Source organism: Dactylosporangium sp. NPDC000244, assembly GCF_040300725.1.
Lineage (GTDB): Bacteria > Actinomycetota > Actinomycetes > Mycobacteriales > Micromonosporaceae > Dactylosporangium.
Genome location: NZ_JBEPEH010000041.1, coordinates 57,672 through 115,342, shown reverse-complemented (window position 1 = coordinate 115,342; position 57,671 = coordinate 57,672). Strand labels below are relative to the sequence as shown.

General features: G+C 73.4%; 45 protein-coding genes and 2 pseudogenes (2 of these 47 cut by a window edge). 17 read left to right on the top strand and 30 right to left on the bottom strand.

Features of this window, described 5'->3' with window-relative positions:
• Positions 1–271, top strand: the 3' portion of a protein-coding gene (locus ABT369_RS44650) for a protein-tyrosine phosphatase family protein (protein WP_350622346.1). Its footprint begins 161 nt before the window's first position; the window shows 271 of its 432 coding nt (coding positions 162–432); its start codon lies off the left edge, out of view; its stop codon occupies positions 269–271.
• On the opposite strand, the gene ABT369_RS44645 is transcribed toward ABT369_RS44650, so the two are convergent.
• The 3 genes from ABT369_RS44645 to ABT369_RS44635 form a co-directional block, all read right to left on the bottom strand.
• Positions 255–707 carry a fibronectin type III-like domain-contianing protein gene (locus tag ABT369_RS44645; protein ID WP_350622344.1) on the bottom strand — a complete coding sequence of 151 codons (453 nt, stop codon included), beginning with the start codon at positions 705–707 and terminating at the stop codon, positions 255–257. The two genes, ABT369_RS44650 and ABT369_RS44645, sit on opposite strands and share 17 nt — an antisense overlap.
• A gap of 138 nt (positions 708–845) precedes the next feature.
• The gene (locus ABT369_RS44640) at positions 846–2,048 is read right to left on the bottom strand and encodes an MFS transporter (RefSeq protein ID WP_350622342.1); all 1,203 of its coding nucleotides are present in this window, start codon (positions 2,046–2,048) and stop codon (positions 846–848) included.
• A complete protein-coding gene (locus tag ABT369_RS44635; RefSeq protein WP_350622340.1) occupies positions 2,045–3,490 on the bottom strand; it encodes a bis-aminopropyl spermidine synthase family protein in 1,446 nt (481 codons plus the stop codon). The genes ABT369_RS44640 and ABT369_RS44635 overlap by 4 nt, the downstream gene beginning before the upstream one ends.
• A 345-nt stretch (positions 3,491–3,835) precedes the next feature.
• Between ABT369_RS44635 and ABT369_RS44630 the strand changes: the two genes are divergently transcribed.
• Positions 3,836–5,908, top strand: a complete 2,073-nt coding sequence (locus ABT369_RS44630) for a M4 family metallopeptidase (protein ID WP_350622338.1) — start codon at positions 3,836–3,838, stop codon at positions 5,906–5,908.
• A gap of 52 nt (positions 5,909–5,960) precedes the next feature.
• Here ABT369_RS44630 and ABT369_RS44625 read toward each other — a convergent pair whose 3' ends face one another.
• Entirely contained in the window at positions 5,961–6,347 is a 387-nt protein-coding gene (locus tag ABT369_RS44625; RefSeq protein WP_350622336.1) for a PPOX class F420-dependent oxidoreductase, read from the bottom strand.
• 94 nt (positions 6,348–6,441) lie between these two features.
• Here ABT369_RS44625 and ABT369_RS44620 point away from each other — a divergent pair, with 94 nt between their 5' ends.
• The gene (locus ABT369_RS44620) at positions 6,442–9,603 is read left to right on the top strand and encodes an ATP-binding protein (RefSeq protein ID WP_350622334.1); all 3,162 of its coding nucleotides are present in this window, start codon (positions 6,442–6,444) and stop codon (positions 9,601–9,603) included.
• Here the strand turns inward: ABT369_RS44620 and ABT369_RS44615 are convergent.
• Positions 9,582–10,031 (bottom strand): GNAT family N-acetyltransferase, encoded by a 450-nt coding sequence (locus ABT369_RS44615; protein ID WP_350622332.1) that lies wholly within the window; start codon positions 10,029–10,031, stop codon positions 9,582–9,584. The two genes, ABT369_RS44620 and ABT369_RS44615, sit on opposite strands and share 22 nt — an antisense overlap.
• A 78-nt stretch (positions 10,032–10,109) precedes the next feature.
• Between ABT369_RS44615 and ABT369_RS44610 the strand changes: the two genes are divergently transcribed.
• The 3 genes from ABT369_RS44610 to ABT369_RS44600 are packed head-to-tail and all read left to right on the top strand — an operon-like array spanning position 10,110 to position 12,402.
• Positions 10,110–10,640 (top strand): hypothetical protein, encoded by a 531-nt coding sequence (locus tag ABT369_RS44610; RefSeq protein WP_350622330.1) that lies wholly within the window; start codon positions 10,110–10,112, stop codon positions 10,638–10,640.
• Between the two features lie 11 nt (positions 10,641–10,651).
• Entirely contained in the window at positions 10,652–11,764 is a 1,113-nt protein-coding gene (locus ABT369_RS44605) for a sensor histidine kinase (protein WP_350622328.1), read from the top strand.
• On the top strand, positions 11,761–12,402 hold the full coding sequence (locus ABT369_RS44600; RefSeq protein WP_350622326.1) for a response regulator: 642 nt from the start codon (positions 11,761–11,763) through the stop codon (positions 12,400–12,402). The genes ABT369_RS44605 and ABT369_RS44600 overlap by 4 nt, the downstream gene beginning before the upstream one ends.
• Before the next feature lie 911 nt (positions 12,403–13,313).
• On the opposite strand, the gene ABT369_RS44595 is transcribed toward ABT369_RS44600, so the two are convergent.
• The 3 genes from ABT369_RS44595 to ABT369_RS44585 are packed head-to-tail and all read right to left on the bottom strand — an operon-like array spanning position 13,314 to position 16,106.
• Positions 13,314–14,423, bottom strand: coding sequence for a nitronate monooxygenase (locus ABT369_RS44595; protein ID WP_350622324.1), 1,110 nt, complete (start codon positions 14,421–14,423; stop codon positions 13,314–13,316).
• Between the two features lie 27 nt (positions 14,424–14,450).
• Complete coding sequence (locus ABT369_RS44590) at positions 14,451–15,128, bottom strand: SanA/YdcF family protein (protein ID WP_350622322.1); 678 nt, start codon at positions 15,126–15,128, stop codon at positions 14,451–14,453.
• 24 nt (positions 15,129–15,152) lie between these two features.
• Positions 15,153–16,106, bottom strand: coding sequence for a carbohydrate kinase family protein (locus tag ABT369_RS44585; protein WP_350622320.1), 954 nt, complete (start codon positions 16,104–16,106; stop codon positions 15,153–15,155).
• Positions 16,107–16,125: 19 nt separating this feature from the next.
• Here ABT369_RS44585 and ABT369_RS44580 point away from each other — a divergent pair, with 19 nt between their 5' ends.
• Together ABT369_RS44580 and ABT369_RS44575 are read left to right on the top strand one after the other, a co-directional pair.
• Positions 16,126–18,108 (top strand): vWA domain-containing protein, encoded by a 1,983-nt coding sequence (locus ABT369_RS44580; protein ID WP_350622318.1) that lies wholly within the window; start codon positions 16,126–16,128, stop codon positions 18,106–18,108.
• 10 nt (positions 18,109–18,118) lie between these two features.
• Positions 18,119–19,522 carry an extracellular solute-binding protein gene (locus ABT369_RS44575; protein ID WP_350622316.1) on the top strand — a complete coding sequence of 468 codons (1,404 nt, stop codon included), beginning with the start codon at positions 18,119–18,121 and terminating at the stop codon, positions 19,520–19,522.
• On the opposite strand, the gene ABT369_RS44570 is transcribed toward ABT369_RS44575, so the two are convergent.
• From ABT369_RS44570 to ABT369_RS44490, 18 genes and pseudogenes are all read right to left on the bottom strand, one after another.
• Complete coding sequence (locus tag ABT369_RS44570; protein ID WP_350622314.1) at positions 19,510–20,301, bottom strand: alpha/beta hydrolase; 792 nt, start codon at positions 20,299–20,301, stop codon at positions 19,510–19,512. The genes ABT369_RS44575 and ABT369_RS44570 overlap by 13 nt on opposite strands.
• 36 nt (positions 20,302–20,337) lie before the next feature.
• Entirely contained in the window at positions 20,338–21,066 is a 729-nt protein-coding gene (locus ABT369_RS44565; protein ID WP_350622312.1) for a class I SAM-dependent methyltransferase, read from the bottom strand.
• Between the two features lie 73 nt (positions 21,067–21,139).
• A complete protein-coding gene (locus ABT369_RS44560) occupies positions 21,140–21,805 on the bottom strand; it encodes a response regulator (protein ID WP_350622310.1) in 666 nt (221 codons plus the stop codon).
• Positions 21,802–23,001: a sensor histidine kinase gene (locus tag ABT369_RS44555; RefSeq protein WP_350622308.1), complete on the bottom strand. Its 1,200-nt coding sequence runs from the start codon at positions 22,999–23,001 to the stop codon at positions 21,802–21,804. Before ABT369_RS44555 ends, ABT369_RS44560 begins: the two co-directional genes overlap by 4 nt.
• A gap of 10 nt (positions 23,002–23,011) precedes the next feature.
• Positions 23,012–24,997: a polysaccharide deacetylase family protein gene (locus ABT369_RS44550; protein WP_350622306.1), complete on the bottom strand. Its 1,986-nt coding sequence runs from the start codon at positions 24,995–24,997 to the stop codon at positions 23,012–23,014.
• Between the two features lie 273 nt (positions 24,998–25,270).
• Entirely contained in the window at positions 25,271–27,925 is a 2,655-nt protein-coding gene (locus ABT369_RS44545; protein ID WP_350622304.1) for an FtsX-like permease family protein, read from the bottom strand.
• 5 nt (positions 27,926–27,930) lie between these two features.
• Entirely contained in the window at positions 27,931–28,650 is a 720-nt protein-coding gene (locus ABT369_RS44540) for an ABC transporter ATP-binding protein (protein ID WP_350622302.1), read from the bottom strand.
• On the bottom strand, positions 28,637–29,206 hold the full coding sequence (locus tag ABT369_RS44535; RefSeq protein WP_350622300.1) for a PadR family transcriptional regulator: 570 nt from the start codon (positions 29,204–29,206) through the stop codon (positions 28,637–28,639). Before ABT369_RS44535 ends, ABT369_RS44540 begins: the two co-directional genes overlap by 14 nt.
• Positions 29,207–30,093: 887 nt before the next feature.
• A pseudogene (locus ABT369_RS58065) lies at positions 30,094–30,285 on the bottom strand (IS30 family transposase); the annotation flags it as partial.
• 126 nt (positions 30,286–30,411) lie between these two features.
• Positions 30,412–30,705, bottom strand: a pseudogene (locus ABT369_RS58060) (helix-turn-helix domain-containing protein); the annotation flags it as partial.
• A gap of 132 nt (positions 30,706–30,837) precedes the next feature.
• Positions 30,838–33,339, bottom strand: a complete 2,502-nt coding sequence (locus ABT369_RS44525; protein WP_350622296.1) for an RNA repair domain-containing protein — start codon at positions 33,337–33,339, stop codon at positions 30,838–30,840.
• A gap of 62 nt (positions 33,340–33,401) precedes the next feature.
• Positions 33,402–34,784, bottom strand: a complete 1,383-nt coding sequence (locus ABT369_RS44520; RefSeq protein ID WP_350622294.1) for a pectate lyase — start codon at positions 34,782–34,784, stop codon at positions 33,402–33,404.
• A gap of 104 nt (positions 34,785–34,888) precedes the next feature.
• Complete coding sequence (locus ABT369_RS44515) at positions 34,889–35,245, bottom strand: cupin domain-containing protein (protein ID WP_350622292.1); 357 nt, start codon at positions 35,243–35,245, stop codon at positions 34,889–34,891.
• The gene (locus ABT369_RS44510; RefSeq protein WP_350622290.1) at positions 35,242–36,243 is read right to left on the bottom strand and encodes a Gfo/Idh/MocA family protein; all 1,002 of its coding nucleotides are present in this window, start codon (positions 36,241–36,243) and stop codon (positions 35,242–35,244) included. The genes ABT369_RS44515 and ABT369_RS44510 overlap by 4 nt, the downstream gene beginning before the upstream one ends.
• The gene (locus ABT369_RS44505; protein WP_350622288.1) at positions 36,240–37,547 is read right to left on the bottom strand and encodes a mannitol dehydrogenase family protein; all 1,308 of its coding nucleotides are present in this window, start codon (positions 37,545–37,547) and stop codon (positions 36,240–36,242) included. Before ABT369_RS44505 ends, ABT369_RS44510 begins: the two co-directional genes overlap by 4 nt.
• Complete coding sequence (locus tag ABT369_RS44500; protein WP_350622286.1) at positions 37,535–38,821, bottom strand: enolase C-terminal domain-like protein; 1,287 nt, start codon at positions 38,819–38,821, stop codon at positions 37,535–37,537. The genes ABT369_RS44505 and ABT369_RS44500 overlap by 13 nt, the downstream gene beginning before the upstream one ends.
• Positions 38,818–40,230, bottom strand: coding sequence for a glucuronate isomerase (uxaC, locus tag ABT369_RS44495; RefSeq protein ID WP_350622284.1), 1,413 nt, complete (start codon positions 40,228–40,230; stop codon positions 38,818–38,820). The genes ABT369_RS44500 and uxaC overlap by 4 nt, the downstream gene beginning before the upstream one ends.
• A complete protein-coding gene (locus ABT369_RS44490; RefSeq protein ID WP_350622282.1) occupies positions 40,223–41,467 on the bottom strand; it encodes a Gfo/Idh/MocA family protein in 1,245 nt (414 codons plus the stop codon). Before ABT369_RS44490 ends, uxaC begins: the two co-directional genes overlap by 8 nt.
• 228 nt (positions 41,468–41,695) lie before the next feature.
• Here ABT369_RS44490 and ABT369_RS44485 point away from each other — a divergent pair, with 228 nt between their 5' ends.
• Genes ABT369_RS44485 through ABT369_RS44465 form a run of 5 tightly spaced genes read left to right on the top strand, consistent with a single transcriptional unit; the run spans position 41,696 to position 46,439 of the window.
• The gene (locus ABT369_RS44485; RefSeq protein ID WP_350622280.1) at positions 41,696–42,676 is read left to right on the top strand and encodes a LacI family DNA-binding transcriptional regulator; all 981 of its coding nucleotides are present in this window, start codon (positions 41,696–41,698) and stop codon (positions 42,674–42,676) included.
• Between the two features lie 37 nt (positions 42,677–42,713).
• A complete protein-coding gene (locus tag ABT369_RS44480; RefSeq protein WP_350622278.1) occupies positions 42,714–44,009 on the top strand; it encodes an ABC transporter substrate-binding protein in 1,296 nt (431 codons plus the stop codon).
• Positions 44,010–44,022: 13 nt separating this feature from the next.
• Complete coding sequence (locus tag ABT369_RS44475; protein WP_502891905.1) at positions 44,023–44,988, top strand: carbohydrate ABC transporter permease; 966 nt, start codon at positions 44,023–44,025, stop codon at positions 44,986–44,988.
• Between the two features lie 8 nt (positions 44,989–44,996).
• Entirely contained in the window at positions 44,997–45,848 is an 852-nt protein-coding gene (locus ABT369_RS44470; RefSeq protein WP_350622274.1) for a carbohydrate ABC transporter permease, read from the top strand.
• Between the two features lie 3 nt (positions 45,849–45,851).
• Positions 45,852–46,439: a hypothetical protein gene (locus ABT369_RS44465; protein ID WP_350622272.1), complete on the top strand. Its 588-nt coding sequence runs from the start codon at positions 45,852–45,854 to the stop codon at positions 46,437–46,439.
• A gap of 31 nt (positions 46,440–46,470) precedes the next feature.
• Here ABT369_RS44465 and ABT369_RS44460 read toward each other — a convergent pair whose 3' ends face one another.
• Entirely contained in the window at positions 46,471–46,947 is a 477-nt protein-coding gene (locus ABT369_RS44460) for a hypothetical protein (protein ID WP_350622270.1), read from the bottom strand.
• Positions 46,948–46,960: 13 nt separating this feature from the next.
• On the bottom strand, positions 46,961–48,592 hold the full coding sequence (locus ABT369_RS44455; protein ID WP_350622268.1) for an NAD-binding protein: 1,632 nt from the start codon (positions 48,590–48,592) through the stop codon (positions 46,961–46,963).
• A gap of 235 nt (positions 48,593–48,827) precedes the next feature.
• Between ABT369_RS44455 and fxsT (ABT369_RS44450) the strand changes: the two genes are divergently transcribed.
• Positions 48,828–52,493, top strand: a complete 3,666-nt coding sequence (gene fxsT / locus ABT369_RS44450; protein WP_350622266.1) for an FxSxx-COOH system tetratricopeptide repeat protein — start codon at positions 48,828–48,830, stop codon at positions 52,491–52,493.
• Positions 52,494–52,499: 6 nt separating this feature from the next.
• Here fxsT (ABT369_RS44450) and ABT369_RS44445 read toward each other — a convergent pair whose 3' ends face one another.
• Positions 52,500–53,390, bottom strand: coding sequence for an alpha/beta fold hydrolase (locus tag ABT369_RS44445; RefSeq protein ID WP_350622264.1), 891 nt, complete (start codon positions 53,388–53,390; stop codon positions 52,500–52,502).
• A 189-nt stretch (positions 53,391–53,579) separates the two neighbouring features.
• On the opposite strand from ABT369_RS44445, the gene ABT369_RS44440 reads away from it, so the two are divergent.
• The 3 genes from ABT369_RS44440 (at position 53,580) to ABT369_RS44430 (ending at position 56,906) form a co-directional block, all read left to right on the top strand.
• Positions 53,580–54,722, top strand: a complete 1,143-nt coding sequence (locus tag ABT369_RS44440; protein WP_350622354.1) for an FxsB family cyclophane-forming radical SAM/SPASM peptide maturase — start codon at positions 53,580–53,582, stop codon at positions 54,720–54,722.
• Positions 54,719–56,524, top strand: a complete 1,806-nt coding sequence (locus tag ABT369_RS44435; RefSeq protein ID WP_350622262.1) for an HEXXH motif domain-containing protein — start codon at positions 54,719–54,721, stop codon at positions 56,522–56,524. The genes ABT369_RS44440 and ABT369_RS44435 overlap by 4 nt, the downstream gene beginning before the upstream one ends.
• A 184-nt stretch (positions 56,525–56,708) precedes the next feature.
• Positions 56,709–56,906, top strand: coding sequence for a hypothetical protein (locus ABT369_RS44430; RefSeq protein WP_350622260.1), 198 nt, complete (start codon positions 56,709–56,711; stop codon positions 56,904–56,906).
• 140 nt (positions 56,907–57,046) lie between these two features.
• Here ABT369_RS44430 and fxsT (ABT369_RS44425) read toward each other — a convergent pair whose 3' ends face one another.
• Positions 57,047–57,671 carry the final stretch of an FxSxx-COOH system tetratricopeptide repeat protein gene (gene fxsT / locus ABT369_RS44425; RefSeq protein ID WP_350622258.1) on the bottom strand. 3,308 nt of this gene lie beyond the right edge of the window, so the window shows 625 of its 3,933 coding nt (coding positions 3,309–3,933); its start codon lies beyond the right edge, outside the window; the stop codon is at positions 57,047–57,049.

Sequence of the window (57,671 nt, the reverse complement as noted above, 5' to 3'; positions counted from 1 at the left end):
GGTGCGCTGGCCCGACTTCCGGCTGCCGTCGGACCGGGCGGCGGCCGCGTCGGCGTTCGCCGAGGCGCTGCGCCGGGCGGAGCACGAGCGGGTCGAGGTGGCCTGCGGCGGCGGGCGGGGGCGCACGGGCACGGCCCTGGCCTGCATCGCGATCCTCGACGGGGTGCCGGCGGACGAGGCCGTGGCCTACGTCCGCCGGCACTACCACCCCCGCGCGGTGGAGACGCCGTGGCAGAAGCGCTACGTGCGGGCGTTCAGTTCGCGGCCTTGAGCAGGGCCGCCATGGTGTCGGGGCCGAACGCGTCCCCGGCGAAGGCGACCACCCGGTCCAGCGGCATGCTGGCCATGAGCGTGAACATCGCCGGGTCCGTCACGGTCTGCGCCATCGCGCCGCCGCCCGCCGCGGCCACCGCCGCGAACGTCTCGGTCAGGGCCGCGGCCCCGCGCGGGTCGGCGAACCACTCGCCGATCGTCGAGGAGGCCGTGAGCGTGCGCCGCTCGTCGTCGCCGGCCACGGCGACGACGGCCGAGGCCCGCAGGTCGCGCGACGAGGCGCCGACGGCGACCGTGTACTCCCCCGCCTCCACGACCCACCGCCCCAGCTCGACGTCCCAGTAGGCCAGGTCGGCGAGCTCGACGTGCTCTTCGGCGTGGTCAACCCGTCGGGGCGCCTCGCCGAGACCATCCCGCTGCGGCTCGCCGACCACCCGGCCTACCTGGACTTCTCACCGCCCTGGCCGAGCCGGTCGCCGAGCACCCGGCGGCGCTCGCGCACCAGATCATGGCGACGATGGACGGGCTGCAGCTGCAGTGGCTGCGCGACCCGGGCGGCACCGACCTGGTCGCTATGTGGACGGCGGCGGCGCGGGTGCTGTTCGCCGGGCTATCGGCGTGAACAGGGCCGCGAGGGCGGTCAGCGTGACGGCGGCGCCGGCGATGCCGAGCGTCGGCGGCACCCCGAAGTGCTTCGCGGCGAACGTGAGCGCCGCGTCGCCGGCCGGGGCGAGCACGAGCTGCAGCGTCCAGAACGCCGCCGTGACCCGGCCGAGCAGATGGCCCGGGGTCACCTCCTGGCGCAGCGAGACCGAGGAGATGCCGGCGATCCCGGTGCACAGCGTCACCGCGGCCGCGAGCACGGCGATGACGGGCACGTCCGCGGCCAGGCCGATCCCGGCCACGACCAGCCCGCACAGGCAGAACGCGCCGATCCAGGTGGCGCCGAAGCCGGCCCGGCGGCGCAGCGGGGCGACCACGGCGGAGGCGAGCGTGCTGCCGAGCACCCCGGCGGTCAGCACCAGGCCGATCACCGCGTCCGGCTGCCCGAGCCCGCTCATGAGGTGGTAGACGATCACGTCGTTGAGGCTCGACGTGAAGAAGATCAGCACCGCGAGGAGCACGGTCAGCGGCAGCATCACCGGGTGGCGGCGGATGAACCGCACGCCGGCGCCGAGGCCGCGCTCGGTGCCCTCGGCGCCGGGGCCGCGCAGGGTGACCAGGAACAGCCCGGCCGCGGAGAGCGCGAAGGAGATCGCGTCGAGGCCGATCGCGTAGATCGGGCCCGCGCCCTGCGAGACGAGGCCGGCGACGGCGGGCCCGGCGAGGTACGCGACCGAGTACGCCCCGTAGAGCAGCCCGTTGGCCTCGGCGATGCGGTCCGCGGGCACCAGCGAGGGCACCACGGCGACGTAGGTGACCTGGAAGATCATCGAGAACACGGCGGCGGACGGCAGCACGACGTACAACACCCACGGCTGCGGCCCGGCCAGCCAGGCGAGCGGGATGGCGCCGAGGAGCACGAACCGGGCCAGGTCACACAGGCGCAGCACGCGCCGCCGGTCGAAGCGGTCGGCGATGACGCCGGCGAAGACGCCCGTGAGCAGGGTGGCCACGGCCGACAACGCGCGGATCCAGCCGAGGTCGGTGATCGAGACCGAACCCGTGCGCATGAGCAGCGGGACGGCGGCGAACGTGCACGCGTCGCCGAACGCGGACAGCGTCTGCACCCCGAGGAAGACCGCGAAGTCGCGGCTGCGCCAGAGCGCGCTCACGCCTGCAGGAGCCGGACGATCACGTGGCGCGGGAGGTCGATCAGCCGGGCGTCGAGATACTCCGGGCGGCCCACCAGCTCCGCCGCGCGATCCTGGGCGGCAGCCCTGGTCAGACCGGGGTCGGCCCGCATCAGCGCGTCGCGCAGCACGTTGCCGACCTTGCCGTGGACGTGCGTGAGCAGCCGGCCGGCGACGCCCTCGGCCGGGCGCAGCACCGCCTCCACGGTCGCCTGCCTCGGGCCGGGCGTGCTGCGGCGCAGGCGCAGGTCCCACTTGGCCCCGACCAGCTCGCGCAGGGCGGTCTGGGCAGCCTCGTCGCGCAGGTCGGGGTGGTTGTTCGCGGCGAGCAGCGTGACCCGCGGGACGTTGAGCGCGAGCAGCACCCGGGCCAGCCACGGGCCGGGGTCGCCGGCGAGGTCGACGGTGAGGTCGTCGGTCTTGAGCGGGCCGCCGCCGAGGATGCGGGCCGGGCCCCGGGCGGCCGCGCCCTCGAGGGACTGCTCGCCGTGGGTGTAGATGTTGGCCGAGCCGGCGAGCTTGTCGAGGCGGCGGTCGAGGACCTGCCAGGTGTGCGGGGTCGGGCGGCAGACGTAGAGATCGCTGGCGCTGCCGACGGCCTGGGCGCCGTGGTACCGGTTGAACCCGGGCAGCATCGCCTCGATCGCGAGGTCGAGGTCGAGCACGGCCCGCTGGACCTTGAGGCCGAGGGCGGGGGTGAGGGGGCTGAAGCCGTACGCCATCACGAGGCGCCCGTTCGTGCGGTCCCGCAGCGCCTGCGCGCCGCGGCCGAGGAACAGCTGCACGCCCTCGGGCGTGTAGGGCGGGTCGGTGAAGATGACGTCCGCGGTGCCCACGAGCGCCGGCGGGAGCCCGAAGCGCAGGTCGGCCTGGTAGCAGGCGATCCCCGCGCCCTGCCCGTCGATGTAGGCCAGCAGCCGCTCGTCGACGTCGACGACGACGATCTCGGTGTCGGGCAGGGCCTGGCGGGCCGCGAGCGAGGTGAGGTCGTGGTCGCCGACGCACACCAGGCGGGCGCCGGCCAGGTCGTAGGTCTCGGCGAGCCAGCGCGCGCGGCGGCGGGCCGTCTCCTCGGTGGCGGAGACGTGGTCGAGGGCCTGGTCGGCCCGGGGCGCGCCGGCGATCAGGGCGCCCATGCCCGCGACCTCGGGCACGTCGCGCAGGCCGGCGAGGTCGAAGCGCTCGGCGTACGACTCCCGGATCGACGGCTCCAGGATCACCCGTTCGTGATCCTCGCGCAGGTCCGGGCCGGCCGCGCGCAGGAGCGCCTCGACGGTGCGGCGCGGGACGGCGTGGTCGCGGACGAGGTCCTCGAGGGTCGCCGGCGCGACCGTGAGCGCCTGGATCAGCTCCCGCAGACGGCGCCCCGCGATCCCGGATGCCGAGACGAGGGCGGCCACCGCGTCGATCGGCTCGGGCTCCACCGGGGCACCCTACCATCGCGAATTTCTGGGGTTGACAGTTAAAAGTTAACCGGGAGTAGCGGTTAGGGCCGCCGGAGATCTACAGAGCGCAAGATTTCTTGGATGTTTCAAGGCCCCAAGTACAGGGTGGGGGCGAGGGTGCCGGTAGGGCATCGACCCTTGTCCAACTCTTCGCATGTGTGTGATCGTCCTCGCATCGCTGCAAGTCGATGTCGACGGCGGGCCTCCGTACGGCGCGCACACCGGCCCTCAGACGCTTCGACGTGCGCGTGACCTCCATTGGTTCCGGCCCCTCCCGTCACACATTCCCCGGTGGGTTCGGGTCGTTGCTGAAAGAAGGCACCCTTGAAACTCTCCCCACGGTTCGCTACAGCGGCCGGAGTGTTCGCGGTCGGGCTGGTCACAGCCGGCACGGCCGCGGCCGTGCAAGCCACGAACGCCTCTGCCTCCACGGACGCCGTCGAGGTGTCCAACGCCGTCGCCGCCCAGTCGGTCGACTCGTTCGTCAAGAGCAAGCCGAGCGTGATCCAGCCGAGTTCCGACGACGCCTACGTGCAGAAGTCGGTCACGGCCTCGGGCAACGCCAAGTACATCGCGTACGAACGGACCTACAAGGGCCTGAAGGTGACGGGCGGTGACTTCGTCGTCGTCACGGACAAGTCCGGCGCGACGCAGTACACCTCGGTCTCCCAGACCAAGGCGATCGGCAACCTCTCGACGACCCCGTCGATCACCTCGGCGGCCGCCGAGTCCGTCGCCAAGGCCCAGCTCAAGACGGTCAACAACGTCGAGGGCACCAACCTCGTCGTGTACACGCTCGACGGGGCGGCCAAGCTCGCGTACGAGACCACGGTGGCCGGCACCGGCGCCGAGGGTGCCAGCCGCCTCACCGTCGACGTCGACGCGGCGACCGGCGCGGTGCTGAACACCACCGAGCACGTCATGGCGGGCACCGGCACCGGCTGGATCAACGGCTCGGTGACGATCAACACCACGCAGTCGGGCAGCACGTACAGCATGAAGGACCCGACCTACACCAACGTCTCCTGCCAGGACGCGGCGAACAACACCACGTTCTCCGGCAGCGACGACGTCTGGGGCAACGGGACCGGCACCAACCGCGAGACCGGCTGCGTCGACGCCCTGTACGTCGCGCAGAAGGAACTGTCGATGCTGTCCACGTGGCTGGGCCGTAACGGCTTCAACGGCTCGGGCGGCGGCTGGCCGATCCGCGTCGGCCTGAACGACCAGAACGCGTACTACGACGGCACCCAGATCCAGATCGGCAAGAACACCGCCGGCCAGTGGATCGCCTCCGCCGACGTCGTGGGTCACGAGGCCGGGCACGGCATCGACGACACCACCCCGGGTGGCATCTCCAAGAGCGGCACCCAGGAGTTCGTCGCGGACACGTTCGGCGCGGCCACCGAGTGGTTCGCGAACAACCCGAACGACCCGCCGGACTACCTGGTCGGCGAGGAGGTCAACCTGGTCGGCAGCGGCCCGATCCGCAACATGTACAACCCGTCGGCCGTCGGCGACTCGAACTGCTACTCCAGCAGCACGCCCGGCTCGGAGGTCCACGCGGCCGCCGGCCCCGGCAACCACTGGTTCTACCTGATGGCCCAGGGCTCCGCCGGTAACGGCCAGCCCGCCAGCCCGACCTGCAACGGCTCGACCGTCAGCAACCCGCTGGGCATCCAGAACGCCATCAAGGTCATGTACAACGCGATGCTGATGAAGACCTCGACGTCTTCGTACCTGAAGTACCGCACCTGGACGCTGACCGCGGCCAAGAACCTGTTCCCGGGCAGCTGCACCCAGTTCAACACGGTCAAGGCCGCGTGGGACGCGGTGTCCGTGCCGGCGCAGTCGGGCGACCCGACCTGCACCGGTGGCACCACCCCGCCGCCCACCACGAGCAGCCCGACCGGCGGCCCGACCACCACGCCGCCGACCGGCACCTGCTCCGGCCAGAAGCTGCTCAACCCCGGCTTCGAGTCCGGCGCGACGTCGTGGACCGGCACCACCGGCAGCATCGGCCAGTGGGCCAGCTCGGGCCAGGCCGCCCACGGCGGCACGTACAGCTCCTGGCTGGACGGTTACGGCTCGACCCACACCGAGGCGATCCAGCAGTCGGTGACCGTCCCGTCCGGATGTACGGCGACCCTGTCGTTCTACGTCCACATCGACTCGGCCGAGACGACCACCACGACCCAGTACGACAAGCTGACCATCTCGGCCGGCTCGACGACCCTGGGCACGCTGTCGAACCTCAACAAGGCCTCCGGGTACCAGCTGAAGAGCTACACCTTCACCGGTACCGGCGCGGCGGTCGCCATCAAGTTCAGCGGCACCGAGGACTCCTCGCTGCAGACCTCGTTCGTCATCGACGACACGGCCGTCACGCTGAGCTAGTACCTGCTCGTCGGAGGGCCCGGGCCGCGCGTCGCCCGGGCCCTTCCGCCGTCTACAACGTGATGGCGATGCCGATCACCGGCGGCCGCTTGAGGCGCAGCACCCCGGTGAGGAAGTTGCCGGCCCGGGACAGGAAGTACTTGCGCGCGATGTACCGCCGCGCCTGCGCCGTGCCCGCCTCGTCGAGCAGCCGCGCGGTCCCGGCCGCGGTCGGCGCGCCCTCCTTGACCGTCCCGCGGACGTTGCACGGGGTGAGCTCGACCCGCCCGTCGTTGCGGATGCGCTTGACCTTCCACGCGTCGAGGTTGGAGATGACGAACACCTCGCCGTCGTGCACCGCGTGCCACACCGGCGTCGCGACGGGGGTGCCGTTCTTGCGGTACGTGGTCAGGCGGACGTACCCGGCCCGCTCGATCGCCTGCGCTGCGTCGGCATTCATGGTGTAAGTGTGCCGTCCGTTCGGCCGGAGTTGGCGCGCCGGGCTCGCTGCCGCGGTGTCCGGCCCCGTACGCTCGTCGCGTCCCAGGCAGGCGATGACGGAGGGGGTCCGGGCCATCCTCCAGTTCCGCATTCTCGGGCCGCTCGAGGTCGACAGCGCCGCCGGGCCGGTCGACACCGGCACCCCGAAGCAGCGCGCCGTGCTGGCCATGCTCGCCACCCAGCCCGGCCGGATCGTCTCCGTGCAGCGGCTCATCGACGAGCTGTGGGCCGACGAGCCGCCGGAGCGGGCGATCGCGTCGCTGCAGGCCTACGTCTCCCGCCTGCGCCGAGCGCTGGAGCCCGGCCGCACCGCCCGGGACCGCTCGGCGGTGCTGGTCAGCCGGGCGCCCGGCTACGTGCTGCAGGTCCCGCCCGAGTCCGTCGACGCCGCCCGGTTCGCCGCCGCCGTCGAGCAGGGCGGTGACCCCGCCGTCGTGGTGAAGACGCTGACCGGGGCGCTGGAGCTGTGGCGGGGCGACCCGCTGCCGGAGCTCGGCGAGTCGTCGCTGGCCCGGGCCGAGCGGGGCCGGCTGCAGGAGCTGCGGCTGACCGCGATCGAACGGCACTCGGAGGCCCTGCTCGCGCTCGGCCGCGCGCCCGAGGTGGTGTACCGCACCGAGACCGCCCTCGCCGAGGCCCCCTACCGCGAACGGCTCTGGGGCCAGCTCATGCTCGCGCTGTACCGCAGCGGGCGGCAGGCCGACGCGATGGCCGCCTTCACCCGGGCGCGCCATGGGCTGGCCGAGGAGCTGGGCATCGAGCCGGGCCCGGCCCTGCAGCAGCTCGCGCAGGAGATCCTGCGCCAGGCCCCGAACCTGGACTCCCCGGCTCCGGCGCCGATCGCGCCCACCGAGGCTGTTCCGGCTCCCGTTCCCGACATTCCCGACCCGCGCGGCGGGCCGCAGAGCAGCTCCGACGAGCTCGTCGGGCGCGACGCCGAGCTGCGCACCGTCGACCGGCTCCTCGCCGAGGCCGCCGCGGGTCACGGCCGGCTCCTGCTCGTCTCCGGCAGCCCCGGCATCGGCAAGTCGGCCCTGCTGCGCGAGCTCGCCGCCCGCGCACCGGGACTCGTCGGCTCCGGCACCGGCGTCGACGGCGAGGCGCCGCCGGTGTTCGTGCCCTGGGCCCAGATCCTGCGCGGCATCGCGTCCGGCCGGCGCGCGGCGACGGCCCTGGCCGAGGCCTTCGCGCCCTACGGCAACCTCCCCGCCGTCCTCGACCCGACCCTCGGCGACGTGCTGCCCATGCCCGCCGCCGAGCGGATCGCCGACCCGGAGATGGCGCGCTCCCGGCTGCTGCAGGGCATCGTCGACGGCCTCGGCCGGCTCGCCGGGTCCGGGCCGCTCGTCATCGTGCTCGACGACGCGCACTGGCTCGACGCGCCCTCGACCGTGCTGCTCACCATGTTCGCCAAGGCGCTGCGCGGGGCCAAGGTGCTGCTCGCCGTCGGGTACCGCGAGGCCGAGCTCGCCCCCGGCGCGCCCCTCGCCGGCGTGCTCGCCGAGCTCGTCGCCGACCCGGCCGCGGTCCGGATGCCGCTGGACGGCCTCGGCCCGGACGGCATCGCCGCGCTCGCGCGCTCGGTCACCGGCGGCGAGGTGCCCGCCGAGACGGTGGCGATGCTGGCCGACCGCACCGGCGGCAACCCGTTCTTCGTCGTCGAGCTGCTGCGCGTGCTCGTCGCCGAGCACACCCTGTCGCCCGAGCACGTGCCGGTCCGGGTCCAGGAGGTGGTCCGCCGCCGCCTCGCCAAGCTCCCCGGGCAGGTCAACGCGGTGCTCGCGGTCGCCGCCGTGCTCGGGCGCGAGGTGGCCGTGCCGGTGCTGCGCGACGTCGTGCAGATCGACGAGCTGGCGCTGTTCGACACCCTCGACACGGCCGTGGTCGCCGGGCTGCTGACCGCCACCGACGACCCCGGCCTGCTGCGCTTCTCCCACGATCTCGTGCGCCAGACCGCGTACCAGGACCAGGGCCCGCTGCGCCGCGCCCGGCTGCACGCGCGGGCCGCCCAGGCGCTGCGCGACACCGGGCTCGGCACCGCCGCCCAGCTCGCCGGGCACCTGCGGGCCGCGCTGCCGGTGCTCTCGCCCTTCGACGTGGTGCCGGCCCTGGCCTCCGCCGCCCGCGAGGCCTACGAGCGCACCGCCCACGAGCAGGCCGACGAGCTGCTCGCCGAGGGCCTGGAGCTGCTGCACCGGGTCCCCGCGGGCGAGCGCCGCGACGTCGCCGAGCTCGACCTGCGCATCCGGCTCGCGTACATGCGCCAGGCCAGCGACGGCTACCTGGCGCCGCTCGCCGCCGAGCAGTACGCCGCGATGGAGCCGCTGCTGCTGCGCCTGCGCGGCCGGCCGGTGCTCGACGTGCTGCCGGCGCTGTGGGGGTACGCCTCCTTCCACACCGCCGCCGGGGACGTGGGGCGGGCCGTGTCGGTCGCCCGCGCCCCCGCGCACGGCCCCGGCGACCCGTGGGCCGCGGTCGTCGCCGAGGTCCACGAGGGCCACGCCGCGCTCACCGTGCCGGACCTGCCGAAGGCGCACGGGCACTTCGAGACCGCGCTCGCCGCGCTGCCCGGCGGGGAGCTGCCGGTGTTCCCGATCGTGAACTGGGACCCGGTGATCGGCGCCCTCGCCCCGGCCGCGATCGCGTGCGGGCTGCTCGGCGACGACGCCTCGGCCCAGGCCCACCTGCGGGCCGCCCGGGCGCGGGCGGGGCGGGTCGGCGAGCTGTTCCTGGACATGTACGTCGCGCACTTCACCGCGGTCGTGGCCGCCGACCGCGACGATCCCGGGGCCGCCGCGGCCGCCGCCCGCGACACCCTCGGGCTGGCGGAGCGGGGCGGGCACCGGGAGTACCGAAGCCTCGCCGCGCTCGTGCTGGGCTGGGCGGAGGTGCGCACCGGCGACCCGGCCGGGCTCGCGCGCATGGCCGCCGCACGCGCGGACCTCGGCGACGCGATGCGCCGCTTCGGGCGCCTCGAGGGCCTCTACGCCGACGCGCTGCTCGCCCTCGACCGGCGCGACGAGGCCGCCGCGGTCGCGTCCGCCGCGCTGGAGGCCGGCCTGCCGGGCCAGAGCGCCTTCGCCGAGCCGGACCTGCTGCGCCTGCGCTCCCTGGCGACCGGCGACCCGTCATGGGCCGCCGAGGCGGTGCGGCGGGCCGGGGAGCTGCACCACGCGCACGCGCTGGCCCGCGCTCAGCTCAGCGTGCGCTCGTAGCAGACGGAGAGCTCGGAGCCCTCGTACGCGCCGAAGAGCGGGATCTGGCGGTACCCCTCCCGCTCGTAGAACCGCCGCGCGTCGGGCTGCTCGGTGCCGGTCTCCAGGCGCAGCAGCGGCCAGCCCCGGGCGGCCGCGCGCTCCTCCAGCGCGCGCAGCAGCGCCGTGGCGACGCCGGTGCCGCGCGCGTGCGGGGTGACGTACATCCGCTTGATCTCGGCGCTGTGCTCGTCGAGCCGCCGCAGCGCGCCGCAGCCCACGGGCTCCCGGTCGTCCAGCGCGACGAGGAAGACGTCGACGTCGCCCGCGCTCGGGGCCTCGCCGGGTTCGTGGTCCTCGCCGCCGTAGCGCTCGTCGAGCTCCGCCACCTGCGCGGCACGGAGCCGGACGCCGGCCGGGTCATCCCACGGTCGCTCCTCGATGATCACGGGTGGAGCATAATCTCCACCCCCGGCTCCACCCGTGGGTGGCGGCTTTCGGGGACGGCGATCAATACCGTTCTCGCCATGAACACGACCACGCTGCTCATCGCCGCCGCCGTCATCGTCCTGCTCCTGGTCCGCCGCTTCATCGGGGAGCCGCTCGAGGCCCGCCGGCTGATCCTCCCGCCGGTGCTGCTGATCATCCTCGGCGGGTACAGCCTCGCGCAGATCGACTTCGCGACCGCGGCCCAGCACCCGGTCCTCGACGGCGCGGTGCTCGGCCTCGGCGCGCTGGTCGCGGTCGCGGGCGGGATCGTGCGCGGCCTCACCGTGAAGGTCTTCGTGCAGCAGGGACACGTGTGGTACCGCTACACGCTCGTCACCATCGCGGTGTGGCTCGGCCTCGTGGTGCTGCGGCTCGGGCAGACGTTCGCCGGCCGCGCGCTCGGCGCCGACCAGGCGGTGCTGAGCGCCGGGCTGCTGCTCGTGCTCGGCCTGAGCTTCCTCGGCGAGGCCGCGATCGTCGGCCGGCGCGCGATCGCCACCGGCGCCCCGTTCGCCCCGAAGGGCTCCCGGCGCGTCGCCCGCAACGGCGGCATCATCGGCGGGAACTGAGCGTGACGGCGATGGCGCAGACTGGTGCGGTGCTCGAGTTCGTGACCGAACGCCGCATCGCGCGGTACCGCCAACTGCGCTCGCTGATCATCCTGCTCATCGTGACCGTCGCCATGATGCAGGACGACCCCCGGCCCGGGCTCTCCGGCCGGGGCCTCGCCCTGTCGGCCGGCATCGCGATCGGGGCGGCGGCGTGGATCGCGATGACACTGCGCCTCGGGGGCCCGCGCCTGCAGCCGTACGCCATCGTCGTGTGCATGGCCGCGGGCGTCGAGCTGACCCTGACCCGTCCCGGCGGCTACGGCGCCGTGTTCTCCCTGGCCGCCGTGACGATCGCGTGCGCGTCGCTGCCGCTGGCCCGCGCCGCCGTGCTGACCGGCATCGGCGCCGTGCTGCTGGCCGCCGCCCACGCGATCGCCGGCTCCCCGCTCGAGTCGATCGTCATCTGGGCCGGCGCGATGCTGCTGCTGCTCCTGCTGGGCACGATCCGCCGCGAGCGCGAGGCCCGCGCGGCGCAGAACGAGCTGCTGGCCGACGAGCAGGCGAAGGCGGTCGCCCTGGCCGAGCGCGCCCGGCTGGCCCGCGAGATCCACGACGTGCTGGCGCACTCGCTCTCGGCCCTGTCCCTGCAGCTGGAGACGGCGGCCGCCCTGCTGGAGCGGGACCGCGCGGCGGAGGCCGCGGTGATCGTCGACCGCGCGGGCCGCCTGGCGCGCGACGGCCTGACGGAGACCCGGCGCGCGGTGAGCGCGCTGCGCGGCGACCCGGTCCCGCTGCCGGAGCTGCTGCGGGAACTCACCGCCGAGTCCGGCTTCGCGCTGGTCGGCGAGGCCCGGGAGCTGAGCGCGGAGACGGGGCTGGCGTTGTACCGCAGCGCCCAGGAGGCCCTCACGAACGTCCGCAAACACGCGCCGGGCAGCTCCGTGCAGGTGCGGCTGGAGTACCGCCCGTCCGACGTCCGGCTCACCGTGCGCAACCACGGCCCCGCGGGCCCACCGGCGACGGGCCTGTCGCCGGGCTACGGCCTGACGGGCCTGCGCGAGCGCGCCGAGCTGGCGGGCGGCACCTTCGAGGCCGGGCCGTCCGGCGACGGCTGGCTGGTGGATGTGAGGATGCCCGGATGAGCATCCGCGTTGTCGTGGCCGACGATCAGACGGCCGTCCGGGAGGGCCTGGCCCTGATGCTGAGCCTCCTGGACGACGTGGAGGTCGTCGGCGAGGCCGCGGACGGCGAGGCGGCCCTGGACCTGGTGGCCGAGCACGGCCCCGACGTCGTACTGATGGATCTGCGCATGCCCCGGATGGACGGCGTGTCGGCGACGGGCCAGATCCGTGCCCGGTTCCCGCAGACGCGCGTGGTGGTCCTGACGACGTTCGCCGACGACGACCACATCCTGTCGGCCCTGCAGGCGGGCGCCCTGGGCTACCTGACGAAGGACGCCGGCCGGGTCCAGATCGCGCAGGCGGTCCGCGCGGCGGCTGCGGGCCAGTCGGTGCTGGATCCCCAGGTCCAGCAGCGCCTTCTGGCCGCGGCCGTGCAGGGCTCGCCGGCCCCCGCTCCCGCCGACGACGGTCTGACGGCCCGCGAGCGCGAGGTCCTGAGCCTGATCGCGACCGGCCTGTCGAACCGGGAGATCGCCGAACGCCTGTACGTGACGGAGGTGACCGTGAAGTCGCACATCAACCGCCTGTTCGCCAAGATCGGCGTCCGCGACCGGGCCCAGGCGGTCCGCTACGCTTACGAGCGCGGCTTGGCCTCGTAGCGTCACAGCGCGTGACTGCCTCATGATCCAATTTTTTCGGGTCGGGTAAAATAGGGTTTGAAAGAGGAGCCGCGCCCGCCCGCCTCTCCTGTGTTTCTCCTGTCTTTCTCCTGTCCGCGTTTCCGGCGAGGTGGAGTTGCGACGCTTGCTCATCCAGCGTGTCGTGATCGAGGGCCGTCCCGTTGCGCTGGTTGGCGCGGTGGCGTGCCAAGGGCGACGCCAGGCTCGCTGACCGGCCGAGCGTCGCGCGCCGACTGGGTTGCCCGGCACGACCGGCTCGGAGCTGGACGCACGCGTGTGCGCGTTGCGCACCCGGCTCAAACGTGGCCCGCGGCTGCTAGGCATGCCCGCCTCGACGGTCCACGCCGTGCCGGCCCGCCGCGGCCTGCACCGCCCGGCCAGGCTGACCCGGCCCAACGCCAGCCCGTCCGCCGCCGCGAGCGCGACCGGCCCGGCGAACTCCTCCACGTCGATGTCAAGACAGCCTACGATGCGTCGTGCACATCCCGGGATATCTGGAGGGAGTCCAGCCGCCGCTGAGGACCTCGCCGCTGGTCGACGCCACGAGTTTGATCGACGGCGAGCTATTCCGGCCGGCGTTTCTCCTGTGGGTGGGCATGGCCCGCTCGGCACCCGAAGCGCCCGGACGAGTGGCCGGTGTTCACCGTGCCGATCGGCGGCGGGACCATGCACCTGGTCGTGTGCAACCTGCCGGACGACGCCGAGGTGCATGCCACGGTAGAAGGTGGCCATTGCTGCCGCAGGAGCCGACGTACCTGCTGACGGCGCTGCCGGCCGTCGCGGATGGCACAGGCACTGCGCGCGGTCGGCGCCACGGGCCTGATTGAGGAGCTGGCCGAAGATCTCCTGCGACACCGCGCGTGCGTAAACCCGTCACCGCCGGCGGCAGATCAGGCCTTCGCGACCAGCCGCTCGAGCGCGGCGCCGGCCGGTCCGCCCCCGGCGAACCGGAAGCCCGTCCCCGCCCACAGGTTGACCCGCTCGGCGTCCCCGGCCTGCGCGGCGGCCCGCCGCAGCGGGGTCGTGAGGTAATGGACAGCGGGATACCCCGACGGCGCCGACTCGTGGTGCCGCTCGACGAACCCGTTGCGCAACGCCCTCGCCGGCCGCCCACTGAACGCCCGCGTGAGCACAGTGTCCACAGTGGACCACATCCCGATCCCGACGAGCCCGCCGTCCTCCGGCTCGGGGGCGGCGGTCAGCACGGACTCGTCGCCCGCCGCGGCCAGCCCGGCGCGCTCCGCCGCCTCGGCCAGGGCCGCCTTGTGCACCGCCGAGGCGCCGCTCTCGTCCGTGCGCAGCAGCGCGGTGCCCACCATCACGGCCTCCGCGCCCGCCTCCAGCGCCGCCGTCACGTCGTCCGCCGTGCCCACCCCGCCCGCCGCGATCACCGGCAGGCCGGCCACGCCGAGCACCGCGCGGACCAGGTCCGGCAGCGGCACGTCGCGCGGGAGCACCGCCGGCGTGAAGGTGCCCGAGTGCGCGCCGGCGTCCGAGGACTGCACGATCAGGCCGTCGACGCCCAACTCGGCGGCGGCGCGGGCCTCCATCGTGGACGTCACGGTCTGCAGGACCACGGTGCCGGCCCGGCGCAGGGCGACCACCGTCGCGGGCTCGGGCAGCGCGAACGTGAAGGAGACCACGGGCACCGGGCGGGCCAGCAGCAGGTCGATCTTGGCCGACCAGTCGTCGTCGTGCTCGACGATCGCCGCGTCGGCCAGGTTCAGGCCGTAGGCGTCCGCCTCCGGCTGCAGGCTCCTGGCATATGCCCGGAATTCGGACGGATCCACCGGAACCGGGTTGGGGGCGAAGACGTTCACGCCGAAGCGGCCCTCCACCCGGTCCAGCTGGGCGGCCAGGTCGGCCGCCGTCCGGTAGCCCGCGGCCAGGAAGCCCAGGGAGCCGGCACGGGCGGCCGCCGTCACCAGATCCGGGGTCGTCGGGCCACCGGCCATGGGAGCGGCCAGCACGGGAAGGGACACACCGAGCAGGGACGTCATGTACCGATCATCCCTCACGGCGCGCGATCAGCCCTGGTTCAGCGCGTCCTGGACCGATGTCTCGCGCCTGCCCAGGAAGACCGGGTCGCGGCCGGACAGGACGTCCCACGCGGCCTTGTCCGCCGCGCCGTACTCGCGCACCGAAGCCTGCGTCCACGGCACCCGGAACCGCCGCATCGTCGTGTCGCCCACGCCCGAGGCGTCGACGCCCAGGTGGCGGCACAGGGCGATCGCGCGCTCCAGGTGGAACGCCTGCGTGACGATGATCATCTTGTCGACGCCGAAGACTCGCCTGGCCCGTGCGCAGGAGTCGTACGTGTCGAAGCCCGCGTGATCCTCGATGATCCGCCCCGCGGGGACGCCGTGGGCGTTGAGCCACAGCCACATGTTGCCCGGCTCGTCGTAGCCCCAGTCCATGTGGTCGCCGGAGACCAGGATCGCCTGGACCTTGCCGGCCGCGTACAGCTGCCGGGCCAGCTCCAGCCGCGCCTCCAGGAACGGCGACGGCGACCCGTCGTCGTACACCTGCGCCCCCAGCACCATGACCACGGGCGCCGGCGGCACCGAGGCGACGTCGAAGACGTGCCCCCACGCCTGGAGCCGCAGCCACATGCCGCTCTCGGCCGTGATGAGGCCACCGGCGATCGCCGCCGCGGCCCCCAGCCGCACCGCCCGGTGAAGCCAGGCCCGCCACTTCACGCGCATCGGCAGATTCTCGGTCCCGACGCGTCAAGCCGACATGAAGTGGGCATCCGCCCGCTCCATCGCGGCGGCCAGCTCGGCCTCGGTGATGAGCTCCTCGTGCGTGCCGGGGGCGCCGCATGCGAAGGCGCCCGAGACCGCGCCGGCCAGCGCGCACTCCGGCAGGGGCCGGCCGTGCAGCCAGCGGCTCATGAAGGCGGTGCTGTAGGCGTCGCCGGCGCCGTTGGAGTCGACGACCGGGCGCTCCGGGCGGGCCACCGGGAAGCGCAGGACGGACGGCCCCGACCACTCGGCGAGCACCCGGGAGCCCGACTCACCCTCGGTGGCGACCACGACCGAGGCCCGGCCCTCCGCGAGGATGCGGCGCATGACGTCGTCGATCCGGTCCGGTACCGCGGCCGAGGAGAGGAACACCAGATCCGCCTCGCTCGCCATCGGCCACGCCCAGTCCGCCTCGCCGTCCCAGGCGTGGATGTCCGTCGAGGTCGAGATGCCGAGCTCGCGGGCGGCGGCCCAGACGGCGGGCGTGCGCTGGGTGGCCACGTGCACGTGCGCGGCGCGCTCGACGAGCGGCAGGTAGAAATCCTCCGGGAAGAGGTACCCGTCCGGGTGACGCCCGTCGAAGAACGAGAACCGGCGACCGGCCGCGTCGACGAGGTTCACGCTGCGCGGGGTGCCGTTCGGGGCCGTGACCGACACGAAGTCGAGGCCCGCGGCGGCGTAGCGGGCCCGGATGAGGGCACCCTGCTCGTCGTCGCCGAGCAGGTCGGCGAAGCGCGTGCGCAGCCCCAGCGCGTGGAATCCGAGCGCGACGCCGTTGCCCGAATGGGCGACATAGTCGCGGATCGGCGGCACCGGCAGGTTGTCGCTGGCGGGGAGGGCGAGCTCGGGCACGCGGACGATCGTGTCCACCCCGGCTCCCCCGAGCACCAGCACGTCGAAGTCCACCACCGGGGCAGCATAGACGGCGGGAATGGACATCGAGGGGCATGATAGGGGCATGGCCGGCGCGGGGGACGACGGGAACGGCCGGGAGTCGGCGCGGCCGCTGGTGTCGATCCTCGTCGCGCTGTTCACCGGCGCGGGCATCGCGCTGCAGCAGCTGTCGACGGGGCAGCCGGCGTCGTTCGCGCGCTGGGCGATGCTCATCGGCGGCTCGATCATCGGCGGCCTCGGCGGCCTGTTCGCCGCGGGCCTGTTCGAGTCGTTGCTGCACTGGTCCGGCGACGTCCTGCAGAAGCTGCGCACGCTGCTGCGGCCGCGGGTGCTCGCCTTCGTCGGCGGGCTGTGCCTCACCGCGCTGGCGGCCGGCTACGTCGTGCCGCCCGCGATCGACTTCACGCAGCGCTGGTGGCGCGGGTGCGAGCGGCCCGCCGCGGTGCGGGTGCTGACCTCGCCGGAGCAGCTGGATGCCGTACGCGGGCTCGCCGACGCCTACGAGTCGGCCACGGCCGCGGCGAACCACGGGTGCCCGACCGCCGAGCTGTACGTGTACGCGGCCCGCCCCGACGACGCCCGCGAGGCCGTCGGCAGCGGCTGGAGCAACGACGCGCTGCGGCAGATCGGCCCGCGGCCCGACGTGTGGCTGCCCGACTCCACCGCCGACGTCGACGCGGCCCGGGACGCGGCCGCGCGCTTCGCGGTGCCGGTGCCGATCGCCGAGCAGCGGGTCATCGCCGCCTCCCCGGTGGTGCTCGGCGTGCCCGTGGCCGCGCTGCCCGACGACCTCGCCCAGCGGCGCGAGGAGCTGAGCTGGAAGCAGCTGTGGGCCGAGGTCGAGCGGCGCGGCTGGGACGTGCTGCGGCCCGACCCGGGGGTCTCGGGCGCGGGGGCGCTGGCCACGACGGTGCTGTACGACAGGACGCACGCCGACGCCCCGGCCGCCCGCGCGATCGAGCAGCGCATCGAGCGCTCCCTGGACGCGGGCGGCTTCCCGCTCGGCGACAGCACCGAGCTGCTGTGCCGCAAGCGCGCCGGCGACCCGCACAAGGCCGCGGTCCTCACCACCGAGCAGGCGCTGGTCCGGTTCAACCAGGGCCTCGGCTGCGGCCTCGACGAGGGGCCGCCCGACGCCGAGCAGACCCTCGTGGCCTTCTACCCCGGCGACACGGTCGGCGCCGACCACCCGATCGTGCGCCTCGGCTGGGACACCACCGCGGCCCCGGCCACGGCCGCGGTCAAGGACCTCGAGGGCTGGCTGGGCCGCGACGAGGGCAAGCGGGCCCTGGTCCGCGCGGCGCTGCGGCCGCCGCCCCTGTTCGACGTCGCCGATCCGCTCACGGAACGCTTCGGCGCGCACGCCGGGGTCGTCTTCGAGCGCCGCCCGCCGTCACCCGACACCGTCCGGACGACGCGGCAACGGTACTCCCAGGCAAGGCGCCCCGGCCGCATCCTGCTCGCCCTGGACGTCTCGGGTTCGATGCAGACCCTGGCCGACGGCCGCCGGACGCGCTTCCAGGTGGCCTCGGCCGGCGTCGGGCGCGCCCTGGAGCTGATGAGCGGCCGCGACGAGTTCGGGCTGCGGGTGTTCCCGGCCGACGGGCGGGGCAGCGGCGCCCGCGACATCGTGCCGCTGGGCCGGGCCGACGTCGCGGTCTCGGGTGTACCGCGGGCCAAGGCCGCCGTCGACGGCCTTGGCCAGGTCCGGCCGGCGGGCGGCACCCCGCTGCTGCAGACGATCGGGGACGGCGTGGACACCGCGGCGAAGGGCCTCGACGAGCAGATCGCGGGCCTGGTCGTGCTGACCGACGGCAACGACACCAGCGGCCTGGACCCGGGCAGCGTGGACGCCGTCGTGCGCGGCAAGGGCGTGCGTGTGTTCGTGATCGCGATCGGCGAGGCGAGCTGCGGCGCGTTCGGCCTGAAGGACATCACCGCACACTCCGGCGGCGCCTGCTACGACGCCGCGACCGGCTCGATCGGCGACATCCTGCGGGACCTGTTCGGCCTGCTCTGGGGAGGCGAGCCTGCCAATGGCGGCTGAAGAATCCACAGTGGACACCAAGCGGAAGCCCTTCAAGAAGCCGGAGTGGCTCACGTGGCCGAAGCGGCGGCCCCGGGCCGAGCTCGTCGCGCTCGGCGTGGCCGCGGGGGTCGTGGTCACGCTGCTCGTGAACGCGTTCGTCGTGCCGTGGTTCGGCGACGACGGCGCGGCCGAGGACGGGGAGCTCGTCCTCCTCAGCGGGCGCGACGACGGGTACGGCAACCAGCGCCAGGCCCTCGTCGACCAGTGGAACGCGCTGCACCCGCGCAACCCGGCCCGCATCGAGGAGCTCGCCGCGGTCGCCGACGCCCAGCGCAGCGAGATGGTCGCCCGGGCGCAGGGCGGCGGCCGGGGCGACGCCGACATCTACGACCTCGACGTGACCTGGACGGCGGAGTTCGCCTCGCAGGGGTACATCCGCGAGCTCGGCGCGGACACGACCGGCTTCCTGCCGGCCCCGCTGGCGACGTGCCGCTACGACGGGAAGCTGTGGGCGCTGCCGTTCAACACCGACGCCGGGCTGCTGTACTACCGCGACGACTACGTGGGCACCCCGCCGACGAGCTGGCCCCAGCTGGTCGCCGCGGCCCAGTCGGTGCTCACCGGCTTCGGCGCGCTGTCCGCCGACGCCTCGCGCCCGGGCGCCGGCTACGCCGGCCAGCTCGCCGACTACGAGGGGCTGACGGTCAACGCGCTGGAGGCGATCTGGGGCGCGGGCGGCGACGTGGTGGACGGCGACGGCACCGTCGTCATCGACTCCAAGGAGGCGCAGGACGGGCTGACCCGGCTCGCGTCCGGGCTGAGCAGGTCCTCGCCGCAGGTGATCCTGCCCGAGTCGGCGACCTTCGACGAGCAGGCCGCGACCCAGGCCTTCGCCGAGGGCAAGGTGCTGTTCATGCGCAACTGGCCGGTCGCGCACCGGACCCTGGACCCGCCGGCGGACCTGGCCGCCGCGCCCGGCCCGTCCTCGTCGCCGGGGGCGGCCCCGCCGGCCCCGCCCGCGCCCGACACCCGCCCGGCCCTGGCGTTCGGGGTGACCCGGCTGCCCGGGCCGAGCGCGCTGGGCGGGCAGAACCTCGCGGTCTCGGCCCACAGCCGCCGCCCGAACGCGGCCCGGCAGCTCATCGAGTTCCTCACCAGCGAGCGCAGCCAGCAGATCCTGTTCGAGCGGGGCGGGTTCGCGGCCACCCGCGAGATCGTGTACCGCGACGCACAGGTGGTGCGGCGCTACCGGTACGCCCCGACGCTGCTCGAGGCGATCCGCTCGGCCCGCACCCGCCCGGTGACCCCGCACTACGCGCAGTTCTCGGAGACGTTCCGGGCGATCGTCCGCGAGGCGCTCGCCGACGGCGGCCGGCTCCCCGCCGACGCGAAGCCGAGGCTGGAGGCGGCGCTGAAGGGCTACAAGCGCTGAGTGTCGGCGTCGGTACCGGCGACGACCCCGGCGATCGCCCACAGGCTCTCGGTGCCGGGCACGAAGTAGCCGTCGTGCCCGTCCACGCCGCCGACCGGGATCGCGGTGGCGCCGAAGCCGGCCTCGTAGGGGTGCGCGCCGTGCCCGGCCCCGGCGATCCGCACGCCCGGGATGCGGCGGGTCCAGTCGTTCGCGGCGGTCCCGGCCCACACGTGCGCGGCGGTGTGCAGGTCCGCGGCCCGGGTGACGCCCAGGCCGGGGCTGCCCAGCGCGACGATGTCGGTGACCCGGTGGTCGAGCCCGTGCGCGGCCAGCCCGGCGACGGTCGAGCCGTAGCTGTGCCCGACGACGACGATGCGCTCCCCCGGCAGCCGGCTCACGAACTCGCGCAGCGCCGCGGCGCCGGCCGAGGCCAGGTCCTCGCGGGCCGCGTCGAGGCCGACGCCGTGCGGCGGGTGGTAGCCGAGCCAGGCCACGACGGCGACCCGGGATTCGCCGCGGGCCGCGATCGCGTCGAGGAGCTGCCGCGCCTGCCAGGCGGGGGCCCGGCGCTGGACGCCGCCGAGCCCGCGGTCGAAGTTCGCCGCGGTCGTGTCCACGCCGGGGACGAGGACCACGACGGTGCGGGCCGTGCTCAGCTCGCCCACGATCTCCAGGGCGCGCCCGTCGGCGAGCCGGACGCTGGACAGCGGCAGCGGCGCCGGGGTGGCGGGGGCGTGGGTGGGGCCGAGGACGGTGAGGGCGGCGGCGAGGACGGGGAGCAGCAGCAGCGTTCTCATGCCGCAGAAGCTAGGAATCAGGCGTACCCCGGATCGTCATACCGGGGAGCGGTCATGCGGCTCCCTCCGGAGTACTGCCGAAACCTCAGGGGTACTGAAGAACGCCATCGGGTCGTGGGTGCCGTTGTGCACGGGCGCCGCGAGCCGCAGGCGCCGCTTCACGCCGGCGAGGTGGTCGTGCAGGTCGGGGTCGCCGTGCCGGGACGCGGTGAGGTGCCCGATCCCCCGCTCCCGCAGCCAGCGCAGCAGCACGGCGCCCTCGCTGTTCGGCCACGGGCGGCGGCCGTGGTAGACGTCGTGCACGGCCACGGCGACGCCGGGCTTGAGGCGCTCGAAGATCCCGGCGGTGTACCAGCGGGCGAACCCGGCCGTGTGCAGGGCGTCGACGAACACGAAGCCGGGATCGCCGGGCAGCTCGGCGGCGCGGACGTCGCCGCGCACGAACCGCCAGCGGGTGCGGGTCAGCTCGTCGGGCAGGCTGCGGCGGGCGTGGTCGACCCGGTCGTAGGTGTGCAGCACGCCGCCGCCGTTGTCGCGCAGGGCGCGCAGCAGCCAGGAGGTCGACCAGCCGTGGTACGAGCCGATCTCGACCACGGTGTGCGGGCGCAGCGCGCGGACGGTGAGGTAGCTGATCTCGGCCTCGATGTCGTCCAGCTTCGGGCGCATCGGGCCCTGCGCCAGCAGTTCCCGCTGCTCCTCGCGCGCGGCGCGCAGGGCGTCGGCGTGCTCGCGGTACCAGGCGATGATGGTCTCGACGGAGTACATGCCGCGCAAGGTAGGGCCGCGGGACCGGCCCGGTCGTCCCTCCGCGGAGCCACGCGGAGGGGCTACCGGGGTACTACTCCCCCGCGGTGACGACCCCGGACTCGTAGGCGAAGACGACCGCCTGGGCCCGGTCGCGCAGGTCGAGCTTCTGCAGCACGCGGCTCACGTGGGTCTTCACGGTCTGCTCGGCGACGACGAGGGTCTCGGCGATCTCGGCGTTGGACTGGCCGCGGGCGATCAGGCGCAGCACCTCGACCTCGCGCGGGGTGAGCTCGCGCAGCCTGGCCGGGGTGTGGCTGACGGCCCTCGGGCGGGCCGCGAACTCCTCGATGAGCTTGCGGGTCACCGAGGGCGCGAGCAGGCCGTCGCCGGCCGCGACGACCCGGACCGCGTTGACGAGCTCGGCGGCGGGGGCGTCCTTGAGCAGGAAGCCGGACGCGCCGGCGCGCAGCGCCTCGAACACGTAGTCGTCGAGGTCGAACGTGGTGAGCATGAGCACCCGGGGCCGGTGCAGGCCGGGGCCGACGTCGAGGATGCGGCGGGTGGCCTGCAGGCCGTCGAGGACCGGCATGCGGATGTCCATGAGCACCACGTCGGGCGCCCGCTCGCGGGCCAGGGTCACGCCCTGCTCGCCGTCGGGGGCGTCGCCGACGACGGTGAAGTCGGGCTGGGCGGCCAGCAGCGCGGCGAAGCCCTGGCGGACCATCGCCTGGTCGTCGACGATGAGGATCTTGATCATGCGTCTCCCAGGGGCAGCGTGGCGACGACCTCGTAGCCTCCGTCGGCGGCCGGGCCGGCGCGCAGGGTCCCGCCGATGGCGGCGGCGCGTTCCTGCATGCCGATCAGCCCGTGGCCGCCCTTGCCCTCCGGGGCCGGCGGGGCGCCGGTGGGCTCGTTGCGCACGAAGACCCGCAGCTCGGCCTTGTCGCGGAAGATGACGATGGCGACGGGGGCGCCGGCCGCGTGGCGGCGGGCGTTGGACAGCGCCTCCTGCACGATGCGGTAGGCGGCCAGCCCGACGCCGGGCGGGACCTCGATGCCGGGGGCGGGCGAGTACTCGACCTGGACCCCGGCCGCGCGGGCCTCCCGGACCAGGCCGCCGAGCTCGTCCAGGGTCGGCTGGGGCTCGGTGAGCGGGACGGAGTCGTCGCGCAGCACGCCGAGCAGGCGCCGCATCTCGGTGAGGGCCTCTCGCGAGGTACCGGCGATGGCTTGCAGCTCCTCGGCCACGGCCGGGGGCACGCCCTCGATGCGGTAGACCGCGGTCTCGGCCCGCACCGCGATGAGCGACATGTGGTGCGCGACGATGTCGTGCATCTCGCGGGCGATCCGGTTGCGCTCCTCGGCGACGGTCGAGCGGGTCTGGGCGATCTCCGTGCGCTCGGCCTCGGCGGCGAGCTCGCGCTGGACCTCGCGGCGGCGGCGGATCTGGTCGCCGACGACGAGCAGGGCGAGCACGAGCAGCAGCAGGCCGGCGACGTTGGCGGGCTGGACGTAGCCGAGCACGAGCAGCCAGGCGCTGACGCCGACCCAGATGACGATGTTGCGGGAGTGCCGGATCGCGACGACGGTGAGGATGAGCGGGAAGCTCAGGATCTGCACCGGCTGGAAGGGCCACGGGGTGCCCTGGTCGATGTGCAGGCTCAGGCTGGTGTAGATCGCCGAGACGAACGCGATGCGCCAGGCCAGCAGCGGGCGGGTGGCGACCAGCGCGATCGGGGCGCCGATGAGCGCCGAGCAGAGGATGATCTGGCCCCAGTGGGCGTTGCCCTCGCGGCGGACGTTGCCCAGGTAGTACTCGTAGGCGAGCAGGCCCGCGAGCAGCCCGGCGATGACGCCGATCAGCGGCAGTGCCCGGCCGAGCCGGGTTCTGGGGTGGACCGCGGGATCCCGGGCGGCGATGAGCCCCCACAGGCCGCGCGCGATCCACCCCACGGTCGTCATGCTATGCCAGCTGCGGTACCACCTCGTCAAGGGCCTGGTCGATCGTCTTCACCGTGATCGCCTTCTGCTGGATCAGCAGCAGCTCCTTGTCGAGGTTGGCGGGCGTGACGGCGTAGGTCGGGTCCTCGGCGGTCGCGCTCACCTCGTGGTACACCAGGACCAGCCACGACTTGTCCCGGATCGCCTGGTCGATCCACTGGCCGACCTGGGCCGGGGTCGTGGTGTCCAGGATGTTCTGCACCTTGATGTTGTAGACGTCGGTGCTGTCCTTGGTGTTGTACCCCTCGTCGGTGGAGCGGTGCGAGCGGTAGTACTTCTTGGCCGTGCTGAGCACCGTGGCGTTGTACTCGCCGTACGGGGTCGCGAAGTTCTTGGCCACCCCGGCGCCGTACCACGAGCGCAGGTCCGCCTGGCTGTTCTTGAGCTCGGCGTCCACCTGCGCGGCCGTGAGCGTCGGCAGGTGCGGGTGGGTCACGGTGTGCGAGGCGATCTCGATCCCGTGGTTGGCCAGGTCGCCCATCTGCGCCTTGGTCATGTAGTCCGGGTAGTCGATGGTGCTCGTGAGCAGGTAGTACGTGGCCGGCATGTGGTACTTGTCCAGCAGCGGCACGCCGGCGGTGTACTGCGACTTCCAGCCGTCGTCGAACGTGAGGCTGACGAGCGCCCGACTGAGCTGCGCCGGGGTGTACTCCCCGAGGCTGAAGTCGTCCGCGGTGACCCAGCCGACCTTCGCGATCACCTGGAACACGGTGATCTTGGTGGCGCCGGCGGGGACGGTGTACTGCGCGCTGACCTTCGCCCACGCCGAGGAGGCCGGGGCGGCGGCGAGGTACGCGTACTGCTCCGAGCCGTCGGCCATGGTGACCTCGACGTCGATCTCGCTGTCCACATTGGACTGGTACCAGTTGGAGTACTGGTAGGTCTTGCCGGGCGTGACGCTGACCGCGGCCGGGCTCCACTTGGAGTCGCCGCTGGTGTACTTCGTGATCTGCGTCTTCACGCTGCGGCTGCCGGTGTGCCCGGTGGTGAGGTAGCTGAACGTGGTCGTGTTCGTGCCCCACGTCGAGCTGCTCCAGCCCGAGGGCGCGCTGCCGTTGGCGGTCTCGACGCCCGGGTTGGCGATGAGGTTGCCCGGGGAGGTCGGCGGCGGCGTGGTCGTCGAGTTGTTGACGGTGACGGTCACCTTGGACGTCGCCGCGGTGGCACTGGAGGCCGTGCGGGCGGTGGCGGTGACGGTGTGCACGCCGTTGGCGACCTTCTTCGTGTCCCAGCTCGCGGTGAACGGGGCCGCGGTGTCCTCGGCGCCCAGGTCGGTGCCGTCGACGGAGAACTTCACGCCGACCACGTCGGCGCTGACGGTCGCGGCGATCTGCTGGGTGCCGGAGACGGTGGCGCCGGCGGCGGGCGCGGTCAGCTGGACCGAGGCCGGGGGCGGCGTCGGGTCGGTGGCGCCGGACTCGGCGAGGAAGTACAGGTCGGTCTGGAGGCTGCCCTTCTTGGCCAGCACGTGGTACACCGACGCCTTCACCGCGTCGGCGGGCGTCGTGAACTCGACCGAGAGCTGCTTCCACGCGGCGGAGACGGGCGCGTCGGCGAGCCACACAAACGTCTGCTTGCCGGCGGCGTTGGTGTAGACGACCTCGAGCGTGGTCAGCACGCTGCCGATGTACCAGTCCGAGACGACGTACTTGGTGCCCGGCTTGACGGTGACGGGCGCCGACATCCACTTCGCGTCGCCGGACGTGCGCGAGGTCATGGTGACGGCGAGGCTCTTCTGGCCGTCCTTGCCGCCGTCCTTCCAGGCCGAGGTGGCCTGGTTGGTGCCCCACTTGTCGAAGGTCCAGCTCGCCGGCCCGGAGCCGGACGCGGTCTCGGCCGAGGGGTTGCCGATGAGGTTGGCGCCGACCGCGTACGCCGTGACGCTCGGCAGCAGCGCGGAGACGACGGCCGCGAGAACCGTGCCGATGAGTAGTCTGTACAGCCGCACGTGTCGGTACCCCAATTCGTCACTGAGAGCAACTTCGGACGGGGTATAAGACCAATCGTCCCCATATCGCGTCAACGCAACGTGAGGACGCCGTCACGACAGTTCATCGAGAGAAGGCCCTGACCTGGACCTCGTCGCAGATTAGCCCTCAGATTCGTGCACGTTCGGATTAACTCCGACGCGCCGGAGGTGAAACTGCCCGTCACCCGAACGAGGTGAGCTGGGCGTTCGCGGGACCGGGCACGCAGGGTGACCGGTCCTGGGAAGGGTGAGCTAGAGCCGCCGTTCCACCGGCAGCCGCGAGCGGGTCAGCAGGCCGCCCGCGGCCATCGCGATCAGCGGCACGACCACGAGCGTGATGGCCAGGCTCGGCCAGGGCCACGTGAACGGCACCGGCGGGGCGGACGGCCACCGGCCCGCGCCCGTGCGGTTGAGGGCGGCGAGCACCGCCGCGCCCGCGCCGAGCCCGCCGGCCGCGCCGAGCAGCGAGCCCAGCCCGGCGATGAGGCCGGCGCTGCTCAGGGCCAGCCGCCGGCGCACGCCCGGGGAGGCGCCGACGGCCCCGAGCGTCGCGTGGTCGGGCCGGCTGTCCACCGCGGACAGACCCGTGGCGATGCCGGTCGCGCCGAGCGTGACGATGCCCGCCGCGACCGCGAGCAGGAGCAGGGTCAGGGTCGCGTCGGAGCCGCGGGGCGTCATGATCTGGCCGTCGTACCCGTGCCCGAGGTGGGCCAGGCGCTCCGAGAACGCGTCGGACTCGGCCGTGGTCGGGGGCCGGGTGGTGGCCGCGACGATGCCGACGACGGCGCTGCCGAGCCCGGCCCTGGCCACCGCCTGGGGTGAGATCGCGACGAACTCCAGCGAGCGGGCCGTCGGCGCGTAGAAGCCGGGCACCTCCAGCGGCTCGTCGCCCGGCTTTGACGCGATGAGGTGCGCCTTGCCCTGGTACACCCGCATCGGGTCGCCCACGACGACCCCGCCGGCGGCGAGGACCTCGCGGGCCCGCTCCAGGTCCGGGCCGGTGATCCCGCCGATGGGGCCGAGGGCCGCGCCGTCGTCGACGATGTGCAGGGCATCGGAGTCGCCGATGATCACGTGCTGCAGCTCGTCGCAGCGCGGGTCGGCCACCGCGGCGCGCTGCTGCTCGGGGGTCACGGCGCCCGGGTCGTACGGGCACCGGTTCTCCGGCGGCCGGATCGCCTGCAGGTCGCAGCGTCCCCGGCCCCGGTCGGCGCAGGTCACCGCGCGGATCTCGGTCACCTCGCGGACCGGCAGCGCCGCGACGGCATCGCGGAGCCGGTCGGTCGGCAGCTGGGCCGGGCGCCCGTCGTTCCCCGGCCGCTGGATGACGGTGGCGGTGCCGACCGGCAGGGTCGGCACGTACATCGCCGCCGTCCTCGCCTCGACACTGGTCTGGTACGCCGCCAGCGCGGTGCTGCCGATGACCGCGGCCATGACCGCGGAGACGGCGGGCGCGGCGGACGCGCGGTTGCGGGCCGCGTCGCGCACCGCGATCCGCACGGCCGGCGGCAGCCCGCCGCCGAGCCGGGCGATGGCGCCGAGCACGGCCGGCGTGGACAGCACCAGCCCCAGCTCGGCGACGACCAGCCCGAGGAGCACGAGCTCGGCCCGGGCGGCGGTGATGCCCAGCGCCGCGATCGCGGCCCCCGCGGCCAGGCCGGCCAGCCCGGCGGCGGCCAGGCGGCGGCCGGTGCGGGCGCCGAGGCGGCGGCCGTTGAGGGCGGTCAGCACGTCGGTGCGCCCGGCGGTGATCGCGGGGGCGAGCGCGGCGAGGACGCCGGTGAGCACGGCCAGCACCGCGACGGCGAGCAGCTGGCCGGGCGGGACGCGCAGACCGCCGGGGCGGACGTGCATCACGTACTGCGCCACGATCGGCCGTGCGGCCAGGGCGCCCGCGACGCCGATCGCGATGCCGGTGAGGGCCGCGGCCGCGCCGAGCACGAGCCCGTCGGCGAGCACGATCCGGCGCAGGTGCCCGGGGCTGCCGCCGCTCGCGGCGACGAGCCCGAGCTCGCGGCGCCGGCGCCGGGCCCCGACGGCGAACGCGGGCCCGGCCAGGAGCACCACCTCGAGCGTCGCCATGCCGAGCACGAGCACGGCCAGCTGGAAGGTGCGGTCGCCGCGCGCCATCTCGTCGGGCAGGACGGCGAGCATGCCCTCGCGCTCGGGGCCGAGGAGCACGGCGCGGGAGCGGGCGACGATCCCGTGCTCGTTGAGCGTGCGGACCTGGTCCCACGTCAGGGGGGCGGGGGCGTCGACGTACCAGATGCCGTCGCCGCCCATCGGCAGCGCGCCCGGGCGCATGACGATCCCGCCGTTGAGGTCGCCGGGGCGCTCGAACTGCCCGACGACCGTGAACCTGCGCTTGTCGTCGGGCAGCGTGAACGTCCCGCCCAGGCGGGTGCCGAGGCGGTCCATGGCGGCGGCGTCGAGCGCGGCCTCCGCGTCGGTCGCGGGCGCCCGGCCGTCGAGCAGCTCCAGGTGCCCGGCCCAGCGCGGGTCGGCCAGGTCGAGCAGGTGGACCGGCAGGCCCGCTCGCCCGGCCGCGGTGGTGACCGCGATCCGGTGGTGCTCGTCGGTGTGCACCAGGGTGCTGCCCGGCGGCAGGGCGGCCTGGAGGGTCCGCTCGACCTCGGCCGCCGCGACGCCGTGCACGAACTGGGCGTCGTCGCGCGCGGGGCGGTACTGCTCGCCGGAGCGCCCCTGCTGGATCGGCCCGTCGAAGGCCCACTGCACGGTCGCGTCGAACCCGCCGAGGTCGCGGTCGGCCTGCTCGGCCGGGGTGAGCGTGAACTGGTCCAGGGTCGTGGCGACGAAGGACAGGGCGAGGACCGGCAGCATGATGAGCCCGACGATGAGCGCCGTGCGGCCCTTGGCCCGCGCCGCCTCCCGCCTGGCAATGCGCAATGCGATCACGAGGTCGCGCCGTTCAGGAGGTGCTCGGGCTGGGTCAAGGGCCCCGACGCGTCGACGATCCGGCCGTCTCGCAGGAACACCACGCGGTCGGCCCACGCCGCGTGCCGCGCCTCGTGGGTCACCAGCACGCCGGCCGCGCCACCGTCCACTTTGGAGCGCATGAGCCGCAGCACCGCCTCGCCGGTCTGCGAGTCCAGCGCGCCGGTCGGCTCGTCGGCGAGGATGAGCCGCCGCTGCCCGACCAGCGCCCGCGCGATCGCGACCCGCTGCTGCTGGCCGCCGGAGAGCTCGTCGGGGAACCGTCCCGCACAGTCGGCGAGCTCCACGTCGGCCAGCGCGGCCAGGGCGGTGCGCCGGGCCCGGCGGGGCGAGCTCCCGTCCAGCTCGAGCGGGAGGGCCACGTTCTCGGCCGCGGTCAGGGCGGGCAGGAGGTTGAGGTCCTGGAAGACGTACCCCACCGAGCGTCTCCGCAGCGCGGCCAGCTCCCGCTTGCGCATCCCCTCGAGCCGCCGCCCCTCGACGGCCACCCCGCCGGCATCGGGCCGATCGAGCCCGCCGGCCAAATTCAGCAGCGTCGACTTCCCGGAGCCGGACGGCCCCATGACCGCGACGAGCTCCCCCTCCGCCACGGCGAGCGAGACCCCGCGCAGCGCGTGGACGGCCGTCTCCCCGTGCCCGTGGGTGCGGCACACGTCGAAGAGCTCAAGCACGCTCATCGACGACCTCCAGTTGTACGGCCTGTGCGGCGACTTTCTGCTGCGGTCTTCTTTGGACCAGGCTCGACTCGCAGTGGTCGAGCCAGCGCAGCTCGGCCTCGGCATGGAACACCATGGCGTCCAGCACCAGCCGCCACGGCAGATCCCCGGGGCGCTCGGCGCCGCGCTTGAGCCGCGTGTACTCCTGCATCGCCCGCATCGTCGCCGTCCGCTGCGCCTGCACGATCGCCTGGACGTCCACACCGGGCGTGGTGATCGCGAGCGCCAGCTTCACCGCGAGCTCGTCACGCGGCCGGTCCTTGGCCTGCACCGGCGTGACGAACCAGGCCCGCACCTCGGCGCGGCCGTGCTCGGTGATCTCGTACGGCCGCTGCCCGTCACTCTCGGGAAGCGACCGCACGAGGTGATCCCGCTCGAGCCGGGCGAGGGTCGTGTAGACCTGCCCGATGTTGAGCGGCCAGGTGCCCCCCGTCGACTCCTCGAACGTGCTGCGGAGCTGGTATCCGTGCATCGGTCCCCGCTCGAGCAGGGCGAGAAGCCCGTACCTGATCGACATGCATACGGAGTATGCATACTCGGTATGCGCCGGTCAAGCGCGCGGCACTTCGCACCCCGGGAAATGTGTTCACCATGTGCGCGGCCGGTGGTCCGGGATCGCTTACTTCGGGCGCATTCTGGGATAATTCTCGATACGGTGCAGATGCAGCTTTTCAGCTCGCGGGAATTGGCTGCCATGCGGGATCGTACGAAGGCTCGGAATTGGTGGCCGGGAAAGGACGAATTCCGCCGCGAACAACAGCGGAGGCGTGACTTTGGACTGGTGAGACGGCACGCCGAGAAGCTACGCCGAATCCACAGTCCCGCAGCGCCTCCCAGTCTTCGCCCTGCGGAAATCGCTCCGGCGCAACCCCCGGCCGCTTCCACCGCAACGACACACACCAGACTGCCCGAACAATCGCACCGGCCCGCACCGAAACCCGTGCACCACGTCGGTCAGGCGTCGGTCGATGGGCGCGACTGTGCCGCCGGTGTGCGGAAGGACGTCGCGGACCGTTTCGACCCTGCGCCCGCGGGTGCCGATCGCGGGCCGGTCGCTGATCATCAGCATCGGCCCGACGAACCGGGACGGACGGGCGACCGCCGCGACGCGAGGCCGACGCCCCCCAGCACGCCGCCGAACCGCGAACGGCTGATAACCACCATCGGCCAGACCCGGTTCCGGCGGATCTCCCGGCTGGTCGTGCACCGCGGCCGGCCCAGCTCGGCCGAGATCCCCACCTGCGACACCCCGGCCCGCGCCGATCCGCGATCACCACCGCTCATCCAGCGACAGAAACCGGGCAGACACCACTCACCGGTCCATTTGCCGCGAGCCCAGCGAACGCAAAAGCGGCCCACCGACCGCCGAATCGGATTTTTCGCCGGTCGCCTGCTGGTGGTGCGGGGCCGGCGCACCGCCCGGCCGGTGCGCAGCGCTGTGGCCAGTTCCCGGCGCAGCGCGCCGCGGCCCTGGACATAGAACGCCTGGTAGATCGTCTCATGGGACACACGGAACTCGTCTCGGTCGGGGAAGTCGTGACGCAGCCGGGCGCTGATCTGCGCCGGGCTGTACTTGGCCGCGAGCAGGTCCTGGACCACATCCCGCAGGACCGGATTCCCGGCCAGTTTCGGCGTCTTCGGCCGGGCCCGGCGCCGTTCGGCGCGCTGCTGCGCGGCGAACGGCTGGTAGCCGCCGCCGTCCGGGTCCTGGTTCCGGGCGATCTCCCGGCTGATCGTGCACCGCGGCCGGCCCAGCTCCGCCGCGATCGCCGCCTGGCGGACACCCGCAAGCAGCCGGTCACCGATCACGACCCGCTCCTCCAGGGACAAGAACCCGGCCGACACCACCACCACCACCGGCGCGCCCGCAGCAGCAGCCGCAGCGGCCGCGGCAGCTTCCTGCCGCCACCGATACCCCGTCCGCGCAGCCACCCCGACCAGCCGACACGCCACACCCGTCCGCACACCCTGCGCAACGAGCTCGGCATACACCGCACGCTCCGCCGACAACGGCATACACCCCTGCGGGCGACGACTCTCCCGGATCTCGAACACGGCAACCCCTGATCAGGTCAGGTGTTGCAACGACCCTCTGAAACCGGGGACGAAAAGTCGCGGCGCGAAGCGCCCGACATATCGCGCCAACCGTCACGCGACCGCCGAGCCGCCGTCGATGCCGAGCTGGCGCCGCCGCGGATAGGGCCGGACCACAGCGCCCGCGGACTCGAGCTCCAGGATCATCCCGAGCACGCGCCCGTCCAGGTCCTCGTCGGCGGGCAGCGTCACCAGGCGCTCGTGCCGCCAAGGCTCCGGAAGCCCCCCGCCCTCCAGCGCCGCCTGCACAAGGGCCGCCGTCGAGCGGGTCATGGTGCGGGTGGTGTTCACGCCCGGGGGCGTGGGCGAGTACACGGGCCAGTAGGCGTGCCGGTCCCCCGAGCGCGGCCGGCGCGGATGACCAGAACAATGGCGCAGAAACGCGTCGAGGTCGAGTGCGTTGTGCCGCATGGCCTCGGCGACGAGTACCGCCCAGCTGAAGCCGCCCACCAGGCCCCACGCGGCGCCGTCCAGCTCGCGTTCGCGGGACCAGCGGCGCACGTTGGTCAGCAGCGTGCGGAACGCGGCCGGGTCGAGGCCCTCCAGCAGCGCGTCGGCGTCGTGCACGGCCAGGACCGCTCGACGGCCGGGCTCGTCGAGGGAACCGTCGAGCGGTAGGCGGTGTACGTCGGCGGTCGTGACGTGCTGCACGTCGACGCTCACCCCGGCCACCGTCGCGCGGACCACGGGGACGATCGTGCCGGCCAAGCGGGCGCCGGGCAGCGACTCGGCCAGCTCGGCCAGGGCGGAGCCACCCGAAGGAGACGCCCACACCAGGTCCAGGTCGGTGGTCGCGGTGGCGATGCCCAGGCGGACCGAGCCGATCACGTGGACGCGGGAGCCGGGGCGCACCGCGGCGCACGCGTCCGTGACGATGGACAGGGCGGCGTCGTGGCCGGTGGACAGGGGCACGGTGTGCTGGACCGTGAACGGCGTGTCGGCGCCGCGGCTGATCAGGTCCACCGCGTTGATCGTGAACTCCAGGGGCTGCCAGTCGCGGCGCAGGGCGGCGTACAACGGCTCGATCGAGGCACCCGTCAGCTTGGCGATGGTCAAATGGGGAGTGAACGCGTGAGGCGACGTACAGCCCGGGAAGCGGGCGGCCAGGGCGCTCTGGAGGCGGCGCAGGGCGTCCGAGGGCGACGGAGCAACCCAGACGGTGGTCGAGCCCCGGTGGTCGAAGCGGCGGACCTCGGACAGGCGCACGCGGATCGGGCCGGTGCCGGCCGCCACCTCGGCAACCACCGCCGCGGCGGCCTCGAAGTCGGCCTCGGGGACGAAGCCGTAGACGAGGTTGATGTGGGGCATCCAGCGGCGGTACGCCGGGTCGTGCAGCGAGCGCACCGCCTGGATCTGCGGCCACACGTGCTCGGGTGGGCGCACCACGAGGGCCGAGGTGTGCACGCCGGGCGAGTCGACGGTCAGCTGGGCCGGTTGCAGGAGTGCGGTGACGCCGAAGTGGTCGGAGACGTACAGGTCGTCTGCGAACGGGCGGTCGCCGAAGCGCTCGGCCACGACCGGGGTGAGGCTGCCGCGCACGAGGATGCGGTCCAGGCGCGCGGCGCGGCCGGTGCGCGACGCGATCGCGGCAAGGGGGTTCACCGCGGGGTCGAAGGTGAAGCCGGCGTCGTGGGGGTGCACGGCGCGCCAGGCGTCGACGTAGCCGGGGACCGCGGGGGCGGCCTCGTCGCCGGCGTTGAGGTCGGTGAGCACCACCGCGGCGTCGAGGTCGCCGCGGCCGAGGCGCTCGGCGATGACCCGCAGCTGGTGCTCGCGCCGCTGCTCGGCCCCCTCGGTGTGGTCGCTCGTGAGGTGGGCGGCCACGAAGCCGGTGGTGCGGCCGTTGAGCACGGTGTGGCCGAGGACCAGCCGCTTGTACGCCGAGAGCCGGTGCACCTCCAGGGTCAGCGGCCACCGGGCGATGAGCGTGGTGCCGTAGCCGATCTCGGCGTCGGGGCCGGCCGAGACGCAGTAGCGCTCGCGCACCCACGGCGCCGCGAGCAGCGCGGCCCACAGGTCGTGGGTGACCTCGTGCAGCGCGACGACGTCGGCGCCGAGGCCCTCGAGCAGGTCCACGCAGGCGGGGACGCGCCGCTCGGGATAGGTCATTTCGCGGTCGTACGCGTCCGAGAGCACATTGAACGTGGCCACCTGCACCACGTCGGCGTGCACGGGCGCGGCCGGGCCGGCCGGCACCCACTGCCCGGCCACGGGATCGAAGCGCAGGCAGGCGGCCGAGTCGAAGGCCGAGATCGCGCGCCTCGGGGCCTTGGCAGAAACCGGAGGAGCGTCGGCAGTAAAAGAAACCAGGTCGGCCGCCGGGGTGGTGCCGGAGCCGAACACGAGGTCGAGACGGGACCGCCGGTCCCACACCGTGGTCGAGCCGGCCTTGACCCACTGCACCCGGTGCCACGGCACGTCGCCGCCGCCGACGAACGCGAGCAGCGGTGTCTCCCGGATTCCGGCCCCGCGCTCCTCGTAGCCGACGGAGAAGCGCGCCGCGTCGAGGGCGGCGTCGTACCGAATCCGGGAGACGACATCCTGCACCGGCCTCATGCCGCGAGCCTAGGTCGCGGCATGAGGCCGGGGCGAACGATTTCCTGCGGGTACGCCCGCCGCTACTTGTAGGTGATGTCCGAGGACTTGAAGTTGCAGTGGCCGTCGCCCATCCCGTCGCCGAGATACTTCGGCTCGCTGCCCTTCGCCACGCCGGTGTACTCGGCGCAGATGTGGATGCCGGACGAGCTCTGCACCGTCACCCGCGTCAGCGTGGCGGTGTCGCCCCAGTTCGTGTTGATGCCCACCACGTACTTCGCCTTGTTCAGCAGCACGTTGTCCACGGTCACGTGGCGCTCGTAGTGGTTCGTGCAGTTGCCGCAGCCCCGGTACAGCTTGCCGATGTCGCTGGCATAGAAACCGCTGATGTGCACGGTGCCGTTGCCGTTGTGCTGGAACACCTTGTCGGTCGCGGACCTGGCGCCGCCGCCGATGACGTAGGAGTCGCCGCCGCTGGTGCCCAGGAACGTGGCCGCGTCCTCGCCCACGTCCTCCCACCAAACGTTCTGGATGGTGCAGCGGCCGAGGCAGTGCACGCCGTCACCCGCGGGCGAGCCGATGATGACGTTCTTGAGCGTCGCCCCGTCGGACAGCTCGAACATCGGGTCCTGGGACTCGCTCTGGCCGCCGTCGCCGATGCAGCAGTAGCGCTTCATCCCGCCGTCGAGCGAGCTGCTCACCTTGACGGTGCCGCTCACCGAGACCGAGCCGGTGCTGCTCGGCCACGACCCGGTCGGGGTGCTCCCGCCGCCCCCACCCGACGTCGGGGTCGGGGTCGGCGTCGGGGACTTGGTGGGCGTGGGGCCCGTGGTGGTCGGCGTCGGGCCGGCCGTGTCGCTGACCGCGATGTCGTCGAACGAGGCCGCCGCGTACGCGGTCTGCACGCCGATGCGGCCGCTGGAGGCGACCGAGCTCGAGCCGGAGCCGACCGAGGCGCCGTCGACCGAGCCGGAGATGGTGCTGCCGGAGACGGTGAGCGACAGGGTGTACCAGGTGCCGGTGCTCACCGTGCGCGAGACCTGCCCGAGCACGGTGACCGAGCCGCTGTTGACCGCCTGCAGCTGCACGCTGCCCGGCACCAGCGCGAGCCGGTAGAAGGTCGTGGAGCCCGTGGCCCGGGCCAGCAGCCCGGCGAAGCCGTTGCTCGCGAGCGAGGTCGGCTTGACGCGGGCGCTGACGGTGTAGTTCGTCCAGCCGGTGTCACCGGCGAACTCCCGGGCGTTCTCGCTGCCCGAGTTGCTCTGGTTCAGCGCCTTGGAGCCGTCGGAGACGACGGCCCAGGTGCCGCCGGACTTCGACCAGCCGCTGAGGTCGCCGTCCTCGAAGTTGTCGCTGAACAGCGTGGCCGCGAACGCGATCTGCGAGAAGATCGCGGCCGAGGCGGTGAACGCGGCGACGCCGGCGGCCACGATGGGCCAGCGGCGACGCCTGGGGCGGGTGTCCATGCTTCCTCCGTCGAGGGAGACGTGACGCATGGGGGTGTGCGGCGGGACTGGGCGGGTCGGCCGCATGCGTGGGGCTGAGGAAAACGCTTTCCTCAGCCCGTAACCTAGACCGCCGTCGATTCCGCGTCAACCGGCGAGAGGTGCATCCAGGTGAAGACGAGCGGCACGTCGCCGTCGCTGATCAGGTGGTGGTTCTCCCCCGGCTCGATGATGAGGATGTCGCCGGCCGTGAACCGGGTGTCGGCGGAGCCGTTGAGCTCCAGCACGCCCGCGCCCTGCACGATGGTGAAGATCTCCGGGACGTCGTGGACGTGCACGTCCGACTCGGGGTGGGTGCGGTGCCCGGGGTCGTCGTAGCGGCTGATCCCGCCGCGCTGGACCGGCCCCCAGCCCCGCCCGATGGCGGCGAGGGTGGCCGGGGTACCGCCGTCGGGCAGGTCGGCGAGTGAAAGTTTCCTCATGGGAGGACTCCGATCTCACGGAAGTGGGCGCGTTCGGCGGCGGCGCGGCGGATCATCGCGGCCGCGTCCGGGATCTCCACGCCGTCCTCGCGCCGGGCGAGGCGGGCGGGGTCGAGCAGCACGGGCTCCTCGGCGGCCAGGATCGCCTCCGCGAGGGCCGTGAACGGTTCCGTCCGCTCCAGCGGCACCAGCAGCGGCGCGCCGTGGTCGCGGTGGTCGAGCAGGTTCTCCAGCAGCCCGACCCGGCCGGGCACGACCTCCCCGTCGAGGCGGTCCTGGGCGTAGCCGACCTCGGCCGTGCCGTCGCGCCCGACGACGGTGATGTCGCCGGGCACGAACTCGGCCGAGCAGAGCGTGACGGCCACGAACACCGCGCGGCCGTCGGGCGCGGTGAGGCGCAGCGTGGCCGTGTCCTCCACCTCGACCGCGGGCCTGACCCGGTACCGATCCAGGCTGAGCGTCCACGGTGGACGGATTCCGGTGATGGCCAGCGCCTGCATGAGGGCGTGCGCGAAGGGGTTCACGAGGGCCCCGTCCCGCCCGCGCCGCCCCGCCCACGAGCTGCGCGCCCAGTAGCTGTCGGGCCGCCACCAGGCCCCGGCGACCGAGGCCGACGTCACCTCGCCGACCCGCTCGGCCAGCAGCGGCAGCGTCGGCGAGCCCAGCGCCTGGAAGCCGATCTGCAGCACCCGGCCGCGGGCCGCCTCGGCGAGCCGCCGATGGTCGGCCAGGGACAGCACCGGCGGCTTCTCCAGCAGCAGGTCGGCCCCGGCGCCGAGGACGTCGAGGGCGATCGGCAGGTGGGTGTGCGGCGGGGTGCACACGACCACGACCTCCGGCTTGCGCTCCTCCAGCATCCGCCGGTGGTCGGTGTAGTCGTAGCCGGGCTGCACGTCGCACGTGGCGACGAGCCGGACCCGCTCGCCGAGGGCGTCGATGGCCCGCAGGTGCCAGGCGCCGTGCCCGGCCGCCCCGATGAGCGCGACGGACGTGCTCACCGCAGCCCGGCCAGGGTGCCGAGCACGCCGTGGCGCTCCAGGGCGCCGCTCCACTCGGCCAGCTGCGCGCGCAGCTCGGTGTCGTCGGCGATGCCGGGCGGGAAGACGGCGTCGAGCGCCAGCAGGTCCGGGGCGGACCGCAGCCGGTCGGCCAGCGGGTCGTCCAGCGGCAGCGGGGTGCCGTCGTCGGCCGACCCGCGCACGAAGCGCATCCAGGCGGCGAGGACGAGCGTGGCGTACAACGGCATGCTCCCCGCCGCCCGCCGGTCCGCGATGGTGCCGAGGAGCCGCTGCGGGAGCTTCTGCGAGCCGTCCATCGCGACCTGCAGGGTGCGGTGGCGCAGGGCGGAGTTGGCGAAGCGCGCGAGGGCGCTCTGCCCGAACCGCTCGACCGTCACCCCCTCCGGCGGGGACAGCGTCGGCGCGATGTCGGTCGCGATGAACCGTTCCACGACGTCCCGCATCCCCGGCAGCGCCAGCGACCGGTCGATCGTGGGCGCGCCGGCCAGCGCGCCGAGGTACGCCAGCGCCGAGTGCACCCCGAGGACCACCCGCAGCTTCAGCCCCTCCCACGGGCCCACGTCGTCGGTGACGATGGCGCCGGCCAGGTCCCACGCCGGCCGCCCGCCCGGGAAGTCGTCCTCGAGGACCCACGCGTTGAACGGCTCCGCGCCCACCGTGGCCCGGTCCTCCAGGCCCAGGACGTCCCTCGCGGTGGCATAGGTGGCATCGGTACTGGCCGGCACGATGCGGTCCACCATCGTGCTCGGGAACCCGGTCGAGTCCACGATGGACGGCCCCAGCTCGGCCACGACGAGCTCGCGCAGCCGCCGGCCGTTGCTGGGTAGGTTGTCGCAGCTCACCAGCGCGATCGGCGCCCCCGCGCGGGCTCGCAGCCCCCGGACCAGCAGGTCGAGGACCGCCGAACCGGGCCGGTACGCCTTCTCGGTCACCGTCAGCGTGACGATCCGCACGGCCGGGTCGGCCAGCAGGCGCTCGACCGCCTCCGGCTCGCTCGCCGCGTGCAGGGCCTGGCTGTGGACCCCGAGCACGCGCGGCGTGACCCGTTCGCCGTCCAGGGTCAGCACGCTGTACAGCAGGTCCTGCTCCAGCAGCGGGTCGAGCACGGCCCGGGAGCGGGGCGCGACCGCGGCGATGCCCCAGTCCCCGCCGCCCTCGGCGATCGCGTCGGCGGTGAAGACCGCCTGGTGGGCCCGGTGGAACGCGCCCAGCCCGAGATGCACGATGCCGGTGCCCGTGGCCTTGGGCACGTCACCGGCGGTGGCCCGGCTCAGGCGCTCCATACCGGCCCCTGCGGGAACGCGAACCGCTCGACGGACTCGGGCCGCATCCGCACGCTGTAGCCGGGCCGCTCGGGCAGCCGGTAGCGGCCGCCCTCCACCCGGACCGGGTCGGTGAAGTGCTCGTGCAGGTGGTCGACGTACTCCACCATCCGCCCCTGCATCGACCGGCTCACGCGCAGGTAGTCGAAGAACGACAGGTGCTGCACGTACTCGCACAGCCCCACCCCGCCCGCGTGCGGGCACACGGTGACCCCGAACTTGGCCGCCATGAGCAGCTCGGCGAGCACCTCGCCGACGCCGGCGACCCGGCACGCGTCGACCTGCATGATGCCGATCGCGCCGGCCTGCAGCAGCTGCTTGAAGATGACCCGGTTCGCGGCGACCTCGCCGGTGGCGACCTTGCACCGCTCCCCGAGCGCGCGCTGGATCGCCGCGTGGCCGAGCACGTCGTCGGCGTGCGTGGGCTCCTCGATCCAGTACGGGTCGAAGGCGACCAGCCGCTCCATGTTGGCGATGGCCTCCTCGACGTCCCAGACCTGGTTGGCGTCCATCATGAGCAGGGCGCCCGGGCCGATCTCGGCGCGGATGATGCCGGCCCGGCGCACGTCGTCGTCGATGGGCCCGCCGACCTTCATCTTCACCGCGGTCCAGCCGTCCTTGACCGCGGCCCGGGTGAGCGCGCGGACCTTCTCGTCGTCGTAGCCCAGCCAGCCGACGGAGGTCGTGTACGACGGGTAGCCGTGCTCGCGCACGTGGGCGAGCCGGTCCGCGTAGCCGTCGAGCCCGGCGTCGAGGATGGCGGCGGCCTCGGCCGGGGTGAGCGCGTCGGCGATGTGCCGGAAGTCCACGGCCGCGACCAGCTCGGCCGTGGGCAGCTCGGCCAGCAGCCGCCACATCGGCTTGTCCGCGAGGCGGGCGCGCAGGTCCCACACGGCGTTGAGGATCGCGCCGGCGGCCATGGCCACGACCCCCTTCTCGGGGCCGAGCCAGCGCACCTGCACGTCGGCGGTGATGGTGCGGGCGCCCGCGGCCGTGCACAGCTCCTCGACGGTGTGCCCGACGACGTGGTGGCGCAGGGCCTCGACGGCGGCGCAGGTGATCTCGTTGCCGCGGCCGTTGGTGAAGGTCAGCCCGAAGCCCTGGGCGCCGTCGGCGGTCTCGACGACGACGTAGGTGGCCGAGTAGTCGCCGCGGTTGATGGCGTCGGAGCCGTCCCCGGCGGCCGCGGTCGGGAACCGCACGTCGTGCACGGTCAGGCCGATGATCTCGGTCACGCCGACTCTCCACTTCGGACGGTGCGCTGGTAGACGCGCTTGGGCAGGTGGTAGGCGAGGTCGGCGATGGTCTCGGCGGCCTCGTCGAGCGGGAGGCGGTGCTCGGCGACGAGCCGGGCGAGGAAGCCGGCGTCGACGCGGCGGGCCACGTCGTGGCGCACCGGGATGGAGCAGAACGCGCGCGTGTCGTCGACGAAGCCGGCGGTGTTGTAGAAGCCCGCGGTCTCGGTGACGGCCTCGCGGTAGCGGCGCAGGCCCTCGGGGCTGTCCAGGAACCACCACGGGGCGCCGAGGAACACGGCCGGGTAGCCGCCGGCGAGCGGGGCGAGCTCGCGGGTGAAGACGGTCTCGTCCAGCGTGTAGAGCACGATGCGGAAGCGCGGGTCGTTGCCGAGCTCGTCCAGCAGCGGGCGCAGCGACCGCACGTACTCGGTCGGGCTCGGGATGTCGCCGCCGACGTCGCGGCCGTGCCGGGCGTGCAGGGCCGCGTTGTGGTTGCGCACGGCGCCCGGGTGCAGCTGCATGACCAGGCCGTCCTCGACCGACATGCGGGCGAACTCGACCAGCATGTGGGCCCGGAACCGCTCGGCGTCCCCGGCCTCGGCCCGGTCGCGCAGCGCCCGGTCGAACAGCGCGGCGGCCTCGTCGCGGGGCAGGGCGAGCGTGGCGGCGCTCGGGTGCCCGTGGTCGCTGGAGGTCGCCCCGGCGGCGATGAACGCCTGGCGGCGCTCGCGCAGGCGGTCGAGGAACTCGGCGAAGGTGCCCGCGCCGAGCTGCTCGACCCGCTCGGTCCAGCCGGGCCAGTCGAGGTCGACCAGGTCGTCGGGGCGGAACGTGGTGATGACCCGCCCGCCCGGGCCGCCCCAGCCGTCGGCCGCCAGTTTGGCGTGGGCGCCGAGGTCCGACAGCGGCGACTCGGTGGTGGCCAGCTGCTCGAGGTTGAAGCGCTCGAACAGCGCCCGGGGGCGGAACCGCGGGTCGGCCAGGCGTTGCGCGACGGCGTCGTACACCTCGTCGGCGGTCTGCGCGTTGAGCGGCGCGGCGACCCCGAAGACCTCGGCGAGCACGCGCTCGGTCCACAGCCGCGAGGGGGTGCCCCGGAACAGGTGCCAGTTGGCGGCCAGCCGCCGCCAGATCGTGCGCCCGTCGGTCTCCACCGGGGTGCCGTCCAGCGACGGGACCCCGAGCTCGGCGGGGGGAATGCCCTGGCTGGCCAGCATCCGCGTGACGTAGTGGTCCGGCACCACGATGAGCCGGGCCGGGTCCGGGAACGGCTTGTCGTCGGCGAGGATCGCCGGGTCGACGTGGCCGTGCGGGCTGATCAGCGGCAGGTCCTTGGCGTGCCGGTAGAGCTCGCGCGCGATCGCGCGGACTCCGGGCTCGGCGGGCAGCAGTTGATCCTCATGCATGGGCGATACCAGCCTTGAGCTCGGCGGTGCGGACGGGCCGACCGGTGGTGATGGACTCGTTGGCGGCGAGCCCGACGAGCAGGGCGCGGGCCCCGTCGGCCGCGTCGGCGCCGCGGCCCAGCGGGTCGGGGGGCGCGGCCGGATCGAGCAGCTGCGCGAGCATGCGCACGTCGGCGCCGCCGTGGCCCTCCCGGCGATGGCCCTCGACGGCGACGTCCACGGGCGGGCCGAAGAAGGGCCGCAGGCGGAGACTGGCGGTGCCGGGCTCGCGGTGTCCCTTGAGCGAGTCGGCCGCCTCCACCGAGACGTGGTCGGTCTCGGTCACGTCGAGTTCGAGCCGTCCGCGGCTGCCGTTGAAGGCGATACGGTACCCCTCCCAGGGCGCGTAGGCCGTCAGGTGATACGTCAGGGTCGCCCCGCGAGCGTAACGCACCAGCACGGCCAGATCGTCCTCGATGGTCACGCCGGGCGCGAAGACGTCCTGGTCGCGGTGGTAGCCGTCGGCCCGCACGGCCGTCTCACCGTAGAGCGCCGTGAGGTCGGGATCGCTCATGTCGATCGCGAACTTCCCGGCGCCGTGGCCGGCTCCGTCGGTACCGTAGAAAAACAGGCGACCGTCGGCGTAGACGCTGGCGGGGTCGTCGGCCAGCCACCAGTTGACCAGGTCGAAGTGGTGCCCGGCCTTGTGCACGAGCAGCCCGCCGGAGTCGGCCTTGTCGCGGTGCCAGCGCCGGAAGTAGTCGGCGCCGTGGCGCACGTCGAGCAGCCACTCGAAGTGCACCGACCCGACATCGCCGATCTCGCCCGCCGCGAGGATGCGCTTCACCGCCTCGTGCAGCGGGTTGTAGCGGTAGTTGAAGGTGACCCGGACCCGGCGGCCGGTGCGGCGCACGGCATCCATGATCCGCGCGCAGCGCCGCGCGTCGATGGTCATCGGCTTCTCGGTGAGCACGTCGCATCCGGCCTCGAGCGCCGCGACGATGTACTCGTCGTGGTAGCGGTCCACGGTGCACACGATCACCACGTCGACGCGCTCGCGCTCGATCATCTCGGTGAACTCGCTCGCGCGGTACGCCGGGACCGGCGCGGGGAGCCGGTCGTTGTGCACGGCGATGCGGACCGGGTTCGGGTCGGCCAGCGCGACGAGCTCGCAGGTGTCGCGGTGCTCCTCGGTGAGCGCCCGGACGAACATGGCGGCGCGCGACCCGGTGCCGACGATCGCGTAGCGGGATTTCAAGGAGCCTCCTGAGGCGAAAGGCTGCAAAGGTTTGCAGCAAACTATGCGCAAGAGCCGCTCGTCCGGTCAATACCGTCGATGTGATCGCATTGAGGGGCGTTGACACGGGAGCAAACGTTTGCATAATTGGCACCACTGCGGTGACCCAGGTCACCCCTCCCCCGGACGGTCAGCACCCCGGCCGCCCCGGGACGGGCCACCGCTGCCGCCGCCCCGAGAGGACTCCACGTGCCCGCCACGATCCGAGATGTCGCCCGCGCCTCCGGCGTCCATGTCTCCACCGTGTCGCGCACGTTCTCGGCGCCGCACCTCGTCAATCCCGACACCCGCAGCCGGGTGCTGTCCACCGCGGAGAGCCTCGGCTACCGCCCCAACCGGGCGGCCCGCGCCCTGATCACCGGCCGGACGCACAACATCGGCCTGATCGTCGCGGACATCGCCAACCCGTTCTTCCCCCCGCTCATCAAAGCCGCGGAGTCCCAGTCGCGCCAGCGCGACTATCACCTCTTCGTCGCCGACACCAACGAGGACCCCGTGGCCGAGGAGCAACTCGTCCACGCCCTCGCCAAGCAGGTCGACGGCGTGCTGCTGTGCAGCCCGCGCATGAGCAACGACCTGATCGAGAAGCTCCGCAAGGAGGTGCCCCTGGTCGTGGTGAACCGGCCCGTCGAGGGGCTTCCCGCGGTCGTGATGGACGTCGCCGACGGCGCCCGGACCGCGATCGAACACCTGGCGGGCCTCGGGCACCGCGCCATCGCCCTGCTGGGCGGGCCGCGGGGCTCGTGGACCAACCGGGAGATCCGCCGCAGCGCGACCGCGGCGGCCAAGGCCGCCGGGGCCACGCTCACGGCCCTGGGCCCCTACCAGCCCACGGAGGCGGCCGGATCGGCCGCCTGCGAGGCGGTGCTGGCCACCGGGGCGACCGCCGTGCTGGCCTACAACGACCTCATGGCGATCGGCCTGCTCGAGGCCCTGCACGACCGCGGGGTGCGCGTGCCGGAGGAGCTCAGCGTCGTCGGCATCGACGACATCATGCTCAGCCGGCTGGTGCGCCCGAAGCTCACCACCGTGGCGACCCCGACCGCGGCCGCCGGCCGGGCGGCCGTGGACCTGCTGCTGCACCACGACGAAGAACACCGCTCCACCGCACTCGTCACGCTCCAGACCCAACTGGTCATCCGCGAATCGACCGGCCCCGCTCCGGTCTGAACCCCACTCGCGGCCGATGCCTAGGAGTGAAACTTTCATGTCCGGAACCCCTCGCCGACGGCTGCTCGCAGTAGCCGCCGCGGCCGCTCTGCTCGTGCCCCTCGCCGCCTGCGGTGACGACGCCGGGTCATCCCCCTCGGCGGACTCCACCGAGCCGGTCGAGCTGAGCTTCTTCTGGTGGGGCGGCGACGCGCGCGCCAAGCTCACCGAGGACGCGCTGAAGCTGTACACCGCGAAGCACCCGAACGTCACGTTCAAGACGACGTGGCAGGCCAACCAGGGCTACTTCGACAAGCTGGCCACGCTCACGGCCGGCAACGCCGCGCCCGACATCTTCCAGATCGACGACAACTACCTGACCGAGTACGCGTCGAGGAACGTCACGCTGGACCTCAGCTCGTACCAGAAGTCCGGCAAGCTGGACACGTCGAAGTTCCCCGAGAGCCTCTGGAAGTACGGCGAGGTCGACGGCAAGCTCGCCGGCGTCGCGTTCGGCGAGAACACCCAGGGTCTCGTGTTCAACAAGACCAAGCTGCAGGCGGCGAACCAGCCGCTGCCGACCAGCGGCATGTCGTGGGAGCAGTTCATCACCTGGGCCCAGGCGGCCGGGGCGGCCACGAAGACGGCCGGCACGCAGGACCCGAGCGCGGACTACAAGGCGTTCTGGGTGTGGCTGCGCCAGCAGGGCAAGGACCTGTACAAGGGCAAGGAGCTCGGCTTCACCGCCCAGGACGTGACCGCCTGGTTCGACCTGTGGAAGGGCGCCCGGGACAAGGGCGCGACGCCGCCGCCGGACGTGATCCGGGAGGGCAACGCGACCGACATCACCAAGCAGCTCGTGGTCACCGGGAAAGCCCTTACCTCGTGGGTGTGGGTGAACCAGCTGCCGGAGCTGCAGAAGAACACCAAGGACGAGCTCGGCGTCGTGTCCTACCCCGGTGACCCGAAGGCCCAGTGGGCGCGCGCGTCGATGTACTTCTCGGTATACCGCGGCAGCTCCAAGAAGGACGTGGCCGTCGACGTCATCAACTTCCTGGCCAACGACCCCGAGGCCGGCAAGGTCCTCGGCACCGACCGCGGCCTGCCGTCCAACCTGGACGTGCGCACCACCGTCGAGAGCGCCGTCACCGACAAGGCGATGAAGACCTCCATCGACGTGGAGAACCAGCTCGGCAAGACCTTCGGCCCGTCCCCGCAGGTGCCGCTCAAGGGGCACAGCACGCTGCGCTCGGAGCTGATCAAGGCCGCCGAGTCGGTGCAGACCGGCAAGGCGTCCTCCGCCCAGGCCGCCGAGGCGTTCATCACGGCCGTGAAGACGGCCATCTCCAAGTAGGGAATCCCTTCCAGTGGCGCTCACGACCACGCAACGGCCAGCGCGACACTCCGTCCGGGTCCCCCAGGGATCCGGGCGGGGGGTCCGCCGCGAGGGCCGGGCCGGTTACGTCTTCCTCTCCCCCTGGCTCCTCGGCTTCGGGGCGTTCACGCTCCTGCCGATGCTGGGCTCGCTGGTGCTGAGCTTCACCGACTACGACATCCTCTCGGACTTCTCGGAGCTGCACTTCATCGGCCTCGACAACTACCGGCGGATGTTCACCGCGGACCCCGCGTTCTGGCACTCGGTCACGGTGACGGTGCTGTTCGGGATCATCTCGGTCCCGCTCAAGCTCGCGGCCGCGTTCGCCGTGGCCCTGCTGCTCAACCGCGGCATGCGCGGCGTCGGGTTCTTCCGGGGCCTGTTCTACCTGCCGTCGCTGCTCGGCGGCAGTGTGGCGCTGGGCTTCGTGTGGTACTCGATGTTCAACCGCGACGGCTCGTTCAACCAACTGCTGGGGCTCTTCGGCGTGCACGGCCCGGGCTGGGTGAACGACCCCGACTGGGCGCTGGGCACCCTGATCCTGCTGGCGGTCTGGCAGTTCGGCGCGCCGATGGTCATCTTCCTGGCCGGCCTCAAGCAGGTGCCGGTCGAGCTCTACGAGGCCGCGTCGGTCGACGGCGCCGGGGCCTGGCGGAAGTTCTGGTCGGTGACGATGCCCATGATGTCGCCGGTCATCTTCTTCAACCTGGTGCTGGAGACCATCCACGGCTTCCAGGGCTTCACCGGGGCGTTCGTCATCTCCGGCGGCACCGGCGGCCCCGTGGACTCCACCCTGATGTACACGCTGTACCTGTACGTCAAGGCTTTCACCGACTACGAGATGGGCTACGCGTCCGCCCTCGCCTGGGTGTTCCTCGCCGCGATCGGCCTGCTGACGGTGGTGCTGTTCAGCACCGGCCGGTTCTGGGTGCACTACTCCGACGGAGGGGACGAATGATGGGCCGAATGACGGGCTTGGCCAAGCGGAGCCTGCGGCTCGTCGTCATCCTGGCCCTCCTGGCCATCATCCTGTACCCGCTCGCCTGGCTGCTCGGCAGCTCGTTCAAGAGCCAGGAGGAGGTGCTCAGCAACGCCTCGGTCTGGCCGGAGCACTGGACGCCGGGCAACTACCCGCAGGGCTGGACGCACTTCAAGAGCGCCGCGGTCACCTTCGGCCGGTTCTTCCTCAACAGCACGCTGGTGGCCCTGCTCGTCGTGGTCGGCAACGCGGCGTCGTGCCTGCTGGCCGCGTACGCCTTCGCGCGCCTGCGCTTCCGCGGCCGCCGGATGTTCTTCGCCATCATGATCGGCACCCTGCTGCTGCCCGGCCACGTGCTCATCGTGCCGCAGTTCATCCTGTTCAAGCAGCTGGGCCTGGTCGGCGGCGAGTTCCCCTACCTGCCGCTGGTCGTCCCGCATTTCCTGGCCACGGAGGCGTTCTTCGTCTTCCTCATGGTCCAGTTCATGCGGAGCATCCCGCGCGAGCTCGACGAGGCGGCGAAGATCGACGGCTGCTCCCCGTTCGGCGTCTTCCGCAACGTGATCCTGCCGCTGTCGCGCCCGGCGCTGGTGACCACCGCGATCTTCTCGTTCATCTGGACGTGGAACGACTTCTTCCGTCAGCTGGTGTACGTCTCGGAGACCACGAAGAACACGGTGCCCGTCGCGCTGCGGGCCTTCATCGACTCCTCGGGCCAGGTCACCGTCGGCCCGATGTTCGCGATGTCGGTCCTCTCGCTGGTGCCGGTGTTCCTGTTCTTCCTGGCCTTCCAGCGCATGCTCGTCGAGGGCATCAACACCTCGGGCCTGAAGGGCTGAGCCATGAAACGGGACTGGCTGGAGACCGTGACCGTCGCCGCGGACGTCGCGCTGGTCGGCGTCGCCGTGACCATCGCCTCGGCGCCGCTGGTGACGGCCGGCGCCGCGATCCGCACCGGCTCCTCGGCGATCCACGCGATCGGCCGCGGCGAGAAGGTGGACCTCCGCGCGATGGGGCGGCTGTTCCGCGCCTCGCTGCTGCGCGGGGCCGTCGCCGGTGCCACGGCCGCGGCGTGCGCGCTCCTGCTGGTCTTCAACGTCGGCGCCGTCGCCGCCGGCCGGGTCCCGGGCGGGTCACCCGCGCTGGCCGGCACCGGCGTCGCGGCCGCCGTGCTGCTCGCGATCGGCATGCTGAGCGTCGTGCGCCTGGGCCGGGACACGTCCCCGGCCGGGTGGCGCGACGCCCTGCGCTGGGCCGGCCGCACGGCATGGCGGCAACCGGGTGCGGCGGCGGCGGTGGCCGGGGTGTCGGCCGTCGCCGCCGTGCTTGGCGTCTTCGTCCCCCTGACGGCGCCGCTGCTCGTCGGATACGCCCTGTACGCGGCCCACGCGGTGACCGCCCGCCTCGTGCGGGCCCCCAGTCCCGTGTGAGCCGCTCAGCGCTGCGTGAGCCGCCCGGGCCTCAGGCCCGCTCGGCGCCCGCCGGCCAGATCACGGTCATCGGCAGATCCGCGGCGCGGGCGCGGGTGACCACGTCCGCGGTGCCGCCCGGGTCGCCGTGCTCCAGCCCGTCCCACACCGCGATCAGCTCCTCCACGCGGCCGAGCATGATGCGGTTCGCGGCGACGTACGCGGCCGGGCCCGAGCGGGCCTCGCCGGTGGGCAGGATCTTGCGGGCGCCCGCAAGCAGCGCGTCGAAGTCGCGGCGGCGCTCGATCGGCACCACACGGCGGTAGTCCGGCGCCGGCAGCACGACCTCGTAGACGCCGCCGACCTCGCGCACCGCGCGGGCGAAGAGCTGGTCGGCGCCGTCGGCCAGGCACGTCACCCCGATGAGCTCGCCGTCGTCGCGCGAGCGCAGGTGCTGCACGAGCGCCCGGTAGATCAGCTCCGCGCCGACGTCGGTGAGGTTCGTGTGCCCCGTGATGCCGATGCGCATGGCGGTCTCCCAGTCAGACGGTCGTCGCGCGGATCGGTTCGTTGAGCCGGACGATCGTGAAGCCCTCGTCCGCGAGCATCTCCGTCATGTACCGCACGGCGTCGAGGGCCTTCGCACGGCCCGTCTCGCCGAGATCCTGCCACGCGACCAGGTCCGGATGCCGTTTCCGGCGCTCGTCGCGCCGTTCGGCGTGGCGCCACCCCTGGCCGGCCCGCTCGTCGCACCAGCGCTGGTGCTCGAGCTCGGCCAGCACCTCCAGCTCGCTCTCGGTGATGAGCCCGTCCTCGCCGTTGCGCACGGCGATCACGCAGTCGATCCTCTGCATCTTGGCCGCGATCCCCTGCACCTGCGCCCGGTTGGCGTTGCGCATCGACTCCGACAGCTGCGACCAGGCCACGGCGCTGCTCGGGCTGGCGGAGCTGCGGGCGATCTCGAGGTACCGCCGATGGAAGCGCCTTGCCAGGCGCTCGGTGAGGTCGTCGGCGATCAGGCGCGCGTCACACGCCCGGGTGATGATCGGGTAGACCCGCAGCTTGCCCGCGACCTCGTCGAGCAGGTCGTTGTGCTCCCCGCCGTGGAAGGCGTCGGCGAGGGCGGTGGCCTCGTAGGTGGCCACGAAGACCGCGTCGGAGACCGCCTGCCACAGCTCCGTGCTCTCCAGCGCCAGGTCGAGCATCTTCGACTCGTCGCGGTGGCTCAGGTGGATGCGGTCGTAGCGCGCGGGCCGGGTGATGCGCGGCAGCCAGGTCTCGAGCAGCTCGTTGTGGGCGCGCACCCGGCAGACGGAGGCGAGGAACGGGAACCGCGCCTGCAGGGTGGCCAGGGTGCGGCCCGCGTCGGCGCCGATCAGGTCGATCTCGAGCTGGTCGGGATGGCCGCCGACGGAGCGCCAGTACCGCGCGGTCTCGACCAGCAGCACGCGCGGGAACGAGCCGTCGCCGGAGATGAGCAGCCGCACCGGCGGGCCGCCGGACGCGGGCGGGTGCAGGGGGTTGAGGCGGTACAACATGCGCGCGGCGACGTCGTCGACATGGAAGTAGTCGAGGCGGAAGCGGTTGGAGCCGGCCGCCCCGAGCCGCCGCGCCTGCAACAGGTGACAGGTCTGCTGGCGGTGCAGCTGCACGAAGATGTACGGCGAGGAGCGGCGCAGCTGCAGCTCGGTACTGGCCGTCACGGACACGGCGTGGTTGAACTGGTCGTCGTCGCCGCAGATGTAGAGGTGCCGCGCCCGGCGCAGGCCCGCGGCCCGCAGCACCTCGGGCGAGCGCGCGTCGCCGGACACGCCGAGCATCCGCCGGTGCCGCAGCTCGAACGCACGGATGGGCGCGGAGCGCACCACCACGACCCGCTCGCCGGTGGCGAAGAGCTGCGCGGCCAGGGCCTTGGCGAAGGGCGTGTCGCCGCACACGATCGCGTGGCGGCGGGCGGTGCGGGCCCGCAGCCGGCGCATCTCCCCGGCGAACAGGACCCGGGCCGTCTCCACCACCGTGGCGGCGAGGAACAGCGGGGCCAGGAACCGCGCGACCTGCAGCTGCCACGGCAGCGGGGGGTCCGGCAGCTGCAGCGGGTCGGAGCCGAGCACGAAGAGCTGAAAGGTGTAGTACCACTGGTCGGGCCAGTCGCGATCGGGACGAAATCGGTGCATCCCGATCAATCCGAGCACAAGTGCGGCAATGCCCACGAGGCCGAACACGGTTCGCAGAATCGTCCAGCCCGGCCGGCCACCGCCCCGTTCCGGCCCCACCACGGCGCACCCCCATTGTCGGCGTTGGATGGATTTCCAGTGTGCGGTAATCGCAGCGCTACTGACAGATGCCGATGCGTGAGGATTTTCTCCGCATCCCTTGGGCCGAGGCCCTTCCATCGGGGACTATCGACGGGTGCCGCAGCAGCCAGAGGGTCGCGTCGTCACGTTCCACTCCTTCGCCGGCGGCTCGGGCCGCACCATGGCGACGGCGAACACGGCCTGGATCCTGGCCGCGGCCGGGCACCGGGTGCTCGTCGTGGACTGGGATCTCGAGTCGCCCGGGCTGCATCGGTACCTCCACCCGTTCCTCGACGCCGCCGAGCTGGACCAGTCCGGCGGCGTGACCGATCTCTTCCGCCGCTTCGAGCGCGCGACGGTCGACCCGTTCGCCGTCACCCCGCCCGTCCCCGTGCACTGGCCGCACTTCGCCGGCGGCATCGACTTCCTTCCGGCCGGACGGCAGGACGCGGCCTACGCGGGCGCGCTCGGCGGCCTCGGCGGCCTGGACTGGGACGACTTCTACCGTGCGGGCGGTGGCGAGTTCCTCGACGCGCTGCGCGGGCACATGACCGCCCGCTACGACTGGACCCTGATCGACAGCCCGCCCGGCGTCGGCGACCTGGCCCAGATCTGCCTCGCGCACCTGCCCGACGACGTGTTCGCCTGCTTCACCCTCAGCGCCAAGAGCATCGAGGGCGCGGCCCGGGCCGCGGCCGCGACCCGCGACGCGGAGCACCCGCCGCGCGTGCTGCCGGTGCCGATGCGCGTCGACCCGGCCGACCGCCCCCGCGCCGAGGCCGGCCGCCGCGCCGCCCGCGAGCGCCTGCCCGGCCTGCCCGCGGGCCTGAACGCGGACGAGCGGGAGGTCTACTGGCGCGACGTGCAGGTGCCGTACCAGTCCGCCTACGCCTACGAGGAGACGCTGGCGACGCTCATGGACCTGCCCGGGCAGCCGGACTCGCTGCTGACGGCGTACGAGCGGCTGGTGTGGTACCTGACCGACGGTGCCGTGAAGGCGCTGCCGCCGCTGGACGAGGGGGTGCGGTACCGCGCCGCCGCGCACTACCTGCGCCTGACCGCCACGCGCGAGGACCGGGTCCTGCTGCGCCACGCCCCCGAGGACCGCATGTGGGCGGAGTGGATCACCGCGACCCTGTCCGCCGCCGGCGTGAGCGTCCTGCACGCCGACCTCGCCGACGCCGAGCCCGGTGGCCGGCCGGCCACGGCGGCCCGGGAACTGGCCGTCATCTCGGACGGGCCGGCCGCGGCGGACGCACGGCGCCGACCGGCGAGCCGGCGGGGACGGCCGCCCCTGGCCGTCTACACCGAGGACATCCGCGCCCTGGCCGCCTACCCGGAGCCGACCTCGGCGCGCCTGCACGGGCTGCCCGAGGGGCCGGCCACCCGGGAGCTGCTGCGCCTGGTCGGCCAGGCCGAGCAGCCGCCGGTCGGGACGCTGCGGTATCCGGGCCAGGAGCCGGCCCACTTCTGCGCCCCGCCGCGGCCGCGGGACTTTCTCGGCCGCACGAACGATCTCGCCCTCCTGCGGGACCGGCTGCGGGCGGAGGGGTACGCCGACCCGCGCCAGGCGCCGCCCGTCGTGCTGCACGGGCTGGACGGCTCGGGCAAGTCGACGCTCGCGCTGGAGTACGCCTACCGCTTCCGCACGGCCTACGACCTGGTCTGGTGGCTCGACTGCGGCGCGCTGGACGACGGGCTGCCCGGCCTCGCCCGCGCGCTGGGCGTGCCGGCCGGAACCGGCCCGGGCGCGGCCAACTCGGCGATCCTCAGCGCGCTGCGGCGCGGCGAGCCCTTCCGGCGCTGGCTCATCGTCCTCGACGACGCCGACGAGCACGACCAGGTGCGCGACTTCCTGCCGCAGGGCCCGGGCCAGGTGCTGATCACGTCGCGCAGCCTGTCGTGGGGCGGCGGATTCGACTCGGTCCCCGTCAACGTGTTCAACCGCTACGAGAGCATGGTGTACCTCAGCCGGCGCCTGCCCGACCTTTCGCCGGCCGATGCCGACGCCCTGGCCGAGGCCGTCGGCGACCTGCCGCTGGCGGTGGCGGAGACGGCCGACCGGCTGGCGTCCGGCGGCGAGCGGGCGGCCGAGCAGGTCGCCCGCGCGCGCAACGGCACGCTGGAGCTGCCGGCGGTCGAGCGGCGCTGGGACCGGGAGCTGGCCCGGCTGGCGGAGCGGTCCCCGGGCGGCTACCGGCTGCTCCAGCTGTTCTCGGTGCTCGGCCGGGAGACGGCGACCGACCTGGTCTACAGCGACGTGATGGCGGAGGTGCTCAACCCGTACGAGGCCTCCGTCACCGATCGGCTCATGCCGGCCTCCCTGGTCCAGCAGATCAGCCGGCTCGGCCTGCTGCGGCCCGACCTGCCGGGCGGGCGCATCCAGATGCACCCCCTGGTGCAGCGGGTGGTCCGGGCGCGCATGTCCGCCGACGACCTGCGGGAGGCCCGCCACCAGGTCCATCTGGTGCTGGCCGGGCTGGCGCGGCCCCACGACGTCGAGGATCCGCGCTCCTGGCCGCAGTTCGAGATGATCTGGCCGCACCTGGCGATCACGAGCGCCGCCACCTGCCGGGAGGAGGCGGTGCGCGGCCTGATCGTCGACCGCGTGCTGCGGATGCGCCACGCGGGGCAGGTGGCCGCGGGCGAGAAGCTCGCGCGGGCGGCGGAGGCGGCGTGGTCCGGTCCGCGGTACGAGCGCCAGCTGCTGCAGATGCGGGGCGTGCGCGCGGCGCTGCTGCGCGACCAGGGCCGCTACGCCGAGGCGCTGCGCCTCAACGAGCAGGTGGCCGCGGAGCAGGAGCGGCTGCTCGGGCGGCACCACACCGCGACGCTCACCACCCGCAACCGGCTGGCGGCGGACCTGCGCTCGCTCGGCCGCTACACGAAGGCCGTGGACCTGGCCCGCTCGACCTACCGGGCCTGGGCGCGGGCGGTCGGGTCCGAGCACGCGCAGACCCTCAACGCGCTCACCGGGCTGGCCGGCGCCTACCGGGCGGCCGGCCTCTACCGGGCCGCGCGGCGCTGCGACGAGCGCGTGCGCACCTTCCGGCCGTTCCCGGGCCCGGAGCACTATCCGGCGGCCCTGCGCACGGCCGCCAACCTGGGCCGGGACCTGCGCGACACCGGGCAGTTCACCGAGTCCGCCGAGTTGCTGCAGGCGCTGGTGCCGGCGGTCGCCGCGATGTTCGGCGACCGGTCGCGGGCGGCGCTGACGGTGCGCATGAGCCTCGGGGTGTCGCTGCGCGGCGCCGGCCGGGCCGCCGAGGCCGCGCCGCTGCTCGAGGAGACCTACGAGCACCTCGCCGACCTGTCGGGGCCGGCCGGGCCCGACACCGTGATGTGCCGGCACAGCTGGGGCCTGGCGCTGCTGGCGACCGGGCACGTCGAGCGCGCGCGGGCCGAGCTCGCCGGCGTCGAGCAGCGCTACCTGGACCTCCTCGGCGCGGGCCACCCGCGGACGATCGCCACGCGCGCCAACCTCGCGCTCGTGGCGTGGGCGGCCGGCGAGCGCGGGGACGCGCTGGACCGCGCCGCCGCGGCCGCGGCCGATGCCGCCGGCGCGCTGCCGGCGAACCACCCGCACGCGCTCGCGGCCGCCCTGAACGAGGCGCTGCTGCGCATCGGCGGGAGCGACGAGGCGCCGCGGCGCGTCCAGGAGCTCGCCGTCCGGCTGAGCCGGCCGCTCGGCGCGGACCACCCGCAGGTGCGACGGGTGGCCGGGCAATCGACTGTCACATATCCGACAATCGATGCGTTGTGGCCGATCGACCCGTGCTGAGCGGCCTCAGGCGGCGGCGCTCGGCGTGTCGTCGGAGTCGGCCAGCCAGCGGATGATCTGCGGCATCACCAGCAGCGCCCCGAAGTGCGCGGCCCCCGGCTCGACCTCCAGCTGGGCGCCCGGGATGCGGTCGGCCAGCCATCGCGTGTGACTGGCCGGCGAGAAACGGTCGTCGGCCCCGTGCCAGAGCCGGACGGGCGCGCGGATGTGCTCGAACCGGAAGCCCCAGTCGATCCGCAGCGCCACCAGGTCGTCGATCCAGCCGTCGGGCCCGTCGCCCAGCGCGCTGGCGTAGGTGGTCAGCAGCAGCCGCTCGATCGCGATGTCGCCGACCACGTCCAGGTCGGCCGGGGGCATCTCGGAGCGCAGCTGCCGCAGCAGATGGGCCGGGTCCTCGCGAATCCGGTTCACCCGCAGCCGCAGCTGCTCGGCGACGAGATCGTCGTCGACCGCCGCCGTGCGCCAGGCGCGCTGGTTGGACGGGACCATGTCGCCGAGCCAGTCCAGCCCGACCGCGTCGAACGGCGCGACGCTGACGAGGGCGGCCACCCGGGTGACCCGGTCGGGCAGCAGCGCCGCGCAGGCCAGCGCGTGCGGGCCCCCGCCGGAGCGCCCGAGCACCGCGAACGTGTCCAGGCCGAGCGCGTCGGCCAGGGCGGCGACGTCCCCGGCGGCGTCGGCCACGGTGCGGCCGGGATGCCGCGACGATCCGCCGTACCCCGGCCGGCAGTAGGCGATGAGCCGGACGCCGTGGCGATACAGGATCGAGTCGCGCGGCTTGGGGCCGGCGGCACTGCCGGGCGTGCCGTGGTGCAGGAACACCGGCCGCCCGTCGCGCTTGCCGGAGTCGGCGTAGAAGATCCGCCGGCCGCCGGGCAGCTCGAGCACCTCCGACACAACCGCCCTCCAAGACATCATGATCGATCTCTTCCGGGTTCGCAGGATCGTAAGGATACGAGGCCGCAGGCCACCCAGCCAGCACGTCATTTCGCCATCTGCCCGCCGCGACGCTCGCCAGAACTGGGGAGAGCACCACCCGGCGTGACGATTCGCAGGTACAATCTGGCCGTTCCGCTGGACATCCGAATGACCGGCGCCAAGAATGCTCCAGTGGGTATGCCGCTGCGGCAATTGATCTTAAAAATTCACAGCCGGTGCAATCTGAGCTGCGATTATTGCTACGTATACGAGAGCATCGACCAGAGCTGGCGAGGCCGGCCGACGACGATGGCCCCCGCGACGATCGAACAGATCGCCCGCCGCATCGATGATCACGCCCACCGGCACGACCTGCGCGACTTGCAGGTGGTCCTGCACGGCGGCGAGCCCCTGCTGGCCGGTCACGACGGCGTGGCGGCGGCCCTGTCGGCGATTCGCGGCGCGTTTCCCGCCACCCGGTTCTCCATGCAGACCAACGGCATCCTGCTCGACGAGCGATTTCTGGCGCTGTTGCACGAATACGGCGTCCGCGTCGGCGTCAGCGTCGACGGCGGCCAGGCGGCCACCGACCGCCATCGCCGCTACGCCAACGGGCGCGGCTCGTACGACCGGATCGCGGCCGGCATCGAGCTGCTGATGCGGCCCGAGCACGCCGAGATCTACGGCGGCCTGCTGTGCACGATCGACATCGACAACGATCCCGACGAGGTCCTGGAGGGCCTGCTCGGCTTCCGGCCGCCCCGGGTGGACCTGCTGCTGCCGCACGGCAACTGGACCAACCCGCCGCCGCACCACGACCGGCCGCTGGCCTACGCCCGCTGGCTCATCAGGGTGTTCGACCGGTGGTACGACCAGCGGCCGGAGCCGACCCGGATCCGGATGTTCGAGTCGATCATCGCCCGGCTCTTCGGCCTGCCGAGCCAGACGGAGGCGTTCGGGGGTGAGCAGCTCGGCATCGTGACCGTCGAGACCGACGGCGCCTACGAGCAGTCCGACGCGCTCAAGACGACCGCCGAGGGCGGCCCCGCCACCGGCCTGTCGGTCACCGGGCACAGCTTCGACGACGTGCTCGAGCACCTCGCCGTCGCGGCGCCCTACCGGTTGTCGCAGCAGTGCCGCTCGTGCCCCGTCGTGAGCGTCTGCGGCGGCGGGCTGCGCGCCCATCGCTACGCCGAGGAGACGGGGTTCGACAACCCGTCGGTCTACTGCCAGGATCTGCTCGCCCTCATCACCCACATCGGCGACCGCGTGCGGGCCGACCTGAACAACGCGGCGGTGCTCGCTCAGTGAACACGGATCGCATGCTGCTCAGCGCCGAGCAGTTTGCCGACATCGCGTCCGGCTACGGAGACGCGGGAGCCATGGCCGTGCTCGACGCCGGCCAGCTCGCCAAGCGGCGGGCGCTGATCGTCATGGTGCTGCGGGCGGCCGCGCCGACGCCGTTCGCCGCCGGCACCCACGCCGCGGCGGCCCTGCTCGCGCGCGCCGAGGACGCCGACCCGGCCGCCGTGGACGCCGTGCTGGCCCACCCGCATCTGGACGCCTGGGCGACGCTGTGCCTGCACCGGCTGGCGGACCACGGCGAGGGCGCCGACGTCGATCCCGCCGCGGACCTCGCCCACCTGGCCGCGTACGCGGTGGCGGCCGCGGTGGCGGCCGGGGTCGCCTTCGACATCGAGGTGCCGGTCCGCGAGGGCATCGCGACGATTCCGGGCCTCGGCAGCGCCACGGGACTCGGGGCGGGGCCGGCCCGGGCCCGCGACACGGGCGGCGCGGGCACTGCGGGCGGCGTGCGCCTCACCGGGTCGAACGGTCATGTCGTGGCGAGCGACGGCCCGGGCTGGCAGCCGCGGCGCACCGTGGAGCTCGACGCGGGCTGGCACCTCGCGATCGAGGACCAGGACCCGTACCGGCACTGCTACGGCTGGCAGCCGCTGCCGGCGCTCGGCCCGGTCCAGGCCGACCAGCTGGCGAAGCTGCTCGGCGAGGCCTGGCGGCTGATCGAGCGCGACCATCCCCGCCACGCGAAGGCGATGCGGCACAGCCTCCGCTCGCTGGTGCCGCTGGCCACCCCCGACCACGGGAACATGATCAGCGCGGCCTCGCGGCAGGCGTGCGGATCGATCGCCGTGTCCGTCCCCGACACCGCGGCCGACCTGGCCCTGCTGATGCTCCACGAGTACATGCACGCGAAGCTCGGCGCGCTGCTCGACCTGCACGACCTGCACCCCCGCTCGTCCCCCGCGCGGCTGCACGCGCCCTGGCGGCTGGACCCCCGCCCGGCGGGCGCCCTGCTGCAGGGCATTTACGCCCATACGGGCGTGACCGACCACTGGCGAATGCGCCGCCACGGCCCGGACGGCGACACCCGGCGCGCCGCGGCCCAGTTCGCCTACTGGCGGGCCATGAATCGCATCGCCATCGAGGACCTGACGCAGAGTGGGGAATTGACTCCCGTCGGCGAGCGGTTCTGCACTTTCCTGCACGCCACACTGCGATCCTGGGAATCCGAAGGCATTCCTGCCGATATCGCTTCCCGAACGCAATTGTTCGTCGTCGCGCAAATGACACGATGGCTTCTCTTGAATGCCCGGCCGATGGACGGCGAGACTGAACGGATCCTCAGTTCCATCCGGTCCGGCGAGCCCCTCGGCACGGTCGCCGGGCGCGGCACCGTCGTCGCCGGCCCCGCCGCCCGGCCCGCCGACGCGCCGGGCCTGCTCGGCGAGCTCCATCAATGGCTGGACGGGCGGACCGAGCCGCCGGCAACCTCTGGCCACAACTCGACCGCAGCAGGGATGATGTTGCTCAATGGCGACGCCGCGGGCGCCGAGCGGATCTTCCTGGAGCGGCTCGACGCCGACGCCGCCGACGACGAGGCCTGGATGGGTCTGGCCGTCACCCGGAGCCTCGCGGCCGGGTTCGCCGACCATTCGGATCGTGTCGACCTGGCCACCCGGCTCGTTACCACCAGGCCGGAACTCTTGCGGGACGTCGTGCTCAAACTGCAATGTGCAGGTAGTGCCGACCACCCCGCGAGTGATCTTCTGAAACTGCTGGTGGAACCGCCGGATGGGTCGCCGAGTTCCTGATACACGGCGACCCGCACTTGTGCAATACTTCCTGCCGAAGATGTCAGCTTCCGCAAGGCTGCGACTGCGGAGTCGACTTCATCCTGCTCCGGTGACCCCAGTCGCTTGCGCCCGAGGTCAACTAAACAGTGGATCACGCATTCTGGCCATAACCCGCAGCACTCTCCTATTTCAAGGTGGAAGCATGGACAAGCCGGGCGGGGTCGCCGGGGGCGACGAGGTTCAGAGCGGATTACTGGACCTGGCGGGGGTGAGGTTGCGGACGCTCATCGCCGAGCCCGATGCGCCGACCGCGTCGACGCTCGACAGCGTGATGCGGCGGCTTTTCGACCCACGCGAGCGGGATCTGCTCACGGTCTCCGCTTTTCAGTCCGCCCTGTAGCCGGAATGCCGCCCGGCCGACGCCGGACGGCATTGCTCATTGCAGCTGACATTGCTCTTTGCAGCTCATGACCGAGGCCTGGAACGAGGTTCCGCGGAACGCTCGAACCAGGCCCTGTCTCCCGCTCAGTCTCCCGCTCGTTACGTCGGCGGCGGCGAGATGTCGCAGTTGAGCCGGCGTCCGTCTCGCACCGAGAGCGTGTTGGGGTGGTCCTCCCCCAGCCGGCGCACACTGCGGTCGAGCGTCACCTGCAGCAGTTCGTCCGCGCCGGCCACGTCGCCGGTCTGACGGCGACTGACGATCAGATTGGCCGCCGCCGCGAGCGTGTCGGGATTGTCGACGCCGAGCACGCGCTCGAAGGCCGGCTTGACGCTCTCGTCGATCTCGCGGGCACCCTCCAGGTCGCCGAGGTCGACCAGCGCGTTGGCGAGGTTGATCCGGCTCGACAACGTGTACGGGTGCTCGCCGCCCAGCGACTGCTCGAACAGCTCCGTCGCCTGCTCCGACAGGACGCGGGCATCGCGCGCCGAACCGTTGACGCGCACGAAGATGGCCAGGTTGTTCAGGGCCGCCAGACGGAACGGATGCCGCTCGTCGTAGAGGCTCTCGTAGCCGGACAGCACCTGCCGAGCGATGCGCTCGGCCGCCTCCCCGTTGCCCAGCGCCGCCTCCTCGAACGCGGCGTTCATGAGGCACGAGAGCGTGTCCGGGTGCTCCTCCCCGTGGATGTCCCGATATCGCTGCAGGGTGTCGCCGGTCAGTTGG

Bases quoted from the DNA above. Each gene is read 5' to 3' on its own strand.
- ABT369_RS44610 (WP_350622330.1), top strand. From the start codon at position 10,110: ATGAACACGACCACGCTGCTCATCGCCGCCGCCGTCATCGTCCTGCTC.
- ABT369_RS44625 (WP_350622336.1), bottom strand. From the start codon at position 6,347: ATGAATGCCGACGCAGCGCAGGCGATCGAGCGGGCCGGGTACGTCCGC.
- ABT369_RS44535 (WP_350622300.1), bottom strand. From the start codon at position 29,206: ATGTCGATCAGGTACGGGCTTCTCGCCCTGCTCGAGCGGGGACCGATG.
- ABT369_RS44600 (WP_350622326.1), top strand. From the start codon at position 11,761: ATGAGCATCCGCGTTGTCGTGGCCGACGATCAGACGGCCGTCCGGGAG.
- ABT369_RS44590 (WP_350622322.1), bottom strand. From the start codon at position 15,128: ATGCGCGTGAAGTGGCGGGCCTGGCTTCACCGGGCGGTGCGGCTGGGG.
- ABT369_RS44470 (WP_350622274.1), top strand. From the start codon at position 44,997: ATGACGGGCTTGGCCAAGCGGAGCCTGCGGCTCGTCGTCATCCTGGCC.
- ABT369_RS44540 (WP_350622302.1), bottom strand. From the start codon at position 28,650: ATGAGCGTGCTTGAGCTCTTCGACGTGTGCCGCACCCACGGGCACGGG.
- ABT369_RS44480 (WP_350622278.1), top strand. From the start codon at position 42,714: ATGTCCGGAACCCCTCGCCGACGGCTGCTCGCAGTAGCCGCCGCGGCC.
- ABT369_RS44440 (WP_350622354.1), top strand. From the start codon at position 53,580: ATGACCGGCGCCAAGAATGCTCCAGTGGGTATGCCGCTGCGGCAATTG.
- ABT369_RS44520 (WP_350622294.1), bottom strand. From the start codon at position 34,784: ATGGACACCCGCCCCAGGCGTCGCCGCTGGCCCATCGTGGCCGCCGGC.
- ABT369_RS44565 (WP_350622312.1), bottom strand. From the start codon at position 21,066: ATGTACTCCGTCGAGACCATCATCGCCTGGTACCGCGAGCACGCCGAC.
- ABT369_RS44465 (WP_350622272.1), top strand. From the start codon at position 45,852: ATGAAACGGGACTGGCTGGAGACCGTGACCGTCGCCGCGGACGTCGCG.
- ABT369_RS44605 (WP_350622328.1), top strand. From the start codon at position 10,652: ATGGCGCAGACTGGTGCGGTGCTCGAGTTCGTGACCGAACGCCGCATC.
- ABT369_RS44505 (WP_350622288.1), bottom strand. From the start codon at position 37,547: ATGGAGCGCCTGAGCCGGGCCACCGCCGGTGACGTGCCCAAGGCCACG.
- ABT369_RS44585 (WP_350622320.1), bottom strand. From the start codon at position 16,106: ATGTCCATTCCCGCCGTCTATGCTGCCCCGGTGGTGGACTTCGACGTG.
- ABT369_RS44430 (WP_350622260.1), top strand. From the start codon at position 56,709: ATGGACAAGCCGGGCGGGGTCGCCGGGGGCGACGAGGTTCAGAGCGGA.
- ABT369_RS44595 (WP_350622324.1), bottom strand. From the start codon at position 14,423: ATGACGTCCCTGCTCGGTGTGTCCCTTCCCGTGCTGGCCGCTCCCATG.
- uxaC (WP_350622284.1), bottom strand. From the start codon at position 40,230: ATGCATGAGGATCAACTGCTGCCCGCCGAGCCCGGAGTCCGCGCGATC.
- ABT369_RS44580 (WP_350622318.1), top strand. From the start codon at position 16,126: ATGGCCGGCGCGGGGGACGACGGGAACGGCCGGGAGTCGGCGCGGCCG.
- ABT369_RS44525 (WP_350622296.1), bottom strand. From the start codon at position 33,339: ATGAGGCCGGTGCAGGATGTCGTCTCCCGGATTCGGTACGACGCCGCC.
- ABT369_RS44570 (WP_350622314.1), bottom strand. From the start codon at position 20,301: ATGAGAACGCTGCTGCTGCTCCCCGTCCTCGCCGCCGCCCTCACCGTC.
- ABT369_RS44560 (WP_350622310.1), bottom strand. From the start codon at position 21,805: ATGATCAAGATCCTCATCGTCGACGACCAGGCGATGGTCCGCCAGGGC.
- ABT369_RS44620 (WP_350622334.1), top strand. From the start codon at position 6,442: ATGACGGAGGGGGTCCGGGCCATCCTCCAGTTCCGCATTCTCGGGCCG.
- ABT369_RS44455 (WP_350622268.1), bottom strand. From the start codon at position 48,592: ATGCACCGATTTCGTCCCGATCGCGACTGGCCCGACCAGTGGTACTAC.
- ABT369_RS44460 (WP_350622270.1), bottom strand. From the start codon at position 46,947: ATGCGCATCGGCATCACGGGGCACACGAACCTCACCGACGTCGGCGCG.
- ABT369_RS44515 (WP_350622292.1), bottom strand. From the start codon at position 35,245: ATGAGGAAACTTTCACTCGCCGACCTGCCCGACGGCGGTACCCCGGCC.